Source organism: Candidatus Thorarchaeota archaeon, assembly GCA_013388835.1.
In the GTDB taxonomy this organism is placed as follows: domain Archaea; phylum Asgardarchaeota; class Thorarchaeia; order Thorarchaeales; family Thorarchaeaceae; genus JACAEL01.
Window position 1 is genome coordinate 115,344 of sequence record JACAEL010000014.1, and the last position, 57,671, is coordinate 173,014.

The 57,671-nt window shown below is 54.2% G+C and carries 56 protein-coding genes and 2 tRNA genes (1 of these 58 only partly in view); 31 read left to right on the plus strand and 27 right to left on the minus strand.

Going from position 1 to position 57,671, the window contains the following annotated elements; all coding sequences use genetic code 11:
* The 3 genes in view from HXY34_02735 to HXY34_02745 are tightly spaced (at most 8 nt apart) and all read left to right on the plus strand, a layout consistent with a single transcriptional unit that may run on beyond the window.
* Positions 1-138 carry the 3' portion of a hypothetical protein gene (locus tag HXY34_02735; GenBank protein ID NWF95035.1) on the plus strand. Its footprint begins 159 nt before the window's first position, so the window shows 138 of its 297 coding nt (coding positions 160-297); the start codon falls outside the window, past its left edge; the stop codon is at positions 136-138.
* Positions 102-434 carry a PIN domain-containing protein gene (locus HXY34_02740; protein ID NWF95036.1) on the plus strand — a complete coding sequence of 111 codons (333 nt, stop codon included), beginning with the start codon at positions 102-104 and terminating at the stop codon, positions 432-434. Before HXY34_02735 ends, HXY34_02740 begins: the two co-directional genes overlap by 37 nt.
* 8 nt (positions 435-442) lie before the next feature.
* Complete coding sequence (locus HXY34_02745) at positions 443-874, plus strand: hypothetical protein (GenBank protein ID NWF95037.1); 432 nt, start codon at positions 443-445, stop codon at positions 872-874.
* Positions 875-1,512: 638 nt separating this feature from the next.
* On the opposite strand, the gene HXY34_02750 is transcribed toward HXY34_02745, so the two are convergent.
* Positions 1,513-2,754: an acyl-CoA/acyl-ACP dehydrogenase gene (locus tag HXY34_02750; protein NWF95038.1), complete on the minus strand. Its 1,242-nt coding sequence runs from the start codon at positions 2,752-2,754 to the stop codon at positions 1,513-1,515.
* 472 nt (positions 2,755-3,226) lie between these two features.
* Complete coding sequence (locus HXY34_02755; GenBank protein ID NWF95039.1) at positions 3,227-6,412, minus strand: lamin tail domain-containing protein; 3,186 nt, start codon at positions 6,410-6,412, stop codon at positions 3,227-3,229.
* Between the two features lie 235 nt (positions 6,413-6,647).
* Here HXY34_02755 and HXY34_02760 point away from each other — a divergent pair, with 235 nt between their 5' ends.
* On the plus strand, positions 6,648-7,070 hold the full coding sequence (locus HXY34_02760; GenBank protein ID NWF95040.1) for a hypothetical protein: 423 nt from the start codon (positions 6,648-6,650) through the stop codon (positions 7,068-7,070).
* Between the two features lie 147 nt (positions 7,071-7,217).
* Here HXY34_02760 and HXY34_02765 read toward each other — a convergent pair whose 3' ends face one another.
* Positions 7,218-8,387, minus strand: coding sequence for a radical SAM protein (locus HXY34_02765; protein ID NWF95041.1), 1,170 nt, complete (start codon positions 8,385-8,387; stop codon positions 7,218-7,220).
* A gap of 120 nt (positions 8,388-8,507) precedes the next feature.
* Between HXY34_02765 and HXY34_02770 the strand changes: the two genes are divergently transcribed.
* From HXY34_02770 to HXY34_02800, 7 genes are all read left to right on the plus strand, one after another.
* Positions 8,508-9,428, plus strand: coding sequence for a CPBP family intramembrane metalloprotease (locus HXY34_02770; GenBank protein NWF95042.1), 921 nt, complete (start codon positions 8,508-8,510; stop codon positions 9,426-9,428).
* Positions 9,429-9,715: 287 nt separating this feature from the next.
* Entirely contained in the window at positions 9,716-10,333 is a 618-nt protein-coding gene (locus HXY34_02775) for a hypothetical protein (protein NWF95043.1), read from the plus strand.
* 392 nt (positions 10,334-10,725) lie between these two features.
* A complete protein-coding gene (locus tag HXY34_02780; protein NWF95044.1) occupies positions 10,726-12,084 on the plus strand; it encodes a 4Fe-4S binding protein in 1,359 nt (452 codons plus the stop codon).
* Positions 12,085-12,095: 11 nt separating this feature from the next.
* On the plus strand, positions 12,096-12,818 hold the full coding sequence (locus HXY34_02785) for a UPF0280 family protein (GenBank protein ID NWF95045.1): 723 nt from the start codon (positions 12,096-12,098) through the stop codon (positions 12,816-12,818).
* Positions 12,819-12,822: 4 nt separating this feature from the next.
* Positions 12,823-13,908, plus strand: coding sequence for an aspartate-semialdehyde dehydrogenase (gene asd / locus HXY34_02790; protein ID NWF95046.1), 1,086 nt, complete (start codon positions 12,823-12,825; stop codon positions 13,906-13,908).
* Positions 13,896-15,281 carry an aspartate kinase gene (locus tag HXY34_02795; GenBank protein ID NWF95047.1) on the plus strand — a complete coding sequence of 462 codons (1,386 nt, stop codon included), beginning with the start codon at positions 13,896-13,898 and terminating at the stop codon, positions 15,279-15,281. Before asd ends, HXY34_02795 begins: the two co-directional genes overlap by 13 nt.
* Before the next feature lie 88 nt (positions 15,282-15,369).
* Positions 15,370-15,612: a MarR family transcriptional regulator gene (locus tag HXY34_02800; protein NWF95048.1), complete on the plus strand. Its 243-nt coding sequence runs from the start codon at positions 15,370-15,372 to the stop codon at positions 15,610-15,612.
* Here the strand turns inward: HXY34_02800 and HXY34_02805 are convergent.
* The 3 genes from HXY34_02805 to HXY34_02815 form a co-directional block, all read right to left on the minus strand.
* Positions 15,609-17,018 (minus strand): MEDS domain-containing protein, encoded by a 1,410-nt coding sequence (locus HXY34_02805; GenBank protein ID NWF95049.1) that lies wholly within the window; start codon positions 17,016-17,018, stop codon positions 15,609-15,611. The two genes, HXY34_02800 and HXY34_02805, sit on opposite strands and share 4 nt — an antisense overlap.
* A gap of 83 nt (positions 17,019-17,101) precedes the next feature.
* Positions 17,102-17,452, minus strand: coding sequence for a hypothetical protein (locus tag HXY34_02810; protein ID NWF95050.1), 351 nt, complete (start codon positions 17,450-17,452; stop codon positions 17,102-17,104).
* Positions 17,453-17,469: 17 nt separating this feature from the next.
* Positions 17,470-18,231, minus strand: a complete 762-nt coding sequence (locus tag HXY34_02815) for an HAD family hydrolase (protein ID NWF95051.1) — start codon at positions 18,229-18,231, stop codon at positions 17,470-17,472.
* Positions 18,232-18,338: 107 nt separating this feature from the next.
* Here HXY34_02815 and HXY34_02820 point away from each other — a divergent pair, with 107 nt between their 5' ends.
* Positions 18,339-19,487 (plus strand): tetratricopeptide repeat protein, encoded by a 1,149-nt coding sequence (locus HXY34_02820; protein ID NWF95052.1) that lies wholly within the window; start codon positions 18,339-18,341, stop codon positions 19,485-19,487.
* A 5-nt stretch (positions 19,488-19,492) separates the two neighbouring features.
* Here HXY34_02820 and HXY34_02825 read toward each other — a convergent pair whose 3' ends face one another.
* The 3 genes from HXY34_02825 to HXY34_02835 form a co-directional block, all read right to left on the minus strand.
* Positions 19,493-20,296, minus strand: a complete 804-nt coding sequence (locus HXY34_02825; protein NWF95053.1) for an MBL fold metallo-hydrolase — start codon at positions 20,294-20,296, stop codon at positions 19,493-19,495.
* A gap of 104 nt (positions 20,297-20,400) precedes the next feature.
* Positions 20,401-21,534 (minus strand): DUF763 domain-containing protein, encoded by a 1,134-nt coding sequence (locus tag HXY34_02830; protein ID NWF95054.1) that lies wholly within the window; start codon positions 21,532-21,534, stop codon positions 20,401-20,403.
* Between the two features lie 227 nt (positions 21,535-21,761).
* On the minus strand, positions 21,762-22,451 hold the full coding sequence (locus HXY34_02835; protein ID NWF95055.1) for a DNA alkylation repair protein: 690 nt from the start codon (positions 22,449-22,451) through the stop codon (positions 21,762-21,764).
* A 99-nt stretch (positions 22,452-22,550) separates the two neighbouring features.
* Here HXY34_02835 and HXY34_02840 point away from each other — a divergent pair, with 99 nt between their 5' ends.
* Positions 22,551-23,432 carry a methyltransferase domain-containing protein gene (locus tag HXY34_02840; protein ID NWF95056.1) on the plus strand — a complete coding sequence of 294 codons (882 nt, stop codon included), beginning with the start codon at positions 22,551-22,553 and terminating at the stop codon, positions 23,430-23,432.
* Positions 23,433-23,482: 50 nt separating this feature from the next.
* Entirely contained in the window at positions 23,483-24,604 is a 1,122-nt protein-coding gene (locus tag HXY34_02845; protein NWF95057.1) for a hypothetical protein, read from the plus strand.
* A gap of 7 nt (positions 24,605-24,611) precedes the next feature.
* On the opposite strand, the gene HXY34_02850 is transcribed toward HXY34_02845, so the two are convergent.
* The 4 genes from HXY34_02850 to mobB all read right to left on the minus strand — a co-directional run bounded on the left by HXY34_02850 (position 24,612) and on the right by mobB (position 30,293).
* A complete protein-coding gene (locus HXY34_02850; protein ID NWF95058.1) occupies positions 24,612-25,448 on the minus strand; it encodes a hypothetical protein in 837 nt (278 codons plus the stop codon).
* Positions 25,449-25,682: 234 nt separating this feature from the next.
* On the minus strand, positions 25,683-27,737 hold the full coding sequence (locus HXY34_02855) for a M28 family peptidase (protein NWF95059.1): 2,055 nt from the start codon (positions 27,735-27,737) through the stop codon (positions 25,683-25,685).
* Positions 27,734-29,749, minus strand: a complete 2,016-nt coding sequence (locus HXY34_02860) for a hypothetical protein (protein ID NWF95060.1) — start codon at positions 29,747-29,749, stop codon at positions 27,734-27,736. The genes HXY34_02855 and HXY34_02860 overlap by 4 nt, the downstream gene beginning before the upstream one ends.
* Positions 29,750-29,771: 22 nt before the next feature.
* The gene (gene mobB / locus HXY34_02865) at positions 29,772-30,293 is read right to left on the minus strand and encodes a molybdopterin-guanine dinucleotide biosynthesis protein B (GenBank protein NWF95061.1); all 522 of its coding nucleotides are present in this window, start codon (positions 30,291-30,293) and stop codon (positions 29,772-29,774) included.
* Between the two features lie 136 nt (positions 30,294-30,429).
* Between mobB and HXY34_02870 the strand changes: the two genes are divergently transcribed.
* The 4 genes from HXY34_02870 (at position 30,430) to HXY34_02885 (ending at position 38,111) form a co-directional block, all read left to right on the plus strand.
* On the plus strand, positions 30,430-31,200 hold the full coding sequence (locus HXY34_02870) for an ABC transporter ATP-binding protein (protein ID NWF95062.1): 771 nt from the start codon (positions 30,430-30,432) through the stop codon (positions 31,198-31,200).
* Between the two features lie 12 nt (positions 31,201-31,212).
* On the plus strand, positions 31,213-34,101 hold the full coding sequence (locus tag HXY34_02875; GenBank protein ID NWF95063.1) for an FtsX-like permease family protein: 2,889 nt from the start codon (positions 31,213-31,215) through the stop codon (positions 34,099-34,101).
* Between the two features lie 16 nt (positions 34,102-34,117).
* Positions 34,118-37,021 carry an ABC transporter permease gene (locus tag HXY34_02880; protein ID NWF95064.1) on the plus strand — a complete coding sequence of 968 codons (2,904 nt, stop codon included), beginning with the start codon at positions 34,118-34,120 and terminating at the stop codon, positions 37,019-37,021.
* A gap of 76 nt (positions 37,022-37,097) precedes the next feature.
* Positions 37,098-38,111 (plus strand): ATP-binding cassette domain-containing protein, encoded by a 1,014-nt coding sequence (locus HXY34_02885; GenBank protein NWF95065.1) that lies wholly within the window; start codon positions 37,098-37,100, stop codon positions 38,109-38,111.
* Positions 38,112-38,139: 28 nt separating this feature from the next.
* Here the strand turns inward: HXY34_02885 and HXY34_02890 are convergent, their stop codons facing one another.
* Positions 38,140-38,592, minus strand: a complete 453-nt coding sequence (locus HXY34_02890) for a toprim domain-containing protein (protein NWF95066.1) — start codon at positions 38,590-38,592, stop codon at positions 38,140-38,142.
* 206 nt (positions 38,593-38,798) lie between these two features.
* Positions 38,799-39,830: a zinc-binding dehydrogenase gene (locus tag HXY34_02895; GenBank protein ID NWF95067.1), complete on the minus strand. Its 1,032-nt coding sequence runs from the start codon at positions 39,828-39,830 to the stop codon at positions 38,799-38,801.
* Positions 39,831-39,950: 120 nt separating this feature from the next.
* Here HXY34_02895 and HXY34_02900 point away from each other — a divergent pair, with 120 nt between their 5' ends.
* On the plus strand, positions 39,951-40,409 hold the full coding sequence (locus HXY34_02900) for an OsmC family protein (protein ID NWF95068.1): 459 nt from the start codon (positions 39,951-39,953) through the stop codon (positions 40,407-40,409).
* On the opposite strand, the gene HXY34_02905 is transcribed toward HXY34_02900, so the two are convergent.
* The 5 genes from HXY34_02905 to HXY34_02925 form a co-directional block, all read right to left on the minus strand.
* On the minus strand, positions 40,406-40,939 hold the full coding sequence (locus tag HXY34_02905; GenBank protein ID NWF95069.1) for a Mut7-C RNAse domain-containing protein: 534 nt from the start codon (positions 40,937-40,939) through the stop codon (positions 40,406-40,408). The two genes, HXY34_02900 and HXY34_02905, sit on opposite strands and share 4 nt — an antisense overlap.
* Positions 40,905-41,810: an amidohydrolase gene (locus HXY34_02910; protein NWF95070.1), complete on the minus strand. Its 906-nt coding sequence runs from the start codon at positions 41,808-41,810 to the stop codon at positions 40,905-40,907. The genes HXY34_02905 and HXY34_02910 overlap by 35 nt, the downstream gene beginning before the upstream one ends.
* 74 nt (positions 41,811-41,884) lie before the next feature.
* Entirely contained in the window at positions 41,885-42,697 is an 813-nt protein-coding gene (locus HXY34_02915) for a PHP domain-containing protein (GenBank protein ID NWF95071.1), read from the minus strand.
* Positions 42,698-42,731: 34 nt separating this feature from the next.
* A complete protein-coding gene (locus tag HXY34_02920) occupies positions 42,732-43,079 on the minus strand; it encodes a YkgJ family cysteine cluster protein (GenBank protein NWF95072.1) in 348 nt (115 codons plus the stop codon).
* 84 nt (positions 43,080-43,163) lie between these two features.
* Positions 43,164-43,418: a hypothetical protein gene (locus tag HXY34_02925; protein ID NWF95073.1), complete on the minus strand. Its 255-nt coding sequence runs from the start codon at positions 43,416-43,418 to the stop codon at positions 43,164-43,166.
* Positions 43,419-43,702: 284 nt separating this feature from the next.
* Here HXY34_02925 and HXY34_02930 point away from each other — a divergent pair, with 284 nt between their 5' ends.
* Entirely contained in the window at positions 43,703-45,523 is a 1,821-nt protein-coding gene (locus HXY34_02930; protein NWF95074.1) for a ribosome biogenesis/translation initiation ATPase RLI, read from the plus strand.
* A 3-nt stretch (positions 45,524-45,526) separates the two neighbouring features.
* Here HXY34_02930 and udp read toward each other — a convergent pair whose 3' ends face one another.
* On the minus strand, positions 45,527-46,357 hold the full coding sequence (gene udp / locus HXY34_02935; protein ID NWF95075.1) for a uridine phosphorylase: 831 nt from the start codon (positions 46,355-46,357) through the stop codon (positions 45,527-45,529).
* A 109-nt stretch (positions 46,358-46,466) separates the two neighbouring features.
* On the opposite strand from udp, the gene HXY34_02940 reads away from it, so the two are divergent.
* Both HXY34_02940 and HXY34_02945 read left to right on the plus strand, forming a co-directional pair.
* Positions 46,467-47,354, plus strand: a complete 888-nt coding sequence (locus HXY34_02940) for a fructose-bisphosphate aldolase (protein NWF95076.1) — start codon at positions 46,467-46,469, stop codon at positions 47,352-47,354.
* A 184-nt stretch (positions 47,355-47,538) separates the two neighbouring features.
* Complete coding sequence (locus HXY34_02945; GenBank protein ID NWF95077.1) at positions 47,539-48,690, plus strand: fructose 1,6-bisphosphatase; 1,152 nt, start codon at positions 47,539-47,541, stop codon at positions 48,688-48,690.
* Positions 48,691-48,902: 212 nt separating this feature from the next.
* Here the strand turns inward: HXY34_02945 and HXY34_02950 are convergent, their stop codons facing one another.
* Complete coding sequence (locus HXY34_02950; protein ID NWF95078.1) at positions 48,903-49,193, minus strand: peptidyl-prolyl cis-trans isomerase; 291 nt, start codon at positions 49,191-49,193, stop codon at positions 48,903-48,905.
* 140 nt (positions 49,194-49,333) lie between these two features.
* On the opposite strand from HXY34_02950, the gene HXY34_02955 reads away from it, so the two are divergent.
* From HXY34_02955 to HXY34_02970, 4 genes are all read left to right on the plus strand, one after another.
* Positions 49,334-49,579, plus strand: a complete 246-nt coding sequence (locus HXY34_02955) for a ribbon-helix-helix protein, CopG family (GenBank protein NWF95079.1) — start codon at positions 49,334-49,336, stop codon at positions 49,577-49,579.
* 96 nt (positions 49,580-49,675) lie between these two features.
* Positions 49,676-50,278: a hypothetical protein gene (locus HXY34_02960; GenBank protein ID NWF95080.1), complete on the plus strand. Its 603-nt coding sequence runs from the start codon at positions 49,676-49,678 to the stop codon at positions 50,276-50,278.
* A 263-nt stretch (positions 50,279-50,541) separates the two neighbouring features.
* Positions 50,542-51,225 (plus strand): triose-phosphate isomerase, encoded by a 684-nt coding sequence (gene tpiA, locus HXY34_02965; protein ID NWF95081.1) that lies wholly within the window; start codon positions 50,542-50,544, stop codon positions 51,223-51,225.
* 55 nt (positions 51,226-51,280) lie between these two features.
* Positions 51,281-52,162, plus strand: a complete 882-nt coding sequence (locus HXY34_02970) for a DUF89 family protein (GenBank protein NWF95082.1) — start codon at positions 51,281-51,283, stop codon at positions 52,160-52,162.
* Here the strand turns inward: HXY34_02970 and HXY34_02975 are convergent.
* Together HXY34_02975 and HXY34_02980 are read right to left on the minus strand one after the other, a co-directional pair.
* Positions 52,149-52,988 carry a Nif3-like dinuclear metal center hexameric protein gene (locus tag HXY34_02975; GenBank protein ID NWF95083.1) on the minus strand — a complete coding sequence of 280 codons (840 nt, stop codon included), beginning with the start codon at positions 52,986-52,988 and terminating at the stop codon, positions 52,149-52,151. The genes HXY34_02970 and HXY34_02975 overlap by 14 nt on opposite strands.
* Before the next feature lie 107 nt (positions 52,989-53,095).
* Positions 53,096-53,380 (minus strand): hypothetical protein, encoded by a 285-nt coding sequence (locus tag HXY34_02980; GenBank protein NWF95084.1) that lies wholly within the window; start codon positions 53,378-53,380, stop codon positions 53,096-53,098.
* A gap of 243 nt (positions 53,381-53,623) precedes the next feature.
* Here HXY34_02980 and HXY34_02985 point away from each other — a divergent pair, with 243 nt between their 5' ends.
* The 5 genes from HXY34_02985 to HXY34_03005 all read left to right on the plus strand — a co-directional run bounded on the left by HXY34_02985 (position 53,624) and on the right by HXY34_03005 (position 56,132).
* Complete coding sequence (locus HXY34_02985) at positions 53,624-54,199, plus strand: hypothetical protein (protein ID NWF95085.1); 576 nt, start codon at positions 53,624-53,626, stop codon at positions 54,197-54,199.
* Between the two features lie 104 nt (positions 54,200-54,303).
* Positions 54,304-54,414 (plus strand) — tRNA-Arg (locus tag HXY34_02990).
* 80 nt (positions 54,415-54,494) lie between these two features.
* Entirely contained in the window at positions 54,495-54,698 is a 204-nt protein-coding gene (locus HXY34_02995) for a hypothetical protein (protein NWF95086.1), read from the plus strand.
* 84 nt (positions 54,699-54,782) lie between these two features.
* Positions 54,783-54,890 (plus strand) — tRNA-Arg (locus tag HXY34_03000).
* Positions 54,891-55,001: 111 nt separating this feature from the next.
* A complete protein-coding gene (locus HXY34_03005; protein ID NWF95087.1) occupies positions 55,002-56,132 on the plus strand; it encodes an aminopeptidase P family protein in 1,131 nt (376 codons plus the stop codon).
* Positions 56,133-56,135: 3 nt separating this feature from the next.
* Here the strand turns inward: HXY34_03005 and HXY34_03010 are convergent, their stop codons facing one another.
* The 3 genes from HXY34_03010 to HXY34_03020 all read right to left on the minus strand — a co-directional run bounded on the left by HXY34_03010 (position 56,136) and on the right by HXY34_03020 (position 57,577).
* Complete coding sequence (locus HXY34_03010; GenBank protein NWF95088.1) at positions 56,136-56,660, minus strand: gamma carbonic anhydrase family protein; 525 nt, start codon at positions 56,658-56,660, stop codon at positions 56,136-56,138.
* Positions 56,661-56,722: 62 nt separating this feature from the next.
* Entirely contained in the window at positions 56,723-57,145 is a 423-nt protein-coding gene (locus HXY34_03015) for a thioredoxin family protein (GenBank protein NWF95089.1), read from the minus strand.
* 69 nt (positions 57,146-57,214) lie between these two features.
* The gene (locus HXY34_03020) at positions 57,215-57,577 is read right to left on the minus strand and encodes a thioredoxin family protein (protein NWF95090.1); all 363 of its coding nucleotides are present in this window, start codon (positions 57,575-57,577) and stop codon (positions 57,215-57,217) included.
* Positions 57,578-57,671: the final 94 nt, after the last annotated feature.

Genomic DNA, 57,671 nt, shown 5'->3' on the forward strand with positions numbered 1-57,671 from the left:
TCCTCCTACTATGCCGAGCTTGCCAAACGTGCAGGGGTTCCGCTCGAAGAGATATCCTTGAGCGAGGCTGAGAAACACTACAGGGAGATGAGGGACTTGGAATGGGAGCGCCACTCTTCGACACAACCGTCCTCATAGAGCGGATACGTGCAGGAGCAACTGGATTGAGCGGATCCACAACCGTCCTCAACCTGATAGAGTTCCCAAAGGCGGCCCATCTCAAGGGCTTGGACATCATCTCCCCCGGCAAGGATGACTATGACAAGGGATTCGAGCTATCAGTCTTGCTTCTGAAGGCAGGCACTCCCATCCCTGCTGTTGATGTTGTACTTGCCGCTGTGGCCATGAACCGTGGACTGGTACTACACACAAGAGATCGACACTTCGATTACGTTTCCAGAGTCAACAAGGACTTCCAAGTACATATCGAGTGATAACGGTGATGACAGTGAGCAGTGTCGGCCTTTTCTTTGATCGCAGAGCGAGGGACCCTGTCATAAGGCAGTTGGCCGATGCAAGAGCGACAAGTCCTGACTCAGCAGTGTCGATGGAGATCCTTGTCGAACGCACTTCGTTGGCTGAGCACACTATCCGACTGCTCGTGCGCGCGAAGTGGGTCTGTATCACCGAAGATGGACTCCTCTACCTCAATTCGGTCGAAGTCGGACGGAGATCATTCCATTATGGGTTGGCTCTCTTTGCCACACTGGAGTCCATTGTAGTGGTTGTTGCTCTCGCTATTGCCTTCTCGCAGAGGGTCGTTGTTCCGCTGGATCTAGTGCTCGGGGTCTTCGCGACTCTCACCGTGGTGACCGTCATCTGCACGTACTTCCAATCTTGGCCTTACTTCTATCTGCGGCAGAAACGAGTCTGATTCCGGTGCATCGAGCAGCCAGAGGCTCTTGCCACTGACTCGGGTTCTCAGTGAGCCGGTCCTAGGCTCACAGGCCTGACTCATGACCGCTCGGTCAGGCAGGGCTTCCTGAAACTAAGAACTTCTGCGAATCGACGCTCATTCTCTCTCGTATGAATGCCTAGGACCTTTGAGAGTCGAGTAGCGAGGCGCACGAGGAATGCCCAGGACTGACAGCAGTTCGTGGTCCCTGTCCAGAGAGAGCGGCACAGAACTGACCGTAGGTCATGTGGGGACAGGTGAACAGGACGAGCAGGACGAGCATTACCCATGATGAGCACGTGGGCCCTCTGCCTACGGTGTGGACAGGCAGTGGGAGCGTATATGCCTCAAATACGAAAACAGCGAGCTCCCAAGAGATGAGAGAGGGCAAGGTCTCCGTGTCTCCATCAGAGAAGATGATCTCTATTGGCACCAGAAGCGAGGACGACGCCCTCGTTGATTATGAGTTGCGATGGCCAAGATTGGATGACTGCGCCGCAGCTGTTACACTCCCTCCGAGTGTCCTGAGTGCGGCGGAAGCCTTTACGAATACGAAGTTTCAGAAGAAGAAGGGGGTGGATAGGGACGCCAATAGCGCCCCATTTCCAATTCCCGGCCTACATTTGCTTCTCTTGGCGGTACGGAAGGTAGTCCGGACCGTATATTTCTCTCCCCATGACAATCTTCTGGATGTGAGCACCACCCTCGGCACCGACAGTGTATGACCTGACTCCCCGGTAGGACGCTTCAAGCGGGCACTCCTTGGTGTAACCGAACGCCCCGTGGAATGTCATGCTGCGGGTGATTATGTCAAGAGCATCGTGTGGAGTGCGGTACTTGGCAGCTGCTGTCCACTTGGCGATGTCCAGCTTCGTGATGTCCTTTCGGCCCTCCCTGTAGTGCTGGTCCCATGCCCATGCGGCCTTGTACGTCAGCAACCGGTCCGCCTCAAGAGCCATCCAAGAGTCGACGCTCTCGAACATTATGCCTTCGAAGGCTGCGAGTGGTCTGCCGAAGGCCTTCCTCTGCTTGGTATACTCGACTCCGATATTGAAGGCTGCTTCCGCCGCGCCGAGACATGTGGCGGCAATCAAGCACCTGGCTGCGGAGAATCCCTCCATGCTATAGTAGAAGCCCTTGCCCTGTTCGCCTATGATGTAGTGGTTGGGGATCTCTACGTTCTCGATGTTGAATCCGCCAGTTGAGACACCCATCCTGCCCATGTCCTCGAAGAGCGTGGTGGTGATTCCCTTTGTAACTCCACTGCCCGTGTTGAGCGGAAGGATGAATGCATCGAAGCTCTTGTGGTCGCCCTTCGGGTCGGACTTGGCGAGGGTGAAGTAGACGCCCCCGTATTTCTCTGACTCTCTGACGCCGCTGATGTACACCTTCTCACCGTTGACGACGAAGCCGGTCCCCTTTGGTTTGATGATTGTCTTGGTTGTATTGACAAGGTCAGAACCACCACTGGGCTCGGTTGTGGCAATGCCGAAGAACAAATCGCCCTTTGTGACGCGTGGCAGTATCTCCTTCTTGGCCTCGGGAGTGCCGTACATGTCAAATATGAGTGCCCATGACGCTTCAACAAGGTACATGACCGGGAGCGCGATGGACAAGTCGGCCTTTGCAAGCTCCTCTGCGGCGATACACGCCATTGTCATTGAGAGGCCAGCACCACCGTACTCCTCTGAGACCGTCGGAGCCCACAGCATCTGCTCCCCCATCTTCTTGATGAGCGATCGTGGAATCTCGTGGGTCTTCTCATCGTACTCCTTCCATGCAGGAGCGACATATCTCTGAGCGAACTCGCGCACAGACTCGCGGAACATTCGCTCCTCGTCAGACTCTTCAAAGTGCATAGTATACTACCTCTGTGCATGCTGTCCATGCTAGCGGGCGGGTCTGGACCGAAGGCACCTTATAGATACTTCGACTGAGGCCCGAAAAGGGGCTCTTCCTTCGGCAATGTCGCCAGACACTCCGCTGTCCAGAACCCGGGAATGTGCGTGTTCTCTCTGTGTATTCACCCTCCCGGACCCTCCCACTAGCCTTCTCAGTCTGTGCATGACTCACGTCTCGGCATCTGATACGCATCGCGAACTGATCTGCTGTGTACAACTCGCTGTGCAAGAATGAGGTGACTGGTTTCACACCGCTCAGCATGCAACTACTCTCTGTCGCACGACACACACTACTGAGTGTTTCAGTCAGGCATACGTCACACTCAGACTCGTCCGCGGGCACCTGATTCTTGTACTCTCGAAGTGTCCATCGAACACTGCGGTTCACATGATGCCTATGCTATGCGCGTCCTCTCTCGTGTCTCATGTCTCAGTCTTTTCTTGGACTTCTATCGACCACGAGGAGAGAGGTGTTCTTGAGAGATGAAACGGAAGTCAGTGTCCCACTGTTTGATGACCCGGGTGTAGGCAGTGTGAACGTTGTCCATACCGCACCCCCGTCGACCTCCCTCCCATGGCTGACATCGTCCGCAGAGCTTCCGTACACGTATGAGTCGATGACAGTGACTCCATCGGGCTTGATGTAGTTGACCGTGTCGCCTGCATTATTCAATCCGATGTGAGTCACACTCTGATAGAACACAATGAAACCGTGGGCAGGGATGGTGGTGCCAGTGGGAATCGTATACGGTGCTGTGCCGCCCTCTATGATGTCATCAAGTATGTACCCCGAGATGTCCACTGTTCGGTCGAGCGGATTGTAGAGTTCAATCCACTCCTCTGTGTACACGACATAGGGGTCGGGCAGGAATTCGTTGATTACAACCGAGTCCCCACTTGCCAGTGCACCCGAGTTCGGCGCACCAGGCGTAGGTGTATCGAAGGTTGTCCAAACAGCCGAGCCATCCGTCTCTCTGCCATAGCTGACGTCGTCAGTGGACCCGGTGTAGGTATAGGTGTCAACGACTATGACTCCGTCGGGTCTGATGTAGTTGACGGTGTCCCCTGCATTGTTTAGCGCGATACCCGTGACACTCTGACAGAACACGATGAAGCCATGTGCGGGGACAATGGTGCCTGCGGGAATTGTGTAGGGTGCTGTGCCGCCTGAGAGAATGTCGTCAAGTATGTACCCTGAGATGTCAACGGCAGTTCCAAGAGGGTTATGGAGCTCAATCCACTCTTCAGAGTAGATGACATTCGGGTCTGGTAGGAACTCGTTGATGAGGATGAAGTCCCCATTTCCTGAGCCCGGCCCGTTGGTTTCACCGGGCGTAGGGGTTTCAAAGGTGACCCAAATGGTTGAACCATCCCTTTCTCTGCCATAGCTGACGTCATCTGCAGAGGTTGTGTATGTGAATGAGTCAACTACCGTTGTCCTGTCAGGTCGTAGGTAGTTGACGGTGTCCCCTGCATTGTTTAGCGCGATACCAGTGACACTCTGATAGAACACGATGAAGCCATATGCGGGTATTGTGGTACCCAGTGGGATCACATAGGGTGCCGTGCCTCCTCCGAGAATGTCATCCAACACATAGCCGGAGACATTGACTCTTGTACCCAGAGGATTGTAGAGTTCAATCCACTCCTCAGTGTAGAGGGTGTTTGGATCCGGCAGGAACTCGTTGATGAGGACCGAGTCGCCATCCGGCAACACTACGACATTTGCTGCTCCCGGAGTTGGTTTCTCGAATGTGGTCCAAGTTGGCGCGCCATCTGACTCTCTCCCATAGCTGACATCATCTGCAGACGATGAGTACGTGTATGAGTCGATGACAGTGACCCCATCAGGCTTCAGGAGGTTTACAGTGTCCCCCGCGTTGTTGAGCCCGATGCCAGTCGCGCTTTGGTACAGCACCAAGTGACCATAGGCGGAGATTACGGTCCCGGCAGGAATCGAGTATGGATTGGTTCCCCCATTCGTGATGTCGTCAAGTACATACCCGGAGAGGTCTGCGTCTAGAGCCTGAGGGTTGTAGAGTTCAATCCACTCCTCAGTGTAGAGGGTGTTTGGGTCCGGCAGGAACTCGTTGATGACCACAAGGTCTGTATCGCCGCCCTCTTTGGTGGTGGCCGTCACGACGTCCGACTTTGGCCCCTGATTGATGCTCGTGTCCACTGCTGCGACTTCATAAGAGTAGGTCGTAAGTGGGTCTAGGCCCACATCGCTATAGTGTGTCGCGCGAACCTGTGCTATGAGTAGACCATCTCGGAAGACCCTGTAGTGGGATATGTCCGGTTCTGTGTTCTCGTGCCAAGAGATGTCAATCTGCGACATGCTGATCGCTGTAGCATTCACGCCAGTAACCTGTACAGGCGGTATGTGGTCTGGTGGGATGGTCGACTGAAGAGTCACAAAGACATCAACAGAGTAGTGGTCTGAGCCGGTGTCGGCAGTAGGTGTATCACCGCATGTGGAGTTGATGAGTCTGTCTGCAAAGAAGGAGTTTACAACGATGAAGTCAATCCGTGAGAGATATTGCGGGTCTTGATGTCCGTAGCTGTACCCCGGGTCGGTCGGATTCAGCGTTCGAAAGACATCTTTGAAGATGTGGACTGTAGACGAGTACTGACCATAGACCGGGTCTTCAGGATGTATCTTCATGGTCATTGGTCCGTATCCCAAGTCTCCAAGAGGCGCAAGGTCCCCCGTGTCGTCAGGTGAGAACGAGTTGAGGTCGCCCATGTACATGATGGGCACATCACCCAGACTATCCATGTAATTGATGATTCCCTCGGTCTCACGCTCTCGCCGATACTCATTGACCTCTCCGGACATCGCCTTGAGATGTGCCCCAATGATGTGGACCTCATTGTTGTCTATCAGTACTACCGCCTCAACGAAGTCATGGGTGACCTTGTAGTTGGTACCATTGTCGAGGGGCACTAATGAAATCTGGTTGAAGGCGACAATTGGAAAACGACTAAGGACTGCCGCACCACTGGTCGAGTATATGACGTCTTGCGCACAGTATCCTTCGTAAGGTATCTCATCAACGAAGTACGTGTTGAGCTCGTTGATTACCTGATTGAGAATGTAGTCATTGTTGTCATCCCACGACCCGGTCTCGATTAGGACAAGTATGTCCGGGTTCTCTTCCTTCACCACCTGCTTCCAGTCCGGGTTTGCGCCGGAGGCCTCAATGTTGTAGCTCATGACTTTGAAAGCACCTTGGGGTGGGACACTGTTGTCGACGGTGACAGAGATGGTCGCCCTGCCCCAATTGCCTGCGTGGTCCATTGCGCGACAAGTGATTGTGTGATTCCCATCTGCTGTCTCTGTGGTATTCCAGTCGTACGAGCTGGTACGTGACTTCAATACCCCGTCAACCAGAATCCTGTACCTGCTTATGCGGTTCTGGTCTACTGCCGTAAATGCAATGCGGGTCATGCCAGAGACCGTTTCTCCCTCTTGGGGACTGATGATGGTGACCACAGGCGGTCTGACGTCCCGGTGCCACCACCAACCGAATCTGCAGGCATCTGCAGCAGTGAACGTGGCACCGAGGACTAGAAATGACAACACAAGAAGCATAACGACTCTTCTTTCATCCAATTGCTGTTCCTCCTCGCGCGAACAGAACCAGCATCTCCACTTGCAGTATGGCGTTGCCCAGTTATAAACTGGACGGGGCATGCACCCCACTCCTGAAACTCTGTCCTTTACCACATGTTGTCTTGAAACAGCCGTGTGCTAACACAGGGCTGCCAGAATACAGGTCCTAGGCTGAAACCACCTCTGGCCGAAAGATGAATTACCCGGCTGTCAGTCACATATGAATGGTGATAAGTTGAAGAACTCTGTACCTGTTGTCCTATGTCTGTTGGGAGGTCTTCTCCTTCTACAGGCAAGTTGGCTAGGTGACATTGGTTTCCTCGCCGTGATAATCGCCTATGCTCAGACTGCATTCTCCGCGATTGCAGATGCCATGGGTATCCTCCTCCGGGTATTGCTGTGGATTGCAGCGCTAGGAGGTATCGCCGTGATTGTCGGTTCAATTCTAATCGCTGTGAACAGGATACGCTTTGCCAAGTTCATCATTGGACTGGGTGCAGGCATCGGGCTCATCGGTCTGATCATCATGCTGGTCACCGTGGTGGTCTCCGGCGGCATCGCTGAGCTGCTGGGGCTTGCTGTCCTAGTCTCACAGTCCATTGCTTGGATTGGAGTCATCCTCACAGTGATTGGTCGCAGGGCGATCAAGACCGAATAGCTGCAGACTGTCAACCTACGGACTGCATAAGTCAATAGCCATTCCGCTCTTGAATCTGATACTGGCACGCGATAGTGGCTGACGATGCGAGCTGCAGTAGTCCGGACGCCTGCCGGCTACTGTAGCGTCTGCCATCTCCAAGACCATCTACCTCTCCCAGTACCTGAGGTCAACAATCGACTTGGCATAGACGCTGGGCTTCGGTTTCAATGGGAAGATGCCTCCCGGATTCACCGGAACCCCCCTCTGGTCCTCAGCTATTATCTCAGCTCCCTGAGGTCCAAAGCCGTCTAGAATGTCTTGTCTCCTGACCATTGGGAACAGCCTCAGGAGGTCGACCCACTTCACTCGTGCTGATTCCCAGATTCTCCTGAACGAGGGGTCCCATTTCTCAGTATTGTCGAAGAGCGGTCTTCCCGTTGCCGGGTTCACCAAGTAGAACTTCGCTGTTCCTCTGGCTGCAGTGTGGTAGTAGCCAAGCACTGGTATGACTGATACTCTGCTGGACTTCTGCATGATTGACCTCAGCTTCTCACAAGCTCTGAGCTGATCTTGGTACAGGACCGAGCGTTCACCAGTAAGAACAACAAACTCCAGATCACTCGTACCTTTGAGAGAGAGCTCGAAGAGGAAGTGCAATCTCAGAGTCTCTAGAGGTTCGAGGTCAACCTTTCCAGTTCCAATGTCAACACCATTCGTGTGAATGACAATCGGGAGTTGTCTCAGCGTGCTGTCGGCCTCGACGAGTCTGAAGAACTCCATTAGTTCTCCCCAGTACATGGTCGGTTCGCCGCCGAGAAAACGCATGAAGGTGCGCTGGGGAATGCACTCTCTAATGACTGCAGAGGCGTCATTGAGCATATCGAATGGGCTTCGCTCGGCAGCTGTCTCTCTTGTCTTGTCAGTCGGCGTACTGACAGTGCTGAACCGCGAGCCCAAGTTGGTCCCAACCAGCTCCCAGCGTATCTCCCAGTAGTTACCACTGTTAAGAATCAGGCGTCCAGCGTTCTCCTTTCTGAGGCGTACCAAGAGTCTTTCCTCGCACCAGTTGTGTCCAGTGCAAGCGTCCGAGCCAACAGAGAAGAATCTTCCCGAAACCCCGGTGTGCTGTTCGCCACTTCGATTGGTCTGTCGTCCAAAGGCATGCTTCCCATCTTCAGGTCTGCTGACTCGTGATGTACCATGAAAACGCATCACTGACAACAGGTGGTCAAAGGAGCTCGACTGAAGATGAATGTCAATAGTGCATGGCAGTCGTTCCGACTCTACCGGGGCGATAGGTCCATGCAACAGAGTCGCTTGTGGAGCAAGACTCATATGTGTGCTGACTGGGACACGCGGATGAGGCAGACTTGTCCGAGCACGCTCTTGCAAGTATCAGCTCTTAGCCAGTGAATAGAGAGTTGCGTGCAGACCGCGCAAACGGAGGTTGGTACTTTGGCCATCGAAGTCCACAATGAGGAAGCATCCACATCGGGCGCCGATAAGGCAGCGGCAGTACTAGAGGTGATTTTCGTCCGTTTCGTAATCTACGGTCTGCTTGCCCTGTGGTTGGTTCAACTCATGTGCGGGACCCCCACTCCCAATCCATTCCCGATAGAAGCCGCATACACTGTGGGAGCCCTGTGGTTTGTGGTTCCGTTTGTACTGATATACGGACTCAGACGGAACGCTCAAGAATACGGGCTTTCTACTCAGTCCAGTAGACAGAGCATCGACCTTGCGCTCAGTGCATTTCCATACATGATACTCGCCGAGAATGCTGTGATGATGCTACTAATCACGATAGGCTGGTCATACCTAGAGCCACAAGGTGCTCTTGTCCTGACGGCCTCCTTCACACTTGCCCTGCTGCTGATTGTTCGGATGGTCTCCCGCAAGTACTCATCGTTTCATGACATCCAGATTCCTGACAACAAGCACAGTAGCAATGTGCTTGTCATTCTCCTACTGCTCTGCCTGCCAATCGGACTTGGAATCGTGCCAGGCAAACTATCACTGCTGCTTGTTTCTACTGTGGTGTGGCAGTTTGTCATCTCCGGGTTCGGAGAAGAGGTGTTCTTCCGTGGCTACATCCAGTCAAGACTGAATGCGGCATTCGGTCGTCCATACGAGTGGAAAGGGATCAGGTTCGGCGCCGGACTCTTCATGACGGCAGCCCTCTTTGGTATCACTCATATGCTCAACACAGCGAACATCTGGCTGGGCGACTTCAACTTGGCATGGTGGTGGGGAACGTTCACATTCGTGGGTGGCTTGCTGTTGGGGCTGCTGCGTGAGAAGACCGGCTCAGTGCTCGCACCTGCCACACTTCATGGTCTTGAGGCAGTGGGTGAAGGCCTTGCACTGCTCTTCTAGACCAATGTAGAGGTGTTACAACACGCGCTCGTTTCTCCGGTTCGTCCGTGTGTTTCCCCTGGAGTCGTCGAGGATTGGACGTATGTGCGATTCTGATCTAACGAAGACTGAGCTTGGCAGATACACGGGCCGATTGCGTTTCAGGTCTCTTGTCCAAGAGGGAACTGCAAGATGATTCTTCTGCGCGCACTTGTCCCAGCAGACAAGAATAAGTGAATCACTGTCTGCAGACCGGCATCCCTCTCCGGGTGATGTGGTTCAACAATCATATTGAGGTGGCAGATTCAATGAGCGGGCAGGCCGTCACAGAGGTCCAGCAGACTGGAGGCTGTCTTGTTGTGAAAACGCGAATCGAATGCATGGAGCGAGTCCTGCTGACTTGTATGACCTCTTGGGCAGTTTCGTCTCAATCGGACCAGATTCTGTACCAGCGTACTGAGCTAGGAGTCGGATCAGTAGTGGTGCGACTCATCGACGGACCTATCCCACTGGAACATGTTGCGGCCGTACGTGACTTTGCTCGAGATGTGCTTCAGAGACCGGTGAGCGTGAAGGCGAAACGATTTGACCTTCCGAAGAAGCTCCGGAGAGTGTTTCTTGCGAATCGGGAAGATGGGTGTGAGGTTTTTGCGGATGCTGACGCGGCGCGATTCTGGTCTGGAGACCCCTCATGTGTGAGGGATGTCACTGTGCGTGCTGCAGCGTCTGCGCTCAAGACTGATGAGGCGACTGTGACTGAGAGTGCTGGTGCCGCGACAGAGGCGGCTTGGGTGGAGATATCCGCCGGTCTATCGTTGAAACAGGCTGCACAGGCATTTCAGACGAGATTGGAAACTGCTGGCATTTCAATAGAAACGCTGGAACTCAAGGTCCCTCTCAGACGGCACCCTGAACATGATGTCTAGGCCACCACTATGACGATTCAGACTTCTGCCGGTCCTCTGTGCCTCGGCTGAATCTCGAAAAGGTCTTAAGGCGACGAGGGTGAGGCGGCGATGCCAATCGAAACTACTTGTCCAAGTCTATGAGCGAGGAAGAGGCGAAGAAACCCGGAGTGTCGCGCAGACATCGTCAGATTGGCCTTCGCTTCTCGCAGGACAGACAGAGGCCCTCGCCAATTCAGTCACTGACCTCCTCTGGATGAGGAAGGAATGAGGGCTGCAGAGTCTGGAGAACGAAAGCCGTGAGGCTCCCGGTCGAACGAGTATTGATCTCCAGTTGGCTGTTGTCATGTCCTACTTGACCGGCTTATCCTCCCTCAGACGGACATGTGTTTCGAAGGCTCGGAGGTGACAGGATGGCACAACCAGAGAAGTCCATTGGTGAGATTAACGAGAGGATTAGAGACGGTAGCGTCAGAGTGGTCAATGCTTCAGAGATGACAAAGATTGTAGCAGAGCTAGGTCCGGAGGCCGCACTTCATGAAGTGGATGTGGTGACCACTGGCACGTTTGGCGCGATGTGTTCATCTGGTGTGTGGATGAACTTCGGGCACTCCGAGCCGCCCATCAAGATGTCGAGGGTCTGGCTCAATGACGTTGAGGCCTACGCAGGTGTCGCTGCTGTAGATGCGTACCTCGGAGCCACTCGGCCATCGGAGACACATGGAATAGAGTATGGTGGCGGGCATGTGATAGAGGACCTGATTCGGAGGCGTCCTGTGACTCTTCGTGCACAGGGCTACGGCACTGACTGTTATCCGAGCAGGTCTATCTCGACGGAGATTGTAATCGACGAGTTGAACCAGGCGACGATGTCGAATCCGCGGAACTGCTACGAACGATACGGCGTCGCCACCAATACCTCCAACAAGACACTCTACACATACATGGGCAAGCTTCTTCCGGACGCAGGCAATGCGAACTACTCCGGCGCGGGAGAGTTGTCCCCTATTGCTAATGACCCAGTCTATGCCACAATCGGTGTCGGTACCAGAGTGCTCTTGGGCGGTGCAGAGGGATTTGTGGTCGGGAGCGGGACCCAACACAGCCCTATCACGGGCTTCGGCACACTGATGCTACAGGGAGACCTGAAGCAGATGTCTCCTGAGTTCATCAGGGGCGCGACAATTACGGGATACGGGAGTACGCTCTACGTCGGGGTGTCTGTACCAATCCCGGTCCTGAACGTCGACATAGCGCGCAGAGCGGGGGTTTCAGATGCAGACATCACAACGAGTGTCTTCGACTATGGAGTGCCGAGCAGGAGTCGTCCTGTCCTTGCGCAGGTGAACTACGAGGAACTGAAGTCAGGCGCAATCGAAGTGAGAGGTCGGGAGGTCAAGACATCCTCGCTCTCAAGTCTGAAGATGGCACTTCGGGTGGCGGAACTTCTGAAGAGGAGAATCGCTTCCGGGGACTTCCTCCTCAGTGCAGCTGTGGAGCCTCTTCGATCAAAGGACACGGTGGCACCCATGGTCCAGCGGACTCCCCGGGGCACAAGAGTCTCTGCAGGGTCTCCACCTGTTCCAGATGACCAACTTGTACGATTGGATGAGACACGATGTGTTCACTGTGGTCTGTGTGTTGCCATATGTCCATGCGGTGTCTACTCTCAGGACACAAGTGGCACTGTTTCGTATAGGCCCGACGAGTGCACAGGATGCCGTGAGTGCGCGGATGTCTGCCCACAGAGGGCGATTCTAGTGAGGGGATGAGGTGATGCCACTTGAGACGTACTCACATCAGTATAGGCGAAACGTATGCCACCCTGCTCTCAGAGCCCGAGTTCGTTCGACCTGCGGAACAGGCAGTGGCTGAGGCACGCAGGTCCATTGTCGGCTATCTGCGGAGTCACGCCGAGTTTGGGGACAGCTTGGAGCCGGTGCGGGTGTCAGACACAGCCCCCGCAATCGTCCAACACATGGCCAATGCTGCCAGCACCATGCGGGTTGGTCCAATGGCCGCAGTAGCAGGAGCAATAGCTCAGTATGTGGTGGAGCGTCTGGTTGACCTGGGCGCCGAACATGTGGTCTTCGACAATGGGGGCGACATCGCGATGTTTCTGTCACACCCCGTCGTTGTGGGTGTCTATGCAGGTGAACATGCGATGCGCCAGCTTGGAATGAGAGTGACGGATACGGGAAGGCTTCTCTCTATTTGCACCTCATCCGGCACCGTAGGCCATTCGCTCAGCTTCGGGGTGTCTGATGCTGCTACAGTCTTCGCCGATGATGCTGCCCTTGCCGATGCGGCGGCTACCGCCCTTGGTAATCGTGTCTCAGACAGCAGTCCTCAGACCATTGAATATGCACTGAGAGCCACCGCCGCCTCGGGACTCAGGGGGATGATGGTCCTAGTGGGCGAGACCATCGGTATCCATGGTATCATTCCAGAGTTTGTCCGTGCAGACGTACGTCAAGAACTCATATCTAGGGGATATGGAGGCTGAACAAATGAATAAGATTCGATGCTGCATACTTGGTGCGACTGGGCTTGTAGGCCAGCAGTTTGTAAGACTTCTGAGCGGCCATCCTTACTTTGAGGTCTCAATGCTGACCGCATCTGAGAGTTCAGTAGGCAAGACCTACGAGGAGGCGACCGAGTGGGTGGTTGGAGGAGAGATGCCAGCGAATGTGCGGGCGCTGGAGGTGTCAGACTCCCGCCCGGAGTCGGTGCTTGACAGAGAGGTGTCACTCGCCTTCTGTGCCCTCCCGGCCAGTATTGCCTCAGACATTGAAGTAGACCTCGCCAAGTCCGGTGTTCATGTCTTCAGCAACGCAAGCGCTCATAGGATGGACGGTCACACACCGATACTGATCCCGGACATCAATCCGGAGCATCTCCGTCTTGTTCGCAAGCAGCCCTACGGCCGTGGCTTCATAGTCACAAACTCGAACTGTTCCACTTCAGGTCTAGTCTTTGGCCTACGACCTCTGATGTCCTTCGGGATACGGTATGTGAATGTGACTACATATCAAGCCGTGTCAGGCGCAGGCAGACGAGGTGTGGCCTCAATGGACATACTCGGAAACGTCATACCCTTCATCGCTCAGGAGGAGGAGAAGATTGAGCGGGAGTCACGGAAGATACTTGGGGTGCTGGATGTGGAGGACATTCGACCGGCGCAGTTCGAGATTGATGCAAGCTGTGCCAGAGTCCCAGTCATGAACGGGCACCTGGAGAGTGTCACGGTTAACCTCGAGCAGGATGTGAGCATAGAGGACGCAAGGGCTGCTCTCATGAACTACACGGAGGAGCCTCAGCGGCTCAGGTTGCCCACAGCACCCCCACAGCCAATCGTGGTCGTGGGCGAATCCGACAGGCCGCAGCCGGCGAGAGACCTCCATCTTGAACCACCGCACAATGGAATGGCTGTTGTGATAGGCCGGCTCAGGAAGAAGCAACGCAGGCTCAGCTTCTTCCTTCTGGTGAACAATACGATACGTGGAGCTGCTGGTGCATCGGTACTCAACGCAGAGTTCGCCATGGCCAAGGGCTACCTGAACACCGATTCGGAGGTGAGCGAATGCAGGTCATGAAGTTTGGCGGTGGCTGTCTGAGAGATGGCAGAGACCTTCTTCGAGTGGCGAAGATAGTCCGGCAGTCGGGAGGTGTACCTCTGGCACTGGTCGTATCAGCCGCTTATGGAGTCACTGACATACTGGACGAGGCCGTTCGTTCTGCTCTCCGCTCCGAGGACGAAGTACAGTTGTATGTCGACCGGGTTCGTCAAAGACACTTCAAGATGCTCGATGAGACCGTGACCGAACCATCCCTTCGCAGTGAAGTGGGGACAGCTATTGAAGAGCGTCTCAGACGACTGGAAAGGCTTCTCTATGGCGTGGCGTACACGGGTGAGATGGTTGACCCTGTCAGGGTCCTTGTGTTGAGTCAGGGCGAGCGCCTCTCCGCACTTCTTATGGCTGGGGTCCTCCGGCAGACCGGTCTGCCTTCTGAAGCACTAGAGTCGGACCGCATAGGTGTGGTCACTGATGGTTCTTGCGACAACGCGACGGCGGACCTGGCTGAGGTCGCTCGGAATCTCAGCTCAACGGTGCGCCCTCTCATCGACCGCGGCATCATCCCTGTCATCACGGGCTTCTTTGGCTGTACTCCGGAGGGCAAGACCTCGTCCTTCGGAAGGAACGGCTCCGACTACAGTGCGGCTGTAATAGCTCGTGCTCTGGGAGCCCAGTCGCTACACATCTGGAAGGATGCAGATGGTTTCATGACCGCCGACCCACGGCTTGTCCCGGATGCCAGAAGGATTGACGAGTTGTCGTACTACGAGGCGGCAGAGTTGTCTTACTTCGGGGCCAAGATTCTCCATCCCCGCACGGTTGAACCACTGGTGGGTAGTAGTATCAGCGTGTCCATCCGAAGCGTGCATGCGCCTGATAGAGTGGGTACCATTGTCCGACCCGATGGTCGCGCTGGAAGCAACGTGGTGAAGAGTGTCACCTATAACACGGGGGTATCTGTGCTCAGGGTGCATGGTGCAGGAGTTGGTCACAAACCCGGGATCATAGGTGACATTGGACGGCGACTGAGTGATAGAGGCATAAACATCTACTCAGTGATAACCTCTCAGACCTGCATCAACCTCCTGCTTGACAGTGCTGACTCTGAACGAAGTGTTGTTGCGCTCCGTCCGCTCGTTGGCGGGGTGATTGAGCGAATCGAGGTGCGTCAAGATGTCGCACTCGTCGCAGTTGTTGGCGAGGGCGTCTTGCGGACAAAGGGGATTGCAGCAATGGTCTTCTCTGCGGTGGCCGAGCGCGGAATAAACGTTGAGATGATCTCTGCTGGTGCTTCGGAGGTGGCGTACTACTTCCTAGTCCCGCGAGGGGACCTCGAGTCTGCAGTCCGCGCTGTCCACAACAGGGCGTTTGTGCAAGAGTACAGACCATGAAGCGCCTCACAATTTCTGTGTGTGACTGCGGCCCCACAGTCACACCCCCTTATATCCAACTAACACTGGATATATGCGGTGATTAGGAATGATTCAGCCTCTTGACCAGAGTCAAGACCTTACGAAGAGTCAGAGGATAGTCCTCGAGATACTGATGCAACGTGGACGAAAGGGAACGACACCCAAGCAGTTGTTGGATCAGGTGTCTTTTGCACCCAGAACAGTCAGGTATGCTCTCAGACGCCTGCTCAGCAAGAAGTTGGTGAAGCGAGTGCCATGTCTGGAAGACATGCGGCAGTGGGTCTACGTACCTGTTCGCGAGAGTTTCTAGTACGCGATTCTCAGTTCCACCTCTCCGACATCGTGGTTTCTCTGGGCGAACAGAACCCTTCCATGTGCGTTGACCAGTTCGGCGTATATTCCGGGGGGGTCCTCTACACCCTTGAGGAGGTCCGCACGGTAGGCACATATCGCCGACATTGGCAACTCGAGCACAGAGTGGAGTGCTCTCTCATAGTCAATCAGTTCTCGTAGCATGTCGTGCTGAATGAAGCAGGACATCTCTCCTGTGACCCTCATGCCTTTGAAACCCTGAGCTATGGCCGTCCGATAGTATCTGTCCCATGCCTGCATCACATCCTCTATCCTGAAGACCCCGTCTTTGATGTACAGGTCGGTGTAGTCGAGCACATCAAGCGCTCCACTCTGCTCCTTTTCGTCAACCATCATACCGAATCTGTTCATTGCCTTGCGAATATCCTCAGAGGTCTCCTCAGAGCACACGTACTTTGCAGCCTCTCCGCTGGCGAGTCCGTGTTGAAGATAAGTGAAGAGCACCTTCTGCTTAGCCTGAATCGAGTCGTAGACGAGTATGGCATGATCATGTGGTCTAATCTCTCTCAGGAACTTTGACAGCTCATCCTGAGGCTTGTGGCTCCTCCAGTCCGTCGAGTCTCTGAACTTGCTGTCAAAGCTTCTTGCCACCAGTTCGACAAGGCTCGGGTTATTTGTCCACAGTGCACTTTCACTGACCATAGACCTGCCTGTCGAGGTGGATATGAGGACCTGTTGTCCATCTATAATGAGATATCGACCTGGTAGGTCATTGACATAGCGCAGTTCAAAGGACAGACCAGAGCACTTGCACAGCTTGTCTGGTATTGATGGGAGCTTGGCTGAGAACTCGGTCAGTACCCTGACACGCACCCCTCTCGTGCAGGCCGAATGGAGCGAGTCTGAGAAGGCTGTGAGAAACCGAATCACGTTCTCACCGGTGTCAATGATTGCGACCTCTCTCTGGGCCTCGCCAATTGAGGTCGAGGTCCGCCTTCTGACAGCGTCCTTGTCCGTGACAAGAACGAAGTGATTGTCCTCTTCGATGGCTTCCGTTGGCTGAAGTTCTTCCCGGTGTCTTTCAAGAAACTCGGTCTTCAACTGAGCAAGCTGCGTCAGTTCTTTCTCAGCAGCGCTCTTCTTTCGTGCAATCAGCATTGACAGAGCATCCTCGATTGGTACAGCCCGGTAGCCTACCGGCCTGCCAAGCACTCTCTCTACCAGTCCTATCTTCTCCAAGACTGGCAACGCGCGATAGACCTCCTCTCGTCTCACCTTGGCAGTGGCCGATATCCTACTGGGGATAGTTGTACCAAGCCTAACGGCTGCAAGGTATACTCTTGCCTGATAGAGTGTGAGACCAAAATCAGACAGAGCCTTCGCAGTGTCCTCTTGTTTCGACAACTGACCGCCTCACCAATAAGCCTGTTCCTGTGTCGGTTCTACTATTATATCTGTATACCGCATCCGTGAATGGGCTGCGCGGCTCATGCCTGCTTGACAGTCAGAATCAGGACGCGCTCGTTCTCCAGACGGCCTCTGAAGAGCTCCCTGATGGTCAGTCTTGCAGTGCCTGCCTTTATTGCCTTGAAGAACCATTCCCCTCGTTCCATATCCCCTCCGGTCCATCCGGGCCTTACTCTGTCGGGGTGGACGTACTCAAGACTGGTCTTCTCATGGCGGACTATGTCGGTTCGGTCAATTGAGAACTCCGTCTCCTCTCCCACTGAACCATGTCGGTGGAATTGATAGTAGAACTCCTCTCCAACGCCCAGCTCCACCTCACACTCCGGTTGTGTGCACTCGACTCGTCTGACCTCTTTCGAATTCGGCTTCAACTCGTGCCTCGCCTCAACTATACCAGCATTCGGACGAGTTCAGCGATGCTGTCGATCACGACAACATCCTCTGGAACTCTGCCTGTCTCGCGATGGTCTATCCCTGTGAGGAGCACCGGACGCATATCTGCATTCTTAGCTGCCATCACATCGAGCCCTATTGTGTTTCCCACGTATATGCATCTTCTTGGGTTGTAACCTAGTCGCTCTGCGACACGTAGTAGCATATATGGCGACGGCTTTCTGTATCCGGGCACTGATGTGTACTCGACTGCATCGAAGAAGTGGAGTATTCGATGTTCGTCCAGAAAACCAGACGGGCTGCCAAACCGATTCGAGGCCACGGCTAGATCGTAGCCGTGCTGTTTCAGAGTGTCAAGAGCCTCTGTGACTCCGTCCACAAGCACTGGCACTGTATGAGCCAGCCTCTCCTCCCACATCTTCTGATACTCATGGGCCAGCTCGGATAGATTGTCAGACACACCGATCGTCTGGAGGAACACAAGGTCGTATTTCAACCACTCCGCCTGTGACGGTCGCCAGTGCACGTCGACATTGTTGACCAACATGAAGTTGTCAAGCCACGCCTCTGCAGAGTTCGTGAGGACCTCGATGAGCTCGTCGTCAGTCATGTGCTTCTGGACTGAAATGCCTAGTCTGAAGAGGAATTCCCTGATGGTGTCACAGAGCTGGACTGCAGGATGGTAGAGCGTACCGCCAAGATCGAATATCACTGCAGAGACATCGCTGAGTTTCATGGACAGAGGATTGAAACACAATGGCAGACATTTGTCTATCGCTAGCTGTATCAATTGCGGTCCGATACTGGTAGCCTTCCCACAAGAGAACCTTTTTTGGCAATGGACTAGTGCTCGTCCGTACTGACATGTCACTCGAGAGCGACGCCCTTGCTGCTGTTGAGAAGTACCTGCAGTCGAATCCAAGTGATGCGGCTGCATGGAATGTGAAAGGGGTGCTTCTGGCGAAGATGGAGGACTTCGGAGGTGCGCTTCGGGCTCTTGACACTGCACTGCGGCTGAACCCCGAGTTGGCTGAGGCTCACACTAACAGGGGCCGCGTGCTGCTTGCCCTCGGGCCCGAGAAGGCCAAGGAGGCAATCCAGTCCTTTGAGAGGGCGCTTCAGCTTGCTCCGGGTGACACAGAGGCGCTTCGTGACAAGGCAGCAGCTCTGCGCTTGCTAGGTCGCTCAAAGGAGGAGCTTGACATCATCGAGTCTCTGGTCGAGAAGATGCCGTCTGAGCCCTCGCTCTGGATTCGAAGAGGTGACCTAGAACTTGAGCTTGGTCTGTTGGAAGACGGAGTGAGAAGCTACGACCGTGCGCTTGAGCTTCGGGCCGAGCTTGTCCCTGCTCTGGTTCACCGCGCGCTGGCATTGGGCCTACTCGAACGATGGAAAGAGGCTATCAAGTCCGCTGAGTCTGCGACAGAGCTTGCACCTGACAACATGGAGGCCTGGCGGGTCTTGGCTGATGTGAACATCCGCGCGGAGCGCTACAAACATGCTATGCGTGCACTTGAAAGAGCAGCCAAGCTAGACCCCACGGACGCCTCGGTGGAGAACACCATGGGCATGGTGGCGTACAAGTCCGGAGCACTCCAGTCCGCTGTGGAGCACTTCACCAGAGCAATAGTGCGGGACAAGAAGCATGTGTCTGCCCACCGCAATCTTGGACTCTTGTACATGGAGCTTGAGCAGTGGGCGGAGGCCGAGGAGACACTCTTCCGACTGACTAGATTCTACAGAGATGACCCCGATGTCTGGGACGCTCATGCGACTGCCTGTGCGCGACTGGAGGACTTCTGCGCGGCTACTGAGTCTTGGGAGAATGCACGGCGGCTATACCGGAAGAAAGACAACGAACGTGAGGCCGAGCGGGTGCAGAACCTAGGCCGTGCTGCAAGAATAAACTGCTCAAGGCAGAAGAAGGCATACAGAGCTCAACGCGAACATGAAAAGGCCACACGGACGTTCTATGACCGTTTTGAGCTCAGGAAGAAGAAGCAGCGTGAATGATGGTCCTAGGGCTTGTCGAAGAGCAATGACCTGATTAGATAGTCCATCCCGAACCGGCGGCCCGTCAGGTCCATGTACCAAGGTGCTTCAAACTCCAGGGCTTTCACGATGTCATCTATGCTGACTCCCTCTTCATGCAGCACCCGCGCTCTCTCAGCAATGCCCTTCAGGTAGTCAATTCTCTTCTGAATGTGCTCACGGGGGCTTTGGATCGGGCCCCGGTGGGAGTCAAAGAGAACCGCAATGTCCATCTGCTGGATCTTCTCCATTGTGGAAATCATCCGCGGGACGTTCTCGTCATCGATTGCAATCTGTTTCTTAGAAGGCAGAGGCACTGCGTCCGCTGAGAACAACCACCTCTTCCGCGGCTCGTAGAACCCCACCATGTCACGTCCGTGGCCGGGTAGTTCGACCAGTTCCAGGTAGTAGTCGCCCGACTCCACGCTCGTTGGGATGACCCTTACATCCTCTACGGGTCCAGGCTGTCCCCAGACATAGCTGAAGAACTCACCAATGACCGGAGGTGCTCTCAGTATCGGAATCACAGCAGGTCGAGCGTACACCGGTGTGTTGTGTTCCAGTTGGGAGCATGCCCCCACATGGTCCTCGTGGGAGTGACTCACCAAGAGCATCTCTGGCGGATGCTTGCCTACCACAGATGCAAACTCTGATGCAGCATTGGCACAGCCGGCATCAAAGAGCACCTTCCCAATCAGATAGGAATAGACCCACATTATTGGCTGACCGTTGCTCTCTGTTGCAGTCTTCACACAGACGATGTCGTCGCGGAACTGCTCCACCTCTATCATTGTCCGTCAGCACTCGATTGATTGGTCCTAGCTACAGTGGTCGGATAGTCTTCCCCCCTCGTTGGTCCGTTCACCTATATCGTTTCCTGTACTCCGATTCCCGTTCACATCTCCCTCAGCACTGGTGGGCTGAACCGCTTCAGTCTCTGAAGCGCAACAACTCTATCTCTTCGTCCCATCTTGGCTTCGCTGAGTGTCTGTTCCATGAACTGGATGGCTTCGTCATATTCCTTTCGTGGCACCGGGAACGGCACCCCGTCCTTTCCACCAAAGGCGAAGGTCATGCGTACTGGGTCGGACCATGAGGTCTCAGCTCCAAAGATCATCTCTGCAACGAGTGCAAGACCTCTGACCGCTGCGGGCCCAATCCCATTGACTCCCAATAGCTCCTCGTAGTTGCTCGGCTGGGTCTCATAGGCCCTCCGTACAGCAGCCCAGTCAATTCTCTTTGGGAGGACCTTGTATGACGGGAGTAGTATGACCTTTCTGCTGGGCTCAACCCATGGTATGAGCGTTGACTCCCCGTAAGGCCTGAGGTCTTCGAACAGGCGTTTCAGCCGCACAGGCTCCTCCTTGACAAGGTCTACTGATGTGCTTCTACACTCCTGAGAGCCTTGTGCTGTCATGTCAAGTGTGTCGTTGCTGACACGACCGGATATCATCCCACTGTGTGGTTCTTCCACGAAGCTGTCGACGGACTCTGATATCCAGTGGTACCTTCTGGCGTCACTTGTTCTGCTGTCCATCCCCTGTTGGACCACTGCCCAGTTCTGCTTGTCATCGACAAAGAAGACGTGCTGGTACAGCTGGTAGCCATCCTGCACGGCAGCGTTGTCCACCTTTGCAACCATCCGGCTGATGTGACCGAGTGCTGCCCCGTCCATGCCATAGTCATCCAGTGCCCGTAGCTTCTCAGGCGTCTTGAGGGCGGCCATTCCCTTGCCTCCGACTGCTATCATCTGGTGTTGCTCGAAGCCCAGCACGGACTTCAGTACGCCACATGTGACAGTGGTGGATCCGGAGCTGTCCCAGTCATATCCGAGCACATTGGAGAGTGCCTGAAAGTACACCGGGTCTGAGAGTCTTCTGAGGAGTTCAAGAGTCCCATACTCATCCACTATGAACTCGCAGATGGCACTGGCCATGGGCATCATTCTCTTCACAAGCCAGTGGGGGGCCTTCCCCGGATGCAGCTTCAGGTCTGCGATGCCTGCTCTCTTCACGTAGGATCGCTCCAACCAGACTCATTGCCAGATGCATAATAAGCCCAACAGATGACCGAGACTACTATGCAGCTTGGCATGTGCTGACTCGATTCTAGCATGTGCTGGAACAGACTGCGAAGAGGTGGGACTGGCTGCATTCCTTTCATCTCCAGCCTCTCCATGACTTGGTACCGTTCTGCTCATTGAGGTCGTCAGTCCTATCATTTGAGTCAGTTGTGCACGGCCATGGACTGACTCAATCACATCTGCAGTTTCTCACTGCCCTCTCGTATCGAGAGCGGACTCATGATCGCCCTGTTCTCCGCGATGAAGCTTCTCACAGAACCCGGGCTCCTCTTGCTGAGCTCTCTCAGCACCCATCCCACGGCCTTGGCCACGAAGAACTGCCGGTCAGCTAGGTGTGGTCTCAGGGAGTCCACGATTCTGGGGACATTGTCCTCACTGAAGTTGCGCTTGAGTGACATATACAGGTATGGAAGTATGGTGGCTCTGCGCCGCCAGAAGTTCTCGCTGTTGCGCCACTCTGCCACCGTCCTCTCCACATCTGAGCTTCTCATCACCAGCCTGCCCAGTCCCTCAGTACACATCGGGTCGACCAGTGCCCATGTGTCAACATCATCAAGCCAGTCCGATACGAGTGCGAGACCTATCTCCGGATCTCCACGTCTGGCGTAGGACTGCAGTATTACTATAGCAGCTCGTCTTGCCTCATATACAGGCACCGACCAGAGCTGCGGCATCAGTTCAGCAAGTTCCAGATGTGACATGCCCTGTGTATGTCGTTTCGTGATAGCCGCTATGGCGGGAATCTTCAGGCCAAAGAACTCCAAGCTCGACGTCTTCAGGTATCCCGCGAGTACTTGGGCCTGCTTCGTGTCGCCCTCACTTCGCAGGTCCTCAACTATGGCCATCCACCGAGCGTCTGCCAATGTCCATTCGACCAGCTTTCCCACGTATGTCAAGTCTTTTATCGTTTGGCCGGGATGTATCGGTGTCCGAATCTCACGCCCCGGACGAGGATTCATCACATGGAGAATCTTGCCAAGGCCGACTGGGACGACCCTCAGAGAGTCAAGGGTCTCATAGACTCCTACACAGAAAGATACGGCGAAGTCTTCTGGAGTGCTCTTCTCCATGTACTGGGTTCGAGAAGGAGGGACACCGTTGTCGAACTGGGATGCGGCCCGGGTCTGTTCTTGGTGGACGCAGTGGGGCGCCTTGGGTCCAGCTTCGTCTATGGGCTTGACGCAAGCCAAGAGATGCTTGCTCGCGCAAGGGACTTCTTGAGGCAGGTCCTTCCCGAGGACCGCTTCCGTCTTGTAAGAGTTGACTTTGACACTGAGTCCATCAGTGTGGGCTCCCCGGGCGCAGACCTCTGTTTTGCAGGTTATCTGCTTCACGAGGTGGCCAATCCTGTTGGTCTCCTAACCCAGACTGCGGCCCTTCTTCGGCCGGAAGGTGCTTGTGCAGTCTTCGACTTTGTCTCGGGTGATGAGGAGGGTTTCGTCAAGGCCATGGTTGGACGTGGCGTTTCCGAGGAACACGCTCGAAGAAGGTATCCTCACATGTGTAAACACAGTCTTGAAGACTTGACAGATGTCTTCAGTCGGTCAGGCTATGCGTCCATAAGTCATGTATTGGCAGATGGTTTTCGTGCCATCGTTGTTGGAGTACGATCCCGGTCACAGCGTGTGGAGGCGTCCAGCGTTTCCAATACACACAGTAGTCGTCGCAGCTCTCCATGGGCGCATGATGACTCAGAGGTGAAGTGCCCCTCGTGTCAAAGCACGAAGGTCTTCAGGGTGCTGGACAGATGGGCCCTCTCACGTGGAGTTCAGGTGTTCCAGTGCACTTCATGTGGGAGGAAGTTCTATGAGCGGGGAGTTGATGACTACCAACCGACATTCTGATGTGAGCGCCACCATGTCACTCAGTCATAGCAGGAGCGGATACTAAGGCGTTGAGCAACAGCGGCAGGATGCTGCGTTATCCCTTTTCAATGGAGGCGCGCAAGGCATCAGTCGCAGTAGCCAGAGACTTGCGCGTACTCACTGACTTGCTACGCCTTGAGAGCAACGAGTACATCGTGGAGGCTGCGGAAAACCGAGTGCTCGCTGCATTGGATCAGAGGGAGATTCCTCTGGTCGACACAGGCGACCCTCGAGACTTCCTCATCTACACCACTGCAAGACTCATAGTTGAGTGGATTGGTGTCCCTCGCCTCATCGAGTACCAAGCTGAGGCCGAGTCGAAGTCGGTGAACAGGCACCTGAGCAAGGAAACCGATAGGTTCGTCATGGACCTGTGTAACACCTCGTTTGGATGGCATGTGCGGACCATTGAAGACCGTGCGAAGCTCTCCCGTTGGCTGGTCGGATATGAGATGGAGATACGATTTGAGGACTTCCTCCAAGTGGCTCCGGACTTTCACGACGTCTCATGGAAGATGGCTAATCGTCCAGTTCACGGAGGGTGGGTTCCCATCAGGCGCTCAGAGCTCGACCGGTTGATATCTGGCAAGTTCAAGAAGCTCATACTCGGGAGTTCCTTGGAAGTACCACCAATCTCGGACAGACTTGCTCTTGCCGTCCAGCGAATCGAGAGCGAGATGAAGTTGAAGATGCCGACTCGCGAGCCCTGGCGGCCCACAGAAACCACTGTATCCGCCCTGCCGCCGTGCATAGCCCAGATCTATGAGGATGCTGTGGCTGGGAGGAGCCTGTCGCACGAGCCACGTTTCACACTGGCCGCCTTTCTGCTGAGGATTGGAATGAGTGAAGAGGACGTCACGGGGGTCTTCCGGGCATCATCGGACTTCGTGAAGAGCCTTGCAGAATATCAAGTCCGGCACATCAAGGGCAAGAATGCGGGAGAGGGCTACACTCCGCCCGGTTGTCGTAAGCTTCAGGGTAGTGGACTGTGTCCCGTCTATCTGGGCAACAGGTTCGACCCACTATGTGAGTATGTGAGTCATCCTCTGGCGTTCTATGAGACGCGTGCGTGGGAGATTTCAAGGGATGTCAAGGACCACTCGTGGTATGGGAGGAAGCGCAAGAAGCTTCAGAGCCTCCGTTCCACTTAGTCTGTACCTAGAAGGTGTTTCTTGAGTAGTAGTATAGATACTCCTGAGCGTATCCTGCATATCTGCCGAAGTACGCTCTGGCCGCCTCGGACTTCTTGGCATATGACTTCCCACTCTGTGTGAAGATCCCGTAGTGTTTCTGTATGACCCTTTCAATCCAGACATCTATCGGAAACGCCTCCAGATGTCCTAGGGCGAACAGGCAGACACAGTCGGCGACCTTATCACCGACTCCATAGAGGCGCTTGAGTTCGGTATGCGCCTCCTCGTAAGGAATCTGGCACAGACCTGATAGCATTACCTCTTCCCTGACGATAGACATTGATGTTCTTGCAATGAACTCCGCCCGCCAGTCAAGACCCAGCTCTCTGAGTTCGTCCGGTGGAATCCCCGCGAGGCGTTCTGGTCCAGGCATCCCATGGAACTCGGTATCCATCAGTCGGTAGACAGGTCCATACCTGCGTCTAATCTCCTGACATGTCTTCCTGATATTGGGAATGTTGTTCCGTATTGAGCAGAGGAATGATATCAGGCAAGGAAACTCGGGGTCCTTGACGACTCTGAGTCCGGGCGCGTACTGTATTGCCCGCCTCATGAGTTCGTCTTTGCAGACCTCTCCTTGTATCTGGTCGAGTGGGTCCGAAAGGCGTAGCATCTCAGTCAGAGAGGTCTCATTGAGCTGCGATGAGCTGTCAAAGAATAGAGTGTCTCCCTTCTGTTGGACATAGACACACTGACCAACATCTGCATTCACATATCCTTCACCATGCTTCTGCCAGCAGAATGTCTGTCCACACTCCATGGAGTCGCTGAGATTAAAGTCCCGTGTCCTGAGTTTCTGCATCGACCATCGTGACAGCCTGTTCTAGAAATGAGCATTATGCTTGATGGTCTGCAGCAGCTGGACTGAGGTTGCTCTTGTGGACTATACTGTGCAGTGGTCATGTACTGCTTCATGCCACATCGAGCCTGAAATCACTCAAGACTCCTATCGAATCACAGGGAGCGGATTGGTCCCAGTGTTGCCATCTGAGCAGAAGAGAATCCTGTGCCCAGTTGCACAACTAATAGTGCACTGTCATTCGGTCACAGCTGTCTCTTGACCTAATTCTGTGAGCAGGTAGCGGCGGTGCTTGAGGAACCCAAAGACTGCTATCAGACTCAGTATGACCAGCAGGCCGACTGGTGCCATCTGATTGACCCAGTGGTTTCGCGGGTCCCAATCGATTGAGTCTGCAATCCCGTCATTGTCCGTGTCCGCACTGTTCGGCAACAGGCAGTATTCGACTTCGTATGCGTCACTCCAACCATCAGAGTCAGTATCACGGGCGAGTGGATTGAGGCCATTAAGCACTTCGAAGAGGTCATTGAGACTGTCGCCGTCCGAGTCTGGCGCGAGCGGACTCAGTCCCGCCTGTATTTCGAATCCGTCTTCGAGTCCATCTCGGTCTGTGTCTTTGTCCAAGGGACTCGTGAAATACGCATAGTGCTCATCGTAGTCTGAGAGTCCATCTCCATCCGTGTCACTCAGAACTGGACTGGTACCCAGTTCCATTTCGAATCCGTCCTCAAGACCGTCATTGTCAGAGTCCGAATCCACGAGACTCGAACCCGAGCTGTATTCGTCATAGTCTGACGCGCCGTCCGAGTCACTGTCACTCGAAGTCGGGTCCGAACCGTACCACAACTCGAAGGAATCGGTCAGGAAGTCTCCATCAGTGTCCTTGTTGTAGGGATCGGTCCCTCTCGAGAACTCATACAGGTCTGAGAGGGTGTCACCGTCGCAGTCCATGATGAAGGTGGTTTCAACTGTGATGTTTGCTGATGTCGTTCCCATGTTCACAAGCACAATCTCATACTCATCAAGCTGGGTGCATAGGTATTTCATCTTCAGTAGCCCCCCAGTCCCTGACCTAGAATACAGGTCGGTTGTTGTGCCAGCCTTTCGAATCTGCCCTCTGACTGTCTGATTGCCGGACCATGTGGCCGTCACGTTGATGTAGCTCGTGTATGTCATCTGGTGCCGTTGTGAGACCCCAATGCCTGCAGCAAGAACGATATCATTCCTGAAGGATGGGGCTGCGCCTGACCCAAGTGATCCCACGTATGCGACCACACAGCTTATGCAGGCCACAGCCTCTCTAGCCTTGTCGTATTGAAAGTAGGCGTAGTCGAAAGTGTCGACTATGCTCCCACTAATGCCGTCAGGCCAGTAACCTTGTGTGACATGAACTGCAGGAATACCCACTGCCCACATCTCTCCTGCAAGAGAATTCATCCCGAATGCGTGGTCTTGCGTGTACTGGAATCGAGCAGTCCCATAGGTCTCTGACAGCATTACCATCAGGTCTGTGATCCACTCAGACTCATAGTACTGACTGGAGGACAAACTCCTCACGAATATCTTGGTCCCATGGACGTAGGTCACTCGATTGAACAGCAGTCTGTCAAAGGTGAGAGCGAAGACAACGGGTATCTGTTGTTCGTCAAGCCACTGAACAATCGCATGACTCCCGAGGTCTTGGCTCGAGTCCCGCCTACCGGCACTGTTCAGTATGTAGTACACATCACAGTACAGCGTCAGATTGTTCAGCAGCCGTGCAGTCTCCAAGACCGCTGCCACGCTGGCCCCCACATCATTTGCGCCCGGACAGTCCACTTCAGTGTCAATTACCCCCGAGACTATGACTGCTCCGCGCTTATGCATTCCGATGCCGGTGGCGTTTTTCACGGCGACAAGGCTCTTGTACGGAGTGATCTGTCTGAAGACAAGTGTGCCTCCGGTGATTGCTTCAAGTGTGTTGTTCGCCCATGCCCACGCTGACATCAGGTTGCTTGAAGGGGTTCCAGATGACGTCCAGACGCGAGATGGAAAGGTCGTGGAGAGACTGGCGACCCAACTCTGGATGTTCGATGTGGAGGCATTGCTCCAGACTTGACTCCACACGCTTCTGATTTCCACATGGTTCGTGTCCGCCAGCAACGCTCTGTCAAACACTGAAGCTGCTGGCCCATGGTTTCCAGTGCTCGGTACTGTCGCACTCTGGACCGTTGGTGCGACGAGCATGACCATGATGCATATGACAAGAAGGCACCCGTTGTTGGCAACCTCGTGAGACTTCTGCGTTGTCATTGCGTTTCACTCCAATCGTAGCTTCTCTTCTTGCGAACAAGCCATCCAAGAAGCGCAATGCCTCCTATCAACCCGCCGAGGTGTGGTAGAACAAAGAGCCAGTGTTCGGTGGGCATCCAGTCGAGGTAGTCCGGCAGTAGGTCCCCATCCGAGTCAGTGTTGTCTCCCTGCATTCCCATCTCCACTTCTCGCAGGTCCTCTATGCCGTCACCGTCTGTGTCTGTGGAGTGAGGACTGAGGCCATTGAGCACTTCAAAGAGGTCACTGAGACCGTCATCGTCTGTGTCCCGGTTCATAGGGTCGCTGCCATGGAACAGCTCCAGACCATCCGTTAGCCCATCTCCGTCCGTATCGTGGTCTAGAGGGTTCAGTCCCATATCCAACTCGGTCTTGTCTTCAACCCCGTCTTTGTCGGTGTCCTTTGATATGGGTGATAGACCCATGCCAGTTTCAAATCCGTCCGACAGGCCGTCACCGTCCGTGTCTGTCATGAGTGGGTTGGACCCGTACAGCACTTCAATGCCATCAAGGACCCCATCCTTGTCGGAGTCTGGGTTTCTCGGGTTGGTCCCGCAGCTGCGTTCTTGGGCATCATTCAGCCAGTCAGCGTCCGTATCAGCAGCAATGGCATCCGTATTCAAGGCGAATTCTTCGGTGTCGTCCAGAGTGTCAGCGTCAAAGTCCTGTGGCGCGCTAAAGGCGTATGTGAACACTGCTGTGGTGTTGCCAAGATTGTCCACCATGAAGTGATATTGACCGGGTTCAGGTATCTTGTACTGGAGGCTGAGCGAGTAGCCACTTCCGAGCTGGGAGTGGAGCGTAACCCCTTCAGGCGATACTATCCTGAGCCTGATGTTTGGCTCACCGGTCCAGCTCAGTTGAAGGATGAGTGTGGAGGGCGCTGTCAGTGGCATTGTCCTGTTACGGGTGGTTGCGCGAGGCAGGGAGATTCCGCCTTCGAACCTGAGTGTGTCTCCGGTATTGACTTTGCCAAGATACCAGACAATTGAAGCCACAATCCCAGTCGCCTCTGTCAATTGAGCGTAGGAATACGTTACCACATTCCAGCTGTCATATTCTGATCCCGAGATGCCTTCATATTCCATCTGTCCTATAGAGAAGGATGGGATTCCCTTGGTAGCTCCATCATATGCGCCCGACTTGTAGAAGAAGAAGTTGTCCGGATTCCTGTCTACCGTCATCTTTGCACCGGATAGCTCAGAAACTCTAAGCGCAAGGTCACGACCGAACTCTTCTGCTCCATACTCTGAGTTGTAGTATGACCTGATTGCAATCTGGCTCACCTCCAGCCTGTTGAGCAGGAGCGAGAACCAAAACAGAGCTGCAGGCGGCCGCCCATCTTCATACAGCATCTTCAGAACCTCCCTGACTCCGAGGTTCCCAAGTTCTCCAGTGGCATAGTATCCAGTGATTGTGTTTGTAAGCACGAAGAGGACATCATTAGTAAGGCTGTAATCACTGAGCACTCTTGCGACTTCAAGCACTGCTGCCACAGATGCACCATAACCGTTGGCTCCCGGAGAGTAGGGCGAGGCAATGGTCCCAACGACAAGGATGGGGGCATTGTTTGAGGCCGTGCCCTTCATCTCACACACGAGGCTTGACTGATTTCCCCAGCGCTCAAAGTGGAGCTCTCCTCCTGAGATTCCTGCAATCTTCTGGTCTACGTATTCCCATGCTGCTCTGAGAGCATCTGAAGGTGCCTTGTCGAGTGGATACCATATCCTTCGTGGGTGGTTGAGGGAAAGCTCCCTGACTGTGTCCTCGAGACGGTCGATGTCCACTGCTTCGAATATCTCCCTCTGAATCTCATCAACATTGACCACAAGACTTGGGACTGCTACACCGACGGGCGTGAGGGCAGTTTCGTTCCAGACCTGTTTGTCAGACGTCACAAGACTCGGAGCCCATGCAACTAGCAGAAGCAAGAAGACAATTGCTGTGAAGCAGGTCCGTCTTGGTCGCATAGGTTGCGCTGGCTGATGTGACATTCATTAACCTTTTGACCTACGCCTACATCTCATGGTCGCTCAGTTCCGAGAACGCTATTGCGTGATCCAAGATCATGTTCACAATCTCGTCAACCTGATCGGGGCTCAGCAGTCTTGCAGTGGTCGCCGCCCAGTGGGGTTTCACTCCCTGACTTCCTACGAATGCAACTATCGACTCTGTTTCGACAGGAGAGGTCTCGCCGTCATCGTCAGACACGCACCAGACCTTAGGTATGGCACTCTTCTTCATTCCCTCAATGAGTATGAAATCGATGTCTGCAGAGAGCAGTTCGGCAAGAGGTCTTCTGACGCAGAAGCTGACAGTGGTAGTGCTTGGACCTAGCAGTACCGCCATATGCGACCCTGCTTTCAGGTGCCGGTAAGTGTCAGAGCCTACCGGAGGGAGGACATTCTCTCTCGAGCTCTTGACAGTTGCGACACGGTAACCCTTCCTACACAAGACTGGAATCAGGCTTTCAATGAGCGTAGTCTTCCCGGAGTCTGAAAACCCTGACACGCCAAAGACGCGTGGACTCCTTGTCATCTGGTCTGTGTGTTCTCCTGAGGCTCAGTGCTGCTTCCGACACAGGTATATGTCGGATTGCTGGGCGACGAGGCTGTTGCTCTCTTAGCAACCTTAAAAATCGCATCAGCGTGCGATGACCCCGGAGAAGGCACCTTTGGAACCAGATACTGACCTTGCAGTTGAGTGTCACGAAGTCTTCAGGGAGTTCCAGGATGGCTCGAGAGTGATCAGCGTACTCAAGGGTACAAATCTCAAGGTGCGCCGGGGCGAGTTCATAGCTATTGTCGGTGCCTCCGGCTCGGGCAAGACAACTCTTCTGAATCTGATTGGTGGTCTGGACCGACCGACCCGCGGTCTGATTCGAGTGGATGGTGTGGACATTACGAGTCTCGATGACGAGCGGATGTCGGAGATGCGCCGTGACAAGATAGGTGTCCTGTTCCAAGACCAACATCTCCTGCCTGTGCTCACATCCCTTGAGAACGTTGAGGTCCCCATGCTTCTGAAGGAGATTCGTGCCAAGAAGCGTCATGCACGTGCAATGGCATTGCTCAAAGCAGTAGGGATTGATCATAGGGCCTATCACATGCCGCATGAGCTGTCCGGTGGAATGCGATCCAGAGTTGCTCTCGCCCGTGCTCTTGCTAATGACCCCGCCGTTCTGTTGTGTGATGAACCGACTGGTGACCTAGACCACAAGACCGGTGGCGAGGTCATACGACTCATGCGCGACTTGGCGAAGAAGGACAACCGAGCTGTGCTTGTCGTTACTCATGACCCTGAGGTTGCCCGTATGGCAGACAGAGTCATGTTGCTCCGGGATGGTCAGCTTGTTGAGGAACTTGTAAGCGAGTTCTTCCGCCACAGCGGCGTGGACGTTGACTCAGAACGAGCAGCAGATGGCAATACCAATCCAGACGCATAGGAGCAAACAGGAATGGGGCGAGGCGAACACAAGTCGAATGGTCATCGAGGCAACAGGCTGTATGCTCTCTCATATGCGATGGGCTCGCTGAAGTCATATCCTTTCCGTGCTCTTAGTCTAGCGCTCACACTCAGCCTTGGACTGTCTCTTGTTGGCTCCGTGCTGATATGGGCTGATACTGGCCTCCAAGTGAGCGTCGACGAGTTCTTTGACAGCACTTCATTCCAGATGGCAATCGAGGACGATGTGGGAATGACAGAAATGGTTGATGCCGCCGAGGCATTTGTGGCGTCCAACCAGTTCATCCAGAGCACACATCGCGTCTACTCCACTGTCGGCCTAGTGTATGGCACTCATCTGCCTGACAGTACTGAGTACGGTCTTGCAGAACCAGTCTACACCGACGGCATCAAAGACTGCGAGGTCATGTTCGTGGACAACGAGTTCCTCACGAGTGCCGCTGCTGAATTCAGCATAGAGGGGCGATTTGAACTCCACACAGGGGAGGTTCTTGTCTCACGTCAGTTCGTGAGCTACGTATATGAGGTCTTTGGCACTATCTTGACAGTCAACTCCACAATTGACATTGAAGTCCTTGGAAGACGACCCATTGGACTGGTTGGTACCATAGGCAATATGCAGCGCACAAGTCTTGAGCAGCTGAGGGTAGTGGGGCTCTACGAGATTGAAGGACACCAGTCCATAATGGAACGCATACTGCCCTCTATCGTCCGGGACAACTATGACTATGTTCACTTCAGCACCCCTGTGCTTGGCATCCGCGACAGCATCATGGTGTTGTCCGACGCAATGGACATCAGCCAGATCTCTGAGGAGGGATTCTTTGGTGCACAGGCCTTCATTCGTGCCTCTTCGACAGCACTCACTGCGGCGGGAGTCCAGATGATATCGGAAACCCTCCTGACCCTAAAGGCCCGCATAGAGGAACAGTTCCGTGTAAATGTGGAAGGACTTGAGGAGATTCTGCATCTCCAGAACGTGGTGAACGCCTACATTTCCAATACCGCACTTGGCGTCCTCAACCTGCCTGTGTTCGTTCTTGCACTCTTTCTTTCTGTCTTTGCGGCAGACACATTCCTGGCGACCAGAGCAGTCGAGATCAGTGCCCTTCGTTCCAAGGGCGCCAGCTCAACGCAAGTCTATGGCATCTTCATCTCAGAGGCATTCGTCGTGGTCCTCACCAGCATTGGTCTTGGTCTGTTTCTAAGTGTATTCACCGCTGCTCTGATTTCCTCTGCGACCGGCTATCTGATGTTCGACTGGAGTCTGTATGAGTATTACCTTGCTTCAACTGTCTTGAAACCCTCTACAGTCCTGCTTGCGATTGCAGTCTGCATTCTGCCACCTCTCCTGCTCATTCTCAACTCGGCACGCAAAGCTGCCATGATTGAGATTGGCAGCATGCTCATGGACAAACCAGAAGAGCCAATCCAAGGTGGAGAGGCTCATAGGTTCACCATTGGGTCTTCCATTGTCCTGTTGGTGATGGTTATCGGAGCCGCCCTCTATCTTCCTGCCAACCCCCTCGTTCTCATTATGGAGTTGTCTTTCGGTACTGCGGCTTGGTTTTTCATGGCTTACAATGGTTCTCGCTACACTAGAGAGGCCTTCGCAAGAGTCTCCGCACGACTCGCCTTCATTCTGGGTGAAAAGTGCACAGTTGCTGCAAGCAATCTGAGGATGCGCCGGGGAAGAATCGTTCCTCTGATGGTAGTCCTTGTACTGACTCTCTCGTCAACCATTGCTTTCACAGTACAGGTGGAGAGTTTCCAGACTGACCTTCGACATGAAGTGGACTACGCTATCGGCGCAGACATGAGGGTGGCCTCCACTCCGAGGCCTTTTTCCTTCAGTGACGTGATTGAGGCGTATCCGGGGGTCAATCTGGCTACGCCTGTCCTATCAACCTTCGCACAGACGGGCTCAGAGAAGATCACCATCGAGGGCATCGATGCTCTGGAGTACTCCGTCATAGCACACTTTGACTCAACCAGTTTTTATGGGAAGTCCCCGGTCACTGTGCTGTCACGACTTGCACAGGTTCCCAATGGCATAGTGTTGAGCGCACGTCATGCCCAGCTCTTCAACAGGACCGTGGGTGACTCCTTGACCCTGCTGGTGGGCGGCAAAGGTCTATCGGTCCCTGTCACCTTCGAGGTTGTCGACTTTGTATATAGCTGCCCGGGCTTCGGATATGCTTCCAAGGATGACATGCCGGTATCAGCATGGGGGGCAGGCTTTGGATACCAAGCACCTCTCTCCGGCTTTGCCCTTACTAACATCGAGTTCCTCGCAGGGCAGACCTCGCTTGATACAGCCTCTCTATTCTTGGTGGACCTTGCGTGCATTACCAACCATTCTCTTCTCGTCCGAGGACTGAGCGACCTCCCAGGAGTGAACTCCGTGACCTCTCGTTCTTTCAACCTCAAGTCCGCATCATTCGGCACCGCCCTTTTCCTGAGCACAGTTGAGGGACTGTCCTCCATTGGGTTTGTGATGTCATTGGTGCTCAGTATGTTTTCGCTCACACTGTTCCTAGGTTCGATAGTTGGTGAGCGAACACGCGATTATGCAATCCTCCGAGCTGTTGGCAGTTCCAAGAGGCAGCTGACGCGATTGGTTTTCTCTGAGTTTACGGGTGTAGTCGCAGCGTCACTCACTCTGAGTGTCCTCCTCGGGACAACGTTTGGATACGTACTGAGTGTGGTGGTGTTCTCGATGAGTCCATTCTCAAGGGCTCTCGAACCGCTCATAGTGTTCCCCGTCGGATTCTTGACAGCAGTGCTGCTTACAGAGATGTGCGCGATGATTGTAGGAGCCTACTTCCCTGCAAGAAGGGCGTCGAAGACAGACCCCGCGATAGTCCTGAGAAATCTATGAGGTGAGCAGAGCAGCCATGGGTGACTCATTGACGCTTTTGAAAGGCAACAACTTGTGGGCAATCAGCTACATGATTTCCTCACTGAAGAACTATCCTGTTCGGAACATGGGTATAGCGCTGGTATTGGCAATCGGTATCACCCTGCCCACCAGTGTCTTCATCTGGACTGACTCGGGCACGAATATCGCCGTAGAGGAGTTCTTTTCGGAGAACCTGTACCAGCTATCAGTCAGTCCCAAGAGCGGTCAGAGCTATGAGTCCTCCCAAATGGCCGACGCACTGAACGCCGCGTTGGGTAGCCCCCTAGTTGAGCGGGCTGACACCATCGCATCAACTGTGGGGATACTTCAAGGGCAGTCAATTCCCGAGTGGGCCTATTACGACATGCATGCTACTAACTATGCCAACCGACTGAAGGACATGCGTGTGGTTCTTGTGACGAACGAACTGCTTGCTGTATGGTCCTCCCACATTCCCCATGAAGGCCAGTTCTCGCTCAACCTGAACGAAGTACTGGTATCTGAGCAGTTTGTTGAATACACCAAGCAGGTCCACAACCTGACCATCACTGTGGGCAGCACCATTGACTTTGATCTACTCCCTCATCCCGGTGCGGACGGGGTTTCAGGTACTCCCTACTCCACAGGCATGGTGGAATACAAGGGCCTCCTCGTGGTCGGGACATATCGACCCAAGACCACAGTCGACTTACTTGCACAGGCTCTGCCGTCAATATCCCGAAAGAACTGGGACCCCATGAGCTTGTATGCAGAGCCGGTTCTCGGTCAAGCGGACTCGATAATGATGCTCGAGGAGCGCGCAGGACAGGCGGTTGTAACCGACGTGCGCAACCGAGGCTTCTTTTCGCCTGTAGGTTTAATCAGAGCCTCGACGAGCGGTCTCATGGCCCACGGAGCGGCAAACATCGGCAAAGTGCTTGAGTCGCTGAAGACACAACTGGAACTGAACTACAGCCGCATCAACATAAAGGGCCTTGTCTTCGTCTGGCAGCTCGTCGACCATGTCAACACCTTCCTCCAGAGTCAGATACTGACCATAGTCGTCTTCCCTGTTCTAGTCATGAGTCTGATGTTGACGGTCTTCACCTCTGAAACCTCCGTGTCAAGGAGAAAGGGCGAGATTAGCGCTCTGCGGTCAAAGGGTGCGTCCTTCAATCAGGTCTTTGCAACCTTCATGTGGGAGTCAGTGTTTCTTGCCCTCCTTGGGCTTCTTCTTGGCGTGGGTCTCGCCATCCTGTTTGCGCCTCTGATTGGATCCTCGGTCGGTTTCCTTGTCTTCGACCTAGGGCTATACGCTCTGTATGTTTCGCATCTGAGCATACCCCCGATTGCTTTGGTCATAGCCTCTGTGATTGCGGTGTGCCTTCCTGGCGCATACCTCCTCCATGTGGCACGCAGAATCGATGTCTCCGAGGTCGGTCAACCAACAGAAGAGACTGTTGATGCAGCGACCGAGGCTGGCACACTCTCAAGATACTCCCTTGGTCTGGGGTGCATATTAGTACTGCTCATTGTACTTCCCAGTGTCCTCAATCCCGTTGGTCCTGCTGCAATAGGGGAGATTCTCCTCGCGACCATCCTCCTCTTTGTCGCTTCATATGTGGGTTCAAGAGCGATGCGGCTTGTCACTGCGCGAATCTCCTCAGGCACAAGTTTCCTACTTGGAGAGAAGAGTCTGTACATGAGCCAGAGTCTGAGAAAGCGCAAGGGCCAGTTCATTCCGCTGATGGTCATCCTCACACTGACACTCACGACCACTTCGATGATGCTGGTGCAAGCATCAAGCTTCGAGAGCACAGTCCTCTCCGAACTCGGGTACGCAATAGGTGCCGATGCACGAGTTGAGAGCACGGGCTATTCAATCTACTACAACGACTCTCTAATGCAGTTCCCAGGAGTGTTCAGAATCACCCCAGTCATTGAGACATGGGCTATGGTGGGCTCGAACACTTTCAATCTCGAAGGTGTCGATGCTCATCTCTACTCCCGAATCGGAGTATTCTCTGCTAGTAGTTTCGTCAGTGGTACGCCCACAGAGGTGCTCACAGAACTGGCTGAGACGCCGCAGGGTATAGTCATCAGCAGCCACTACTCCCGCCTGTGGGACAAGAGTGTTGGGGATGTGATCACTGTCTCCTATGGTTCCCCCCTTGGAACAGTCACACGCCCCTTCACAGTCGTAGGAGTCATGAACAGTGCACCCGGGTTTGGGCTTGCGTACACTGGAGATGCAGCGGGAGTGACGTTTGCATCTCAGTTCGGTTTTCAGGTGGACAATGAGGGTTTTGCCTTGGTCAACCTTGACCTCCTATACGAAGAAGGCCACTTGGAAGAGCCCAAATTCTTCCTTGTCGATTCGGTGGCGAATTCGGACATCTCGCAGTTTGTATCCACAGTGGGACAAATGAGAGGTCTCAAAGTGTATACGATTGAGACCTATGACCTGGCCAGCCAGTCATATTCAGTCCGGCTGTTCCTATCGGGCATACAGGGTCTCACAGCAGTTTCACTTGTCCTGTGTGCTTCAATGGGTCTGGCCTCTATCACGCTCTTCTTGGGCTCGGCTGTGATTGAACGGAAGCAGGAATACGCCCTCTTCAGGTCTCTAGGCGCAACAAAGAGTCAAGTGGTCTCGATGGTGTTTGGCGAGTTCGCTGGGTCTGTTGTTGCTGCAATTGGCGTCAGTGTATTCCTTGGGGCCGTGTTTGGTTACGTCATGTCTCTGTTGACCTTCGGGATATCTCCCTTCTTCCCGATTGTCGGCACGACTCTGACCTTCCCGGTCTCTGTGATGGCCGGCGTGTTGATGCTGGAGAGCATTGCACTCTTGGGAAGTACACTAATCCCTGCCATGAGGGCAAGCAGTGTCGATCCTGCTGTTGTCCTGAGGAACCTGTAGGAGGACTCTGGTTGAATGAAATCCACTGCTCAATAGGCTTATCAAGGGTCCACATAAGGAGGCTGAAGAACCCCGAATGGTGACAAGTGAAGAGCTTGATTTGTACTCCGACTTTCCCGATGACGTCGTAGTCAGCGTCAGCAACTGCTACAAGATCTACAAGACCAACGAGATTGAGGTTGTTGCTCTCAGCGGTGTTTCATTGCAGGTCCTCGAAGGCAAGATAATGTGCGTTGTTGGACCAAGCGGGTCGGGCAAGACAACATTGACAAACATCATTGGTGGCATTACGAAGGCCACTGTCGGGAAGGTCTACTGGGCCAACCTTCGGACGGACATCACTAAGCTGAGTGAGAGAGTACTCACAGAAGCGAGACGCTCGTTCATCGGGTTCATATTCCAAATCAACAACCTTCTGCCACATCTGAATGCATGGCAGAACGTCGAGTTGGCAGCACGTATCGCGGGCGTACCCCGAGAAGTCAGAAGAGACCGCGTTGACAGACTGATCCGGCTCGTGGGGCTCGAAGAACGGCAACGAAACAAGGCCACAACTCTGAGCGGGGGAGAACGGTCGCGTGTGGCGATTGCCAGTGCGCTCGTCAACTTGGTCGACTCCGAGGGAAAGGGTCTCGTACTTGCTGATGAGCCCACGGGTGATTTGGACCCCGAGACTGCAGAACGCATCCTTGAGTTGTTCAAAGAGCTGAACGAGACTCTCGGGACATCCTTCTTCATTGTCACTCATAGCCAGCAGGTCGCCTCCAAGGCGGACATCACAGTTGAGATACGCGATGGAATACTCTCTGGCTTCCACAGGACGGGCATTGACCTTGAGACTCTGGGACTGACAAGAATCGTCAAGCTCGACAGCAACTCACGGCTCCCGATGCCGGTGGACTTGTTAGAAAAGGCTGGGAATCCCAGTGAGTTCCGGATAAGCTTCGAGGACGGGCGGTTCATTCTCGTCCCTCAGAAGGGCGACATCGTGGACGACATTCGAGTGAGGCAGAAACGAATCTGCCGGGTCTGCGGAGCGGAGATTCCGCAGGGAAGCTACATCTGCAACAACTGCGGCTCGACCATATGAGCTGTCTGCATAGATGGGCCATCAGAACCTACCTGACGGGAACATGAGAGTCCCGTTTCTTGGCAATGCTGACGAGCTGTTCGATGCAGCACAAGTGCGCCATCAGTCTTCGAAAGTCCCTCCTCAGAGCTCTGTTCACATGCACCCTGCGGTGTTCCAGCTCGTCTTCGAGAAACGCACAGAGTTCTTGACCTTCGTCATCAAAGTCCGTGAGGATTAGCACCTCGCCTTGCGGACCGACGCTCTCTACGACTTCATCTATCAGAGCGAGTCTTGACAGTCCCCGGTGGACCCGTATCATCTTCCCGCTTATTCCAAGTTCTCGCAGCGCACTCTCGTCTCTCCTTCCCTCGACGATGACAACCAGATCTGACTGGTGCCTTCCGACTCTCCAAATGAGTTCTAGGAGTTCTCTTTCATTCTTCTCTAACCACTTGTCACCGGGTCTCGTTTCAGGACTCTGGTCTTCTCTCTCAGTCAAGTCCGTCCACCAGTACCGTTCTTTGTTAGTTGGACGAGGTTGGACGCAGGAGTCTTGTCACTACCAGGATACGGCACTGGGGTCACTCCTTGGGGTCTCATGAAGTGTCAAGTCGACCTCTATCTCTGTGATTCCATACGATGTATATAAGCGCCATGCAGTCGTGTCCAAGACTGTGTGACTCAACAGCTGCAGCAAACCCATACTCAAGGAATGACTGCAACTTTCATCGACTCACCAGATGCCATTATCTCGAGCGCCTTGTTCACGCTCTCAAGAGGCATCTCGTGCGATATCAGTATGTCTGGGTTGACTTCTCTGGATATGATTAGTCTGAGCGCCTGTTCCACATGGCGAGGGGTGAGATGGAACACGCCCTTGATTGTCAACTCTCCATAGTGAAATCGCTCTGTGTCAACTTGGAACTTTGTGCCTGACGCTGCACCACCAAACAGGACTGTGGTACCTGCATCCCGTGTCATGTGTATGGCCTGTTCCCACGTTGTCGGCAGTCCTACTGCCTCTATGACCACATCGGCTCCATAGCCTGAGGTCTCATCCTTCACTCGCTGGACGACATCCTCCGCTGCTGGGTCAATGACAGTGTCTGCCCCTGCCTTTCGAGCGGTTTCTCTTCTAAGTCTGGAGAGGTCTGCAGCAATCACCGTGGACGCTCCACTCTTCTTGGCCAGCATTATGAGCATCTGGCCTATGGGCCCGGCTCCAATGACCACCACAGTGTCGCCCAGTTGAATGCCTGCTTCTTCGACTCCGTGGACCACGCATGCAAGAGGCTCGGTGAGGGCCGCATCCCTGAAGGAGAGGGAGTCCGGAATCCTGTGTGTATTCCACTTCACGACCGGTGCAGGTACTCTAATGAACTCAGCAAAGGCACCGTTGACGAGAGTCTCTTTTAGCTGCTGACACAAGTTTGGACGGTTGCGCTTGCAGAAGAAACAGGTCCCGCACGGTGCCGAGTTTGTTGCCACCACCCGCATCCCGGGCTCAAGTCCCTTGGTGTCTCCGCGCGTCTCTTCAACCGTACCGGCATACTCGTGTCCGAATAGTGCTGGCGTCTGTCTGATTAGAAGTGGATGCCCCCGCTTGTAGGTCTTGACGTCGGTCCCGCATGTGAGTGCAGTCCCGACTCTCACGAGGATTTCCCCGTCACCGATTGTGGGGACGTCTGTCTCCTCGTATCTGACATCTCCGATGCCATAGTACATTGCGGCCATCATCTTGCGGGACATCGAGCTTGACCTGGTGGAACCCCCCTCTTTCAGCTTAAATCACTTACTGAGCATGTACCATAACGCTTAACCAACTGCAACTCCCTCCTGTCCAGTCGGTGTAGTTCGTTGAAGATGAGGTCTAGGTATCCAGGACGTATCGAGTACGTAGTGTCCTCCAATTGGGATGGACTTACGGGCGGCACCGCACAGACAAGCGGTGGTGGAAGCGTCATCTACGACACTCCAGAGACCTATGGGGGTCGTGGGAAGGGCATATGTCCTGACGAACTGTTTGTCGCTGCGGTTCTTGGCTGTCTTAACAACACCTTTCTAGACTTTCAGCGACGGTTCGAGATGGAGCTGGTCTCGCTCGATCTCGCGGGCAAAGCAGTCGCGCTGTTCAAGGATGGAGGTTATCGCATCGCGGAACTGACAGTCACTGGTCATGTCGTGGTGGGCGAGGGTGAACTCGAGACCGGCCAGAGGTGCGTCGAGCTCATGAAGGAGTACTGCCATCTGACACGTTCCATCAGTGGTTGTATACCCATTCACTTCGATATCACAGTCACTGAGAGACCCGTCTAGGCGTCAGGGGAACTCCTCGTGTCGCCCATCATTTCTTGAATCCGCTCCATGTAGGCAGTAATGTTCTTCCAGTGCCCGCCCTGAAAGTACACACTGTTGCAGCTCTCGCACAGCCAGAACTTGTCGTAGTGCTCAAGAGTACTCTCGTATACAAGTCCTTTGAGTCGGCTCTTCTCATCCCTCTGGACCTCTGTGAGTCTGCCATTGCACTTGGAGCAACGGGCAACTGAGGGATTCACCTCGGGCCTGATGTGAAACTCACGGAACACACTAGCGACTTCCGCATCGACATCTCCCCTTACCAGCATCGACTTCAGCCCCTGTGATATCGCTCTTGTGTCTAGTTCCTCGTCCGATGTCAGTAGTACCCGATTCTCTTCAGCAGCAAGGGTGAGGAGGTCATCGTCACTCATGTCCGGAGCGTAGTAACAGTCATGCCCAGTCAACCGAAGCCAGAGGGCAATCTTCCCCAGCATGCCATCCGCGACGAATCTCTCAGTTGCGCTCTCCGAAGAAGAGCCTTGCCGCATTCTCTCCCATCACCTTCTCAATCTCCCCGCTGGTGACCTGCTGATAACCAACGTCCAAGAGGGACTCAGGAAGCCGCAGGGATGAAAACAACTTGGTCCACTGACTCAGCGGCATAATGTGCTCAAACAGGGGAAAGTCGCTCCCCCATAACACCCTGTTTGGAAACACCCGTGCTGTCTTCGCCTCTGCTATCATCTGATACAGCTTCAGAGGGATGGTCGCGGCGTGGAACTGCCAGCCACTGACATCTACCCAGACATTGGGATTCTTCATAGCGACCATCAGTGCTTCTTCGGACCAGGGTGTTCCCACATGAGCCAGGACAATGTTCAGTTCGGGGAAGTCCGCAGCGACAGCGTCTACGAAGACAGGTCTCGCGTACTTCACATGTTTGAACCTGGGCGTGAACCCCTGGTGGATGACAATGGGTACTCTGAGGTCTCTTGCAAGTTCGTAGAACGGATAGAACTCTCTGTTGTCGGGGTAGAACCCATTTGGCGGATACATCTTCCATCCTATGCAACCTCTCTCGGTCACCGCGCGTCTGAGTTCCCTGAGGCCTGCCTCGCCTCTTCTCGGATCGATGCCGACGAAGGTGCGAAGGGCGTCATGTCCCGCTATCTCATTCACATGCCAGTCAGTCTTCTCCGACAATGACAGAGGCATCTCTTGATGAATGCCACTGTCTATGGGCAGTATCACCGCTCTCTTGACACCGGCCTCCTGCATCGCTGCAAGAAGCGATGATGCCGGAGAGTCAAGGACTGGGGCAGCCCCAGTTCTCTGTGCTGCGATTCTACGTGCTTCCTTGTCTCTCTCGCTGATTATCTCACTGGTCCATGTATGAACGTGGGCATCTACTATCTGCAATTGCACTCGTTGATGGTGGTGCGGTTCCGTCTTGATTAGTTTTCCTAACCAAGACTGTGGTCCCGCTGCACTGCCTAGCCCTCATTTGATAGCTGTCTTGTGAGTCCCCGGGCCGTGTTCTGAAGTCGTGCAACTGTTTCAGCGTCCACGGTCATCCCACCAATCCCACAATGCCCGTTGTCTTCGTGAAAGTCAGAGCCCCCAGTCTGGATGAGCCCGAGTTCCTCCGCCAGAGACTCAACATTGGTTTGGCTCTTCGCTTCGCCGGGCGCGTACATGTAGTGTGTCTCGACACCCATGAGCCCATGTCTCTTCATCTCCTTCATGAATGCGTATAGGTCTTCCATGTCCAACTGGAGTGGGTGCGCAAGGACTGGCACTGACCCGACCCTCCTCAGTATCGAGATTGCCTCTTCGGTCGTCACCTTCTCTCTGTCCACATATGCAGGTCTTCCCTTCTCAAGGTAGATGTCGAACACCTCATCAATGCTCCCAGCATGTCCTGCTTCAACAACAGCTCGGGCAAGATGTGTTCGGCCTGGCGACTTTACGCCAGTCAGGACTCTATTCAGCACTGAGGCGTCAATATTGATGCCGAGGTCTCTTAGTCTTGCCACCATCTTGGGGAACCTCTCCGCGCGTGAGCGCTGTTGTTCTCCGAGCCATTTCTTGAGCGTAGGTGAGAAGACGGGCACGTAGTAGCCAAGTATGTGTACCTCTTGATTCCCATGGTCGGTGCTCATCTCAACCCCGGGGACCCTCGTGAGCCACTCAGGTGCCGGTGCTGCGATGAAGCTGGGAAGACCGTCCATGGTGTCGTGGTCTGTAAGTGCGAGAGCGCCCAGTTCCATCTCGGACGCTCGGATGACAAGTCCAGCAGGCGACAGAAGGCCGTCTGAACAGTTCGAGTGAGTGTGAAGGTCAGCACGGTCCCTCGTTTTGCGATGCCTCCTTCATGAGCTGCTCTACAAGTGCCTTCACCTTGTGGCACACTCTCCTGACCTCGTCACGTGTCATGGTAGTTCTTGATGGGCAGTCCCGATCCACAACACATCTTCTCTTTCTGACGTCGTAGACCACGGGATAGAACCTGCAGCCGTCGGGTCTTGAGTCATAGATCTTGCAGGTCTTGGTCTGTGGGTCATAGAAGTAGCAGTGACCATCCACGTTACGAAGCTGACAGAAGCCATCCTCCGTCCTTGACATGTAGTCTTCACACCGATATCCTAGTGCATCAATCCGCCTGGCATCTGTGCGCGTGAGGGTCATCTCTGTTTCTTCGCAGCATACTCTGGTGGCTTCACAGCTGCCGTCGTGATTGCATACGAACGGTGTCATGCAATGATGTCGCCCTCACATTTCCCTTCGAGCAAGACGACGTGCGGGCGACAGTCTTCTCCTGAGTCCTTCGGGGTCGGACTCCATCTGCCTGTCTTGTATCTGTGGAAGTCCGAGAGTCTTACCTGTGATTCTGAGATAGGTCCTTGCTCGGATGGCGTATATCAACTGGAACAGGTCGTTTGGCTGTCCAACTGCCCCGAGGAGCGTCTGATGCCTTCTGCCGAGTACTGCCATCAGACGGTCAATCAGCGATGTCATTGCTCTCAAGGACTGTGACTCATGGAATGCACAAAAGGCTTTCCAACACGTCATAGCACCTCGTGCGTGTCCACTGGTCCTCTGTGTCATTGTGTCCGATGCAATGGTCAATGAGTCGCTCTATCGACTATGAACGGTCCTCTCATCGGTCGGTTGAGCTGTCGCTCCGGTGCCTGTCGGAAGGCATCACATCGAGCAGCTCCTAATGTCAGGCGGTACACAAGGAAATAGCCAAAGTGCTAAATACCGACCACGAACGGTCCTCTTGACTCCCATCGGAGAGTGTATACTCAATGCGCATTGCTGTGATTGACCGGGCGCGCTGTAGACCCAAGGACTGTACCCACGAGTGCAGGCGATTCTGTCCACGCGTCAGGACAGGTGACGAGACCGTTGTCTTTCCAGATGGTGAACAGAAGCCACCAGTGATTGCCGAGTCGCTCTGCTCGGGCGAGGGCATCTGTGTCAAGAAGTGTCCCTATCACGTCATTCGGATAGTCAACCTTCCTGAACGACTTACAACGGATGCAAGCCACAGGTATGGTGTCAATGGATTCCAGCTTTTCAGGATGGCCATACCCAAGGAAGGACGTGTGCTTGGCCTTATCGGTCCCAACGGTGTGGGAAAGACCACCGTTGTCCGAATCTTGGCCGGGGAGATTAGACCCAACCTTGGGAATGTCGAGAACCCCCCATCATGGGAGGAGATCATACTCCACTATCGTGGATCGGAGCTACAGCCATTCTTTCAAAAGATGCAGTCGGGTCAAATCACCGCCATTCACAAACCGCAGTCAATAACGGACCTGCCCAAAGTCGCGTCCATTGCAGAGCGTCCAATACAAGACCTCTTGGAGTCCGCCGACACATCCGGCCGACTGAGAGAACTCAAGGATGACATGAACCTTGGCGAGATATGGGACCGCCCCATCAAGTATCTGAGCGGCGGCGAACTCCAACGTGTTGCAGTCACAGCCGCCATCGTGCGAGATGGCGACATCTACTTCTTTGATGAACCCACAGCATATCTTGATGTCCGTGAGCGTCTGCGCACGGCCAAAGCCATTCGGAAGCTCGCGGAGATAGGTAAGACTGTGGTTGTTGTCGAGCATGACCTCTCAATCCTCGACTACGTCTCTGACCTCGTCTGTATGTTCTATGGCGAGCCCGGCGCATACGGTGTGGTGTCGAACCCTCATGGCACACGTGTCGGTGTGAACATATTCCTGGATGGTTTCATTCCCGATGAGAATATGCGCTTTCGTGACACGGAGATATCATTCAAGGGCATGAAGGGTGAGGAGCAAGAGTGGGCCGGGGCGGAGACACTTCTGGAATATGGGGACATGACAAAGAAGTTCGAAGGCTTCCGGCTCGAGGTCAAGGGTGGTCGAGTGGCTCGAGGTCAGATTGTGGGCATACTTGGAGCCAATGGCATCGGAAAGACGACGTTTGTCAAGATGCTTGCTGGACTGCTCGAGCCCGACTCAGGCACACCACCAAAGAGGACTGTCTCCGGTTTCGAGCTGAGGGTGAGCTATAAGCCGCAGTACATCGACCAAGACGTGCCCGGCACGGTCCGGATGTATCTGCGCAAGGAGGGCAGCGCTGTCATTGACACGGCAGACTTCCAGACCGGCGTGCTACGGAAGCTCGAGCTCGAAGGACTGATGGACCACGAGATTCGCGACCTCAGTGGTGGAGAGATGCAGCGGACCGCCATTGCTGCATGTCTGGCTCGGGATGCAGACATCTACCTGCTCGATGAGCCGTCTGCATTCCTAGACGTGGAACAGCGTCTTGCTGCCTCGCGGGCGATCCGGAGGTTGATTCAGACGCAGCTCAGGACCGCCTTCATAGTGGAGCACTCGCTACTCATGGCCGACTACCTGAGCGATGCACTGGTTGTGTTCGACGGGCAGCCTGGCAAGTCTGGTCATGCCTCCCCCGTTATGCCCCTGAAGGCGGGCATGAACAACTTCCTGATGCAGATGGGTGTCACATTCCGTCGAGACCCGCAGACAGGACGACCTCGCGTCAACAAGGAGGGCTCACAGCTTGATGTCCAGCAGAAGGCCTCCGGCGACTACTACTATGTTGAAAGGGGAAAGTGACTATCACGTCATGCCTCGAAACCAGTGTCTCTTTCCTGTTCTCGTGCGTTCGGAGTCCATCTCAGCAAGTACCCTGACGGCCTCGTTGGCGCACCTGATGACATCCTGTTCCCCTCTCACAGCGAAGACATCCCTCACACGGTTCGCATATACAGCACAGACCGCGCCTGCCCTGAAACCGTAGATGTTAGCAAGCGTCAGGAGTGTTGCCGCCTCCATTTCAAAATTGGCGACATTTGCTGCTCTTAGCTCCTCAATGAGACCTCTGCTCGTGTTGGGAAAGTAGTCGCCAAAGCCGGGTCGCGACTGTCCAAGGTAGAACGAGTCAGTAGACGCTGAGATGCCCAAGTGGTAGTTGAGGCCAAGGGAGTCTGCGGCCTCTACCAACGCAAGTACGATCTCATACGACGCTGAGGCAGGATACTCGGACCTGACGTACTGCTTGCTTGTACCCTCCAGTCTGACTGCTCCGGTAGTGATTATCAGGTCTCCAAGCTCTATTTGCTCTTTCAGGGTCGCACATGACCCCACTCGTATGAAGTCCCGCGCCCCCACATTTGCAAGCTCCTCCACTGCTATTGCAGTGCCCGGTCCGCCTATGCCCGTAGAGCACGCCGATACTGCTGCTCCTCGGTAGGTGCCTGTGTGAGTCACGAACTGTCTGTGCACTGCGAGTTCTCTGCGTGAGTCCCACATGCTGCTTATGCGCTCCACGCGCTGTGGATCCCCCGGGAGTAGTACTACTGAGGCCACATCTCCTTCTCTCAGTTCGAGGTGGTACTGCTTCCTGTCACCTGAAGTGGGCTTGGTCGCCGAGACCGTATCATCTGGCATATGTGTTCTTCATTACTCTGGTCCTCCTTGGATTTGTCGATTTCGCACGTACAGGGGAAAAGTATGATTAGGTACCTACTGCACAGCTTGTGGGCCTGGTGGTCCCATCATGAGAGAGTTCGAAGACATGGAGTATCTGAGCATGGGCAAGCGCGTGCGTCTTCATCGACTGATGTATGAGCATGGTCCCGGTAATGGACGCATGATTGTACTGCCGATTGACCAGGGGTTGGAACATGGTCCCGGCGACTTCGTTCCGAATCCCGAGTCCGAAAACCCCGACTTCCAGTTCCGTCTGGCACGAGAGGTTGGATTCTCTGGGATAGCTCTTCATCTGGGTCTGGCTGAGAAGTATGGTCCAGCTTACGCAGGTCAGGTCCCGATTGTGCTGAAGGTGAATGGTAAGACTCGGATTCCACCTGAAGACCATGCGTTCTCTCCTATGACTGGTTCCGTAGAGGACGCCGTCAGACTCGGAGCAGATGCTGTAGGTTACACTCTGTATGTGGGTAGCCCCAATCAGCATCTAGACATCAACCAATTCCGCGTCATGAAGAGCGAGGCCGACAGGTTCGGCATCCCGGTCTTCATGTGGGCCTACCCTCGCGGAGAGGCCATCAACAAGAAGGGCGGGCGTGATTCCCTATTCGCAATAGACTATGCGGCAAGAGTCGCGTGTGAGCTGGGCGCTGATGTTGTGAAGCTGAACATTCCCGTCGATGACCCCAAGACAAGATCCTCACAGCCAACCCCCTATGACACCATGGAGTTGAGCCTAGACAGAATGGTTAAGAAAGTGGTGCGTTCTGCTGGCAGGACGAAGGTCCTCTTCTCCGGTGGAAGCAGGACCGATGACGATGTGCTCTTTGACCGTGCAAGGATATGCATGGAACAAGGGGCCGCTGGACTCATCTTCGGAAGAAATGTATGGCAGAGACCATGGACCGAGGCCTTGAGAGTGGCGGCAGAGCTCAAGCGGATTGTTCAGTCTACGTGAGTTACTCATACCAAAAGCAAACTATTATATGGGCGTAGAATGAATCGAGATTCCACGATACGGGCGCGAAGACACTCGGGTACACCTACGGGCCAATCATTACCCATCGGGTCCTCTGGGACGCCCTGTTCAGCGTCCTATCACGGTCTCAAGACTCATCTGGATGAGGAGCACAGTAGCAATGGTGGAAACCACACTTTCAGTTATCAAAGCCGACATCGGCTCGCTTGCGGGCCATGTGATAGTGCCACCCTTCATCACGGAGCTCGCAAGGAAGAGGCTCAAGGAAGGGGTCGAGAAGAAGATCATAAACGACTTCTATGTTGCCAATGCCGGTGATGACTTGGAGCTCATAATGACCCATCACAAGGGCGATGGTAATGCGGATGTTCATCAGTTGGCATGGGACACATTTGTCGACTGCGCGAAGGTTGGCCGCGAGAAGAAGATATACGCTGCTGGTCAAGACATCCTCGCGGACACTTTCAGTGGCAACGTGCGTGGCATGGGTCCCGGCTCAGCTGAGATGACACTTGAAGAGCGGAAGTCAGAACCAATGGCAGTGTTCATGGCAGACAAGACGGAGCCCGGCGCATACAACCTGCCGATATTCCGCATGTTTGCTGACCCATTCAACACTGCTGGCTTGGTCATTGATCCCAATCTACATGATGGTTTCAGGTTCATTGTTCAAGATGTCCAGAAAGAAGTCCCGTGTTATGTTGAAATGAAGTGCCCCGAGGAGACATATGACCTCTTGGCACTCATTGGTAGCACAGGCAAGTATGTCATCAAGAGAGTGTACCGAGCCGATGGAATGGTTGCAGCATCTGTGAGCACTGACAAGCTGCACAACATAGCCGGCAAGTACGTCGGCAAGGACGACCCCGTGGCGATAGTCCGTGCACACTCGGGCCTTCCTGCGATGGGTGAGGTCCTCGAGGCCTTTACACTCCCTCACCTTGTTGCAGGCTGGATGAGGGGCTCTCACATTGGTCCACTTCTTCCAGTTGGGCTGAAGGACTCCCGTTGCACCAGATTTGACGGCCCCCCACGAGTCGTCGCTCTTGGTTTCCAGATTGCCAACGGGATGCTCGTAGGTCCGGTCGATTTGTTCGATGATGTCGCGTTTGACATATCCCGCCAGCGTGGCATGGAGATTTGCGACTTTCTGCGCAGACACGGTCCCTTCATGCCTCACCGGCTTCACGAGACGGACATGGAGTACACGACGCTCCCGAGTGTGCTTACCAAGTGTGAGAACCGCTTCACTGAGGAAGAGATCTCTCCGGGGACGAAGACCAAGGCCAAGTCTGACTCCAAGTCAGTTGAGTAAGGCACGAAACAACAAGCTTCGGAGCTCAGCTGATTCCGGCCTGACACCTCAAGATGCATCCCGCGGACAGCTGCGCTCCTCAACTGACCTCAGTCATTGAAAACAGTAGAGTTTCTGAGAGGACCGGGACCTTCGCATGAGTGTGTCCGGTTACGATTGGACGGCTTACCGAGAGAGATTGAAACATGGTGCTGTTTCGCTCTGCTGCTGTGCTATCCGGTCCTCTTTATCACATGATATCCGAACTTGGTCTTGACTGGCTCCGTGGTTATCTGGCCAACACTGAGCGCGAATGTGGCTTTCTCGAACTCAGGGACCATCCTACCCTTTCCAAACCAGCCGAGGTCTCCACCTTTCTTCTTGGAGGGACAGGAACTGAATTGCCTTGCCAATTCTGCAAAGTCATCGCCCGCCTGCAGCTTGCGGATGATGTCTAGGGCTTGGCTGTGTTTTTCGACAAGTATGTGACTCGCTCGAGCTTCGCCGGGCTTTCCCTTTGACATGGTGTATTCACCGACTTGGATTCGAGTCGTGCTGTGTGTTAAATGCTTCTGTAGTATCTCCCCCAGTGAGTATTACACTGAAGCTCATCCGGGCATGACACCATTTCTTTAGTGTGAGCGAGTCAAACCTCTCGATGACAATGAGAGTCGTGACGATTTGCCTTCCAGAGTCCTATGTAGATGGCATGGACAAGCTCATAGAGCGGGAAATGTACCCGAATAGGTCCGAGGTAATCAGGATAGCAATCCGTGACCTACTGGTCTCCGAGCTATGGGGGGAGCGAAAGCAGTCAAAGTCCGCCTCTCTGGTTGCGCAGCTTGAAAGACCTATGGAGCAGCTACAGGCAATGAGGGCTTATCAGAAGCAGGAGCTACGGCCCAGCTAACTTTTTCTGCACGTTACGTCTTTGTTCGTTACGAAGTGGGCGACTTGGGACTACGCCCCAAACACAGATTTCGTTGCCCAGCAAGGAGAAATTCGAATGCGCAGACTCTTCCGACGATTGAAGAAAGACGATGGGACTGAAGAAGAAGTGGAGGTACCAACAGAAGCAGAGGCGGAGCCAACGCCCGGAGCAGAGGCGGAGCCAACCCCTGAAGCCGCTGGTCCTCCAGCAACAGCTGTGCCTACTCCCGTTGAGGAGTCCCCACCGGAACAGGAGGTAGTATTGAAACCGGCTTCTGGCACAATCCCATATCACTCTAACCTCACTGACAGGCTTCTGTATCTCTTCAATGACTCAATGACTCAGAGTCAGATGGCGGGCCCTGACGAGTTCACAATCGAGTTCATGGCTATGGGCGAGCGCTTCTGGATTAGAAAGAGTGCCAACGGTCCGATTGAGCACGGTGTGGGTGCCATCCCTGACGAGGATGTCTTTGTCAGGGTGTCAGACACTGTCACGCAAGAACTGCTATCCGCAGCGACCTTTGACGAGTTCATCAAGGTGTACATGGAGCACTACAAGAACCCCGGTCCAGGCAAGTTTGTCAAGGTCGAACTCAGAAAGGATGTCAGTAGTCTGAACCGCATGGGCTATGCCCGTGTTCAGCTTCTGAAGCTCATAATTGGCTCTGTCAGGTGAAACCACCTCTCCTGACACATCCTCTTTCTCTATCTCTATGACTTTGTGACACAACGTTAATAGGTGTGCCCAGACTGGGCCGTCACCGTCAGTCAGAAAGAGTTGGACACAGGAGTCCTCTCACTCCCAGGGACTGGCGCTGATCTCACCTCCTGAGGTTGACCGAGTGTCTAATGCGCCAATTTCCGTGTGCACACGTCTGGGCAGCTGTTGTGAACCCCTCTGTCCAACCATTCCAGTAAGAAGATGTCCCGGAGAAGTGCGTGATGAAGATAGATTTGCCAGTCGTTGTGATCAACTTCAAGACCTACCCCCAGGCAACAGGCGAGAGGGCGGTCCTGCTAGCTCAGCAGTGTGCAACCGTGGCCAAAGAGTATGGCGTGTCACTCATCGTGGCCCCACAGGCTACAGACCTTTACCAAGTAAGCCGTTCTGTGAGCGTGCCCGTGTTCGCTCAACACATGGATTCTGGCGAGCCGGGGCAGTACACTGGTCATCTGTTGGGCGATGCTCTTATTGAGGCTGGATGTTCGGGCACCCTCCTCAACCATTCCGAGAGACGACTGCTACTTGCTGACATAGAGGCTGCTGTGCGGAGGGCAGAGAAGCTCAACCTCTACACGATTGTATGCACTAACAACCCAATTACAAGTGCTGCGGCTGCGGCAATCAGACCGTCTGCCATTGCAGTTGAGCCTCCCGAACTCATCGGTTCAGGCATCTCTGTGTCCCAAGCGAAGCCGGAGGTGGTCTCCGACACAGTGGACATGATACGCAAGATAAACAAGGACGTAGTCATACTCTGTGGTGCGGGAATCTCGACCGGTGCTGACATCAAGTCCGCCCTCAAACTAGGAGCACAGGGTGTTCTGCTTGCCTCGGCTGTTGCAAAGTCCACTAAGCCTGGAGAGGCATTGAGATCGCTGATTGAGCCTCTGGTAAAGTGAACAATCCGGATAGTTTTTCACCACTTGGCATTGGTTCGATGTCAGCTGATGACCGTTGAAAGTCACGATACACTGTGCACACTGCCTGTTGAAGCGTGCTCTGAACCAAGCGTCTCTTGCCACTGACGACCCTGAGAAACAGATGCAGGTCATTGCCGCAATCACCTCCCTTCTCGGCGACCAACTGACCCCGGACTCGGTGCCCTCCCACATAGGTACTGAACGTGATCTGCTGGTACAGAGAATCACGGGCAAGGATCCATATAGAGATCTGAAGCGGCAGTCAAACGAAGCCGCCCTGCTTCTTGTCCCGGAACTTGAGAGGATGCTCGCGTCAGTAGTTGAGGGCAGGAAGAGGTTCAGGACTGCAACACTTGTGGCTGCGGCTGCAAACTCTATCGAGTTCGATGTTTCGGGCCGTGACTTCTCGCTTGAAGACCTGAAGTGCCTGATTGACAGCGTAGAGGCTGACCTAGCTATCGACCAAGTCGATGAGTTCTATGACCTGTGCACTCGAGTCAAGGACGTACTCTATTTGCTCGACAACGCCGGAGAACTGGTCTTTGACATGTTTCTCATACGAGAGATACGACGAGCCGGTCCACGGGTCACAGCTGTGGTGAAGGGCGGGGCTGTTCTGAACGACGCCACAGTGGAGGATGCTGAATCCGTCAAGCTGAGTTCATGTGCCGACTCGGTCATTTCCACGGGTGCTGCCGCGATTGGTGTCAATCTTGAGCGTAGCTCTGACGAGTTCAGGGAGGCATTCTACTCATCGCAACTCATTGTTGCAAAAGGAATGGGCAACTACGAGTCCCTAACCGAGTTTAGGCCGCCAAGTCCAACCGTTCACATAATGAGAACAAAGTGTCCACCAGTGGCAAGTCACGTTGGCGTGCCACTCAACAAGAACGTGGTTCTCATCAGGCTGCCCTAGAGTGCTCTCCGTAAGGACCCAGTATCCGTACATAGGAGGTTGGCGACTCGGTGAAGTCCACCGTCATCTCGGGAAACTCGAGGCTCAGCAGGTACTTGAGCTTCTGCATACCCGGTTCTTCTGTGACAAATGGACCAAGTTCAAGGACGTTGAGACCCGCCTCACTTGCAAGCAGTCGCATACTTGGACTGAGTTCCCCGGTGACGATGGTCTCTATGTCTCGTGACTTGGCTGCAAGGACCTCGTCGATGTCGAGCATCATGCCCGCTATGACCAGTACCTCTCTGACTTCGTCATCGAGGTCTCCGGTGAATGTGATGTTCTGAAGTCTCAACCTTGACGCAAGGAGGTTTGCGAATCCGGAGTGATTCAGAGTCCCCTCTAGTCTGCACACTCTGCCTACTGGTACCGTGTCCGAGTAGTCCCCTGCAATCTCAAACACGCTCTCCTGCTTCATTCCTAGAGCTTCGACCAGGGTGTCTGTCATTCCTCCCCTCGCTGATATCCATGGTGTTCCTAGGCAGTATGAGGATATGTAGTTCTTGCTTAGTAGACGAAGCCTGATTAGATTGACCCCCTCAATTCGGTCTACAGGGTGGTGGAACAGCGGTCGACTAGTTATGATCAGGTTGGCCTTGTCTTGAGATGCCTTTGTGACAGCTCTTGACGATGGATAGGTGGTGACCAGCACCCTGCTCACGGTTGTGTGCGCCTGTTCAGTCTCATTCTGTGGTCCGACCTCGACTCGTGGTGTCTCGCCTCTCACTGTGTACTCCCTGGGGACAATCTCGTTGAGACGACATACGATGTCTCGTAGTGTGGTCATTCTCTTCACCTGTACGACCAGCTCAGTCGTATGTGAAGTGTATGGACTCATTCCACCTAAAGTCTTGCTGATTGATTGGGCTCTCTCTTGAGAAGGTCTTGAGGTCCCTATGACTGCTCATCCTCTAGGTCGGACAGTTCCTCGTCGCCAAGGTCCTCTTCTTCGGTAATGGTTTCAAGCTCTGGCTCCGGCTCTTTCGCTTCCTTGACCTTCTTGTCCGGTGTTGAGGGCTCCCGAACCTCTCCCTCTACAGTGCCCCTCTTCTTCCTCAGCCCCCAGAATCTAGTCTTTGCATCTCGGAGTCTGCTGAGTCTTCTGAAGTCAGCCACAGAGGGGTTCTGCGGCCTGCGTAGACGCCTCAAGTCACGCTTCACGGCCTTTTCATCAGACATTCGGCTCTTCTCCAGTGGATTCTCCCGCGCCGACACACTTGTTGCTGTTATAACTGTAACGCCCTGGTGCAGGACTGACAATCGAGCTGCGCTCGGTGATTCGGGAAGCGTCTTCAAGTTGTAGGTCCCAGGTTGGCGTAGCACGTCGGTCAGGCAGTGTTCAACGACTGTCTGGCCTTGAAGGCGGTGTCTGCACATCGCCAGTAGTACAAGTGGGCAAGCAGAGGATATCTGAGAAGGTTTTTGTATGTCCTCGACTTGTCCTTTCATCTCAGGAATCTGAGAGCGATTGGAGTGATTGATGTGACCCACCATCGTGACGAGGTAAGCATTCGCGTTCGTCTTGAACAGGCCCTCCTCGATCGTGTTGACCGCCTTGTGGGTGAACGAGGCCGGACAAAATTCATCCGGGACGCTGTGCTCTGGAGGCTCGACCAAGACTATCCCCCAATCGTGAGAGAGCTGGAGCTGGAAGTGCAAGAGCTGAAGTCACGGGTAGAACACCTTGAGGCCAGTCAAGCTACAAGCCTGTATTCTAGCTCTATCAGCGAGTCTGTGGAAGCAGATCTATGCAGAGATCACATAGACAAGGGGATTCTCGTCGAGCTGCTTCGTCGGGAAGGTGTCACAACCACTGAACTGGCCGAGCTGCTTCTTGGTAGCGCTTCAAGGAGGACCACTATCCTGAACAGGATGAATGCCATCAACGAGCGAGCGCGCGCGAAGTTTGGAGTGGACGTGGCCCGCTTGGAGAAGGGCATTGTCAAGGGAAAGCGTGGTGCATGGTGGCTCACGGACAGAGCGCTGATCACCTCGTGACACGGCACCACAGACCTGTTCATTGGCACTCGCTGGCGTTGCGCGAGGGACATGGCATGGCACTCCGACCAAACGTTTAAAGAACTCAGATGGGCCGTGATTTCGGGGCCATAGTCTAGCCAGGTCTCGTGTTGCCAACTGGTGACACGGGTGGCATATTGGGCGCCTGCCTCCGGAGCAGGAGTTCGTGCGTTCGAATCGCACTGGCCCCGCCAAGATCTCTCGGCGTCAGCTGCCAACTCGTTGGACCTTAAATTGCACTGTACTGCACTCCATAGTGTCTGAGGTCTCCCGAATGAGGTCGCATTCAGAACAGCCAAGTCTAGAGAGTGTTCCTGTCGTGCAGGAGTGGAGTAGGATGCTGAATGGTCCGCGAGGAAAGAGCGTGCTCGATACTCTTGACGAAGGAGAGAGTTTCATTCTGCAGACGTCTCGTCATGTACTCAGAGTCACGAAGTCCGGGGGCAAAGCTGTAGTAGAGCTCGTTTCCGTGTACTAGTGAGCCGACAACCATGTTCTCATGGCTTTTCTTGTTGAAGCCTTCAGCGAAGACTCTATAAACGCAATGTGCGACCCGTCTACTGGGGCCGTAGTCTAGCCAGGTCTTGCGGGTACTTGACCCGTGAGTAGCAAACAAGGCACCAGCCTGCGGAGTTGGTTGTCCCCGGTTCGAATCCGGGCGGTCCCGCCACTGTTTCTTCCTGTACGGTTTCGGCGCGACACTTAAAAGCCGTGATAATTCGGCGTTCGCTAGCTTGCCCACTCGGCATGGGCTTGCAATCTAGACCCCGGGACATGACACATGCAGTTCATACCTCAGCGGCTCGATAGGGTCCATCGCGCCATGAACCGAGACTCATTGGATGCTGTGATACTCACCAGACGGTCGGACGTTCAGTACTTGACCGGCTATGGGTATCCCAACAAGAGTCTGCCTGCCTGCTGCATCTTGGCAGGTGTTAAGCAGCCTGTCCTCGTAGTATCTGAGCTGGAGTCGAAGGCCATCGAACACGAGAACACCGTGGCGCAAGTGTTTACGGTATCGAGTGACTTGGATGATGACTGGGGTGGTATTCGTGGGCCGGTCTTCTGGCAGACCGCTGCGAGGGCGCTGAAGGAGGCCGGTGTACAGACAGGGATGCTAGGACTGCAGCACAGTTCGCTCACAATAAAGGAGTTTGAAGTGCTCAAGTCGCTACTTCCAGACGCCGGATTCAGAGACTTCTCGGACAGTATGTGGCGGTTAAGACAGGTCAAGGAACCGGGTGAAGTCGATCTGATTCGGCAGGCGACCCGAGTGGCCGAGATAGGTCTCAGGACAGCCCTTGAGATAATCACCCCTGGTAAGACTGAGGTTGAGGCATCAATCGAGATTGCGGCGGCAATGGGCGCTGCGGGCGGGGAACTCCGGGGCATAAGAGCTGCCGTCCTATCCCGTCACCCTCTGCGTCACACACTTGTCAATCCCAGTGTAGAGCGCATTCGTGCGGACAGTCTTGTTGTGGTTGACATAACTGCCAGTTACGAAGGCTACTTCGCTCAGGTGGCCCGAACGCTTCATACAGGTTCTCCTTCGGCCGAGGAGCGACGAGCCTATGAGACCGCACTCGAGATACAGAGTACACTTGAAGAGCACCTCCAGTCGGGTGTCGTGTTGGGCGAGGCGGTATCGGCCGCTGTGAGAGCTGCAGAAGCTGGCTCAGGTCCCCCATGCAGAGCGATTCTTCCCATGGGCAACTCGATTGGTCTTGAACTGAGAGAGCCACCGAGTCTTGTTTCCGGTTCTACGGAATATGCAAGAGAGGGAATGGTGTTTTCGCTGTGTCCACTCTGTATGTGCTCAGAGCGTATTGCAGCAAAGGTGGGTGACGAGGTACTGGTCACTTCTGCTGGATGTGAGACTCTCTCAAGTCTAGTGCGCGAAACGATGTAGGCATCATACTGACTGCTGCCATCTGCGTAGCTTTTGGAAGACCATTGCCACAGTTTCGGCTTTCATCTCTTGGCGATTGACCTCTTCCCTCGTGACCTCACGTACCTGAACTGCAGGCACACCCGCATTCAGGCTCCTTGGAGGTATCACTATGTTGGGTGGCACAATGCTTCCCGGAGCAAGAACTACCCCCTCACCAAGTGTGGCACCATCAAAGACCACGCATCCTTCGCCTATGTTGACCGCATCACCCACGTAGACACCGTGCAGTACTGCAGCAGTGCATACGGTGACATTGCTGCCTATTATCGCCGGGTTGTCCTTGGTGTGCGCATGTATGACTACGCTGTCCTGTATCGCCGTCCTCTCACCAATCTTCACAGATGACTGATCACCTCGGATTACTGCTCCCGGCCAAATGCTGACCTTGGCGGCTATTTCCACGTCCCCGACAACCGTTGCCTGCGGGCTCACATAGGCCATGGGGTCCACCTTGGGTTTACTGTCACCAAACGGTATGATTGGCATGGACGATACCTCTCGCATCCTGTACCTCGCGTATACAATCTAATAAAGCAATCATGACTGTTTCATCCCAGTATCTGCTTGATGACATTCTCATAATCCCTGATTGGACGTACACCAATCAACCTGTCCGTTCGCTTCTCCTTCATCCCGTACCGAACTGGCTCGATGAACGAAGTGGGTTGGCCATTGTGGAAGAAGAGCACGCAGGGTATGGAGTAGATACGCATCTGGCTTGCATAGCTCTTGTGTGTGTCCGTGTTGAGCTTCACAAATGCGATGTTGCGATTACTGGAGTACTTCTGCTGAAGCTCTTCAAGTACTGGCAATAGGGCGTGACAGGGGCCGCACCAGGGAGCCCAACAGTCAACAATGACAAGCTTGGCCTGCTTGATGAGTTTCTCCAGCTCATCAGGGGTCACATCTTTGACCGTCATTCTCACCCTCTTGCGAATATGCCCTTGAGACTCCCAATTAAGTAATCTCATGTATATACGACAGTGGGGCCACACGGGAGGCTCTGTTCATTGAGCCCCTCGTCGATAGTTGCGGCCTGTCTAGGCTGCTTCAGAAGCAAGTAGGTCCTCGATTATCTGCACGTAGACATCCTCAGGCATTACTCCGACAAGCTTGTCCATCTTGCGGCCTGAGCCGTCGTCGAATGTGACACGTCTTCCATCACTGTACACCAGCACGCTAGGGACTCCGGTGATTCTGTTCTCTGTACTGAACTGCCTGTTCTGATCAACATCTATCTTGACGACCTTGAAACCCTTGCCGGCATACTTCTCATCAAGACCCTCTAGGATTGGTCCAAGCACTCTGCACGGGTGGCACCAGACTGCATAGCAGTCCACGAATACAACCTTGTTCTCTGCTATCACACGGTCCAATTCTTCTGCTTTGATATCGGTAACCATTGCTACTGTCTCCACTATGTTTCATCGATTGTGCATGACAACTACACACCCGTGTCCATGAAACTGGCTAAAAGGCTTTCGTTGCAGGATGCGC

Excerpts from the sequence above, each read along its gene's own strand:
- HXY34_03020 (NWF95090.1), bottom strand. The coding sequence starts at position 57,577 with ATGGTTACCGATATCAAAGCAGAAGAATTGGACCGTGTGATAGCAGAG.
- HXY34_02765 (NWF95041.1), bottom strand. The coding sequence starts at position 8,387 with ATGAGTCTTGCTCCACAAGCGACTCTGTTGCATGGACCTATCGCCCCG.
- HXY34_02780 (NWF95044.1), top strand. The coding sequence starts at position 10,726 with ATGGCACAACCAGAGAAGTCCATTGGTGAGATTAACGAGAGGATTAGA.
- HXY34_02800 (NWF95048.1), top strand. The coding sequence starts at position 15,370 with ATGATTCAGCCTCTTGACCAGAGTCAAGACCTTACGAAGAGTCAGAGG.
- HXY34_02955 (NWF95079.1), top strand. The coding sequence starts at position 49,334 with ATGAGAGTCGTGACGATTTGCCTTCCAGAGTCCTATGTAGATGGCATG.
- HXY34_02905 (NWF95069.1), bottom strand. The coding sequence starts at position 40,939 with ATGCGGCAAGGCTCTTCTTCGGAGAGCGCAACTGAGAGATTCGTCGCG.
- HXY34_02885 (NWF95065.1), top strand. The coding sequence starts at position 37,098 with ATGGTGACAAGTGAAGAGCTTGATTTGTACTCCGACTTTCCCGATGAC.
- HXY34_02795 (NWF95047.1), top strand. The coding sequence starts at position 13,896 with ATGCAGGTCATGAAGTTTGGCGGTGGCTGTCTGAGAGATGGCAGAGAC.
- HXY34_02950 (NWF95078.1), bottom strand. The coding sequence starts at position 49,193 with ATGTCAAAGGGAAAGCCCGGCGAAGCTCGAGCGAGTCACATACTTGTC.
- HXY34_02940 (NWF95076.1), top strand. The coding sequence starts at position 46,467 with ATGAGAGAGTTCGAAGACATGGAGTATCTGAGCATGGGCAAGCGCGTG.
- HXY34_02875 (NWF95063.1), top strand. The coding sequence starts at position 31,213 with ATGGGGCGAGGCGAACACAAGTCGAATGGTCATCGAGGCAACAGGCTG.
- HXY34_02930 (NWF95074.1), top strand. The coding sequence starts at position 43,703 with ATGCGCATTGCTGTGATTGACCGGGCGCGCTGTAGACCCAAGGACTGT.
- HXY34_02880 (NWF95064.1), top strand. The coding sequence starts at position 34,118 with ATGGGTGACTCATTGACGCTTTTGAAAGGCAACAACTTGTGGGCAATC.
- HXY34_02745 (NWF95037.1), top strand. The coding sequence starts at position 443 with ATGACAGTGAGCAGTGTCGGCCTTTTCTTTGATCGCAGAGCGAGGGAC.
- udp (NWF95075.1), bottom strand. The coding sequence starts at position 46,357 with ATGCCAGATGATACGGTCTCGGCGACCAAGCCCACTTCAGGTGACAGG.
- HXY34_03015 (NWF95089.1), bottom strand. The coding sequence starts at position 57,145 with ATGAGATTACTTAATTGGGAGTCTCAAGGGCATATTCGCAAGAGGGTG.
- HXY34_02840 (NWF95056.1), top strand. The coding sequence starts at position 22,551 with ATGGAGAATCTTGCCAAGGCCGACTGGGACGACCCTCAGAGAGTCAAG.
- HXY34_03005 (NWF95087.1), top strand. The coding sequence starts at position 55,002 with ATGCAGTTCATACCTCAGCGGCTCGATAGGGTCCATCGCGCCATGAAC.
- HXY34_02855 (NWF95059.1), bottom strand. The coding sequence starts at position 27,737 with ATGACAACGCAGAAGTCTCACGAGGTTGCCAACAACGGGTGCCTTCTT.
- HXY34_02825 (NWF95053.1), bottom strand. The coding sequence starts at position 20,296 with ATGATAGAGGTGGAGCAGTTCCGCGACGACATCGTCTGTGTGAAGACT.
- HXY34_02975 (NWF95083.1), bottom strand. The coding sequence starts at position 52,988 with ATGACCACACTACGAGACATCGTATGTCGTCTCAACGAGATTGTCCCC.
- HXY34_02775 (NWF95043.1), top strand. The coding sequence starts at position 9,716 with ATGAGCGGGCAGGCCGTCACAGAGGTCCAGCAGACTGGAGGCTGTCTT.
- HXY34_02920 (NWF95072.1), bottom strand. The coding sequence starts at position 43,079 with ATGACCCTCACGCGCACAGATGCCAGGCGGATTGATGCACTAGGATAT.
- HXY34_02820 (NWF95052.1), top strand. The coding sequence starts at position 18,339 with ATGTCACTCGAGAGCGACGCCCTTGCTGCTGTTGAGAAGTACCTGCAG.
- HXY34_02850 (NWF95058.1), bottom strand. The coding sequence starts at position 25,448 with ATGCAGAAACTCAGGACACGGGACTTTAATCTCAGCGACTCCATGGAG.
- asd (NWF95046.1), top strand. The coding sequence starts at position 12,823 with ATGAATAAGATTCGATGCTGCATACTTGGTGCGACTGGGCTTGTAGGC.
- HXY34_02750 (NWF95038.1), bottom strand. The coding sequence starts at position 2,754 with ATGCACTTTGAAGAGTCTGACGAGGAGCGAATGTTCCGCGAGTCTGTG.
- HXY34_03010 (NWF95088.1), bottom strand. The coding sequence starts at position 56,660 with ATGCCAATCATACCGTTTGGTGACAGTAAACCCAAGGTGGACCCCATG.
- HXY34_02860 (NWF95060.1), bottom strand. The coding sequence starts at position 29,749 with ATGTCACATCAGCCAGCGCAACCTATGCGACCAAGACGGACCTGCTTC.
- mobB (NWF95061.1), bottom strand. The coding sequence starts at position 30,293 with ATGACAAGGAGTCCACGCGTCTTTGGCGTGTCAGGGTTTTCAGACTCC.
- HXY34_02960 (NWF95080.1), top strand. The coding sequence starts at position 49,676 with ATGCGCAGACTCTTCCGACGATTGAAGAAAGACGATGGGACTGAAGAA.
- HXY34_02980 (NWF95084.1), bottom strand. The coding sequence starts at position 53,380 with ATGTCTGATGAAAAGGCCGTGAAGCGTGACTTGAGGCGTCTACGCAGG.
- HXY34_02740 (NWF95036.1), top strand. The coding sequence starts at position 102 with ATGGGAGCGCCACTCTTCGACACAACCGTCCTCATAGAGCGGATACGT.
- HXY34_02995 (NWF95086.1), top strand. The coding sequence starts at position 54,495 with ATGAGGTCGCATTCAGAACAGCCAAGTCTAGAGAGTGTTCCTGTCGTG.
- HXY34_02895 (NWF95067.1), bottom strand. The coding sequence starts at position 39,830 with ATGATGGCCGCAATGTACTATGGCATCGGAGATGTCAGATACGAGGAG.